The organism is Paenibacillus sp. 23TSA30-6 (assembly GCF_014858585.1).
In the GTDB taxonomy this organism is placed as follows: domain Bacteria; phylum Bacillota; class Bacilli; order Paenibacillales; family Paenibacillaceae; genus Paenibacillus.
This window is the reverse complement of the sequence record NZ_SLTL01000038.1, coordinates 1-44,260: the sequence shown is the minus strand read 5'-3', so window position 1 is coordinate 44,260 and position 44,260 is coordinate 1. Positions and strand designations below refer to the sequence as shown.

General features: G+C 43.8%; 32 protein-coding genes. 6 read left to right on the top strand and 26 right to left on the bottom strand.

Features of this window, described 5'->3' with window-relative positions:
* Positions 1–449: 449 nt before the first annotated feature.
* The 7 genes from ligA to E0698_RS27750 form a co-directional block, all read right to left on the bottom strand.
* Positions 450–2,465: an NAD-dependent DNA ligase LigA gene (ligA, locus tag E0698_RS23690; protein ID WP_192513100.1), complete on the bottom strand. Its 2,016-nt coding sequence runs from the start codon at positions 2,463–2,465 to the stop codon at positions 450–452.
* An 87-nt stretch (positions 2,466–2,552) separates the two neighbouring features.
* A complete protein-coding gene (pcrA, locus tag E0698_RS23685; RefSeq protein WP_192513099.1) occupies positions 2,553–4,877 on the bottom strand; it encodes a DNA helicase PcrA in 2,325 nt (774 codons plus the stop codon).
* Between the two features lie 41 nt (positions 4,878–4,918).
* Positions 4,919–5,629: a heptaprenylglyceryl phosphate synthase gene (locus tag E0698_RS23680; protein WP_192513107.1), complete on the bottom strand. Its 711-nt coding sequence runs from the start codon at positions 5,627–5,629 to the stop codon at positions 4,919–4,921.
* Between the two features lie 128 nt (positions 5,630–5,757).
* Positions 5,758–6,630 (bottom strand): phosphatidylinositol-specific phospholipase C/glycerophosphodiester phosphodiesterase family protein, encoded by an 873-nt coding sequence (locus E0698_RS23675; RefSeq protein ID WP_192513098.1) that lies wholly within the window; start codon positions 6,628–6,630, stop codon positions 5,758–5,760.
* Between the two features lie 107 nt (positions 6,631–6,737).
* A complete protein-coding gene (locus tag E0698_RS23670) occupies positions 6,738–8,138 on the bottom strand; it encodes an undecaprenyl-phosphate glucose phosphotransferase (protein ID WP_134912270.1) in 1,401 nt (466 codons plus the stop codon).
* Positions 8,135–9,043: a glycosyltransferase family 2 protein gene (locus tag E0698_RS23665; RefSeq protein WP_192513097.1), complete on the bottom strand. Its 909-nt coding sequence runs from the start codon at positions 9,041–9,043 to the stop codon at positions 8,135–8,137. Before E0698_RS23665 ends, E0698_RS23670 begins: the two co-directional genes overlap by 4 nt.
* Before the next feature lie 248 nt (positions 9,044–9,291).
* On the bottom strand, positions 9,292–9,369 hold the full coding sequence (locus E0698_RS27750; RefSeq protein WP_354005523.1) for a putative holin-like toxin: 78 nt from the start codon (positions 9,367–9,369) through the stop codon (positions 9,292–9,294).
* Between the two features lie 1,141 nt (positions 9,370–10,510).
* Between E0698_RS27750 and E0698_RS27745 the strand changes: the two genes are divergently transcribed.
* The 3 genes from E0698_RS27745 to E0698_RS27740 are packed head-to-tail and all read left to right on the top strand — an operon-like array spanning position 10,511 to position 11,061.
* Positions 10,511–10,786, top strand: a complete 276-nt coding sequence (locus tag E0698_RS27745) for a transposase (protein ID WP_192513106.1) — start codon at positions 10,511–10,513, stop codon at positions 10,784–10,786.
* Positions 10,783–10,926 (top strand): hypothetical protein, encoded by a 144-nt coding sequence (locus E0698_RS23655; RefSeq protein ID WP_192513096.1) that lies wholly within the window; start codon positions 10,783–10,785, stop codon positions 10,924–10,926. The genes E0698_RS27745 and E0698_RS23655 overlap by 4 nt, the downstream gene beginning before the upstream one ends.
* Positions 10,927–10,971: 45 nt before the next feature.
* A complete protein-coding gene (locus tag E0698_RS27740) occupies positions 10,972–11,061 on the top strand; it encodes a hypothetical protein (RefSeq protein ID WP_443146922.1) in 90 nt (29 codons plus the stop codon).
* A gap of 353 nt (positions 11,062–11,414) precedes the next feature.
* Here E0698_RS27740 and E0698_RS23645 read toward each other — a convergent pair whose 3' ends face one another.
* Entirely contained in the window at positions 11,415–12,374 is a 960-nt protein-coding gene (locus tag E0698_RS23645) for an IS30 family transposase (protein WP_192513104.1), read from the bottom strand.
* 275 nt (positions 12,375–12,649) lie between these two features.
* Here E0698_RS23645 and E0698_RS23640 point away from each other — a divergent pair, with 275 nt between their 5' ends.
* Positions 12,650–13,621: an acyltransferase family protein gene (locus tag E0698_RS23640; protein WP_192513095.1), complete on the top strand. Its 972-nt coding sequence runs from the start codon at positions 12,650–12,652 to the stop codon at positions 13,619–13,621.
* A 1,973-nt stretch (positions 13,622–15,594) separates the two neighbouring features.
* Here E0698_RS23640 and E0698_RS23635 read toward each other — a convergent pair.
* From E0698_RS23635 to E0698_RS23580, 12 genes are all read right to left on the bottom strand, one after another.
* On the bottom strand, positions 15,595–16,581 hold the full coding sequence (locus tag E0698_RS23635; RefSeq protein ID WP_192513103.1) for a glycosyltransferase family 2 protein: 987 nt from the start codon (positions 16,579–16,581) through the stop codon (positions 15,595–15,597).
* A gap of 97 nt (positions 16,582–16,678) precedes the next feature.
* Entirely contained in the window at positions 16,679–17,554 is an 876-nt protein-coding gene (gene rfbD, locus E0698_RS23630; RefSeq protein WP_192513102.1) for a dTDP-4-dehydrorhamnose reductase, read from the bottom strand.
* Between the two features lies 1 nt (position 17,555).
* Positions 17,556–18,575, bottom strand: coding sequence for a dTDP-glucose 4,6-dehydratase (gene rfbB, locus E0698_RS23625; RefSeq protein ID WP_192513094.1), 1,020 nt, complete (start codon positions 18,573–18,575; stop codon positions 17,556–17,558).
* 114 nt (positions 18,576–18,689) lie between these two features.
* Complete coding sequence (rfbC, locus tag E0698_RS23620) at positions 18,690–19,238, bottom strand: dTDP-4-dehydrorhamnose 3,5-epimerase (protein WP_192513093.1); 549 nt, start codon at positions 19,236–19,238, stop codon at positions 18,690–18,692.
* 30 nt (positions 19,239–19,268) lie between these two features.
* Positions 19,269–20,012, bottom strand: coding sequence for a sugar phosphate nucleotidyltransferase (locus tag E0698_RS23615; protein WP_192513092.1), 744 nt, complete (start codon positions 20,010–20,012; stop codon positions 19,269–19,271).
* 13 nt (positions 20,013–20,025) lie between these two features.
* Positions 20,026–21,408 carry a sugar phosphate nucleotidyltransferase gene (locus E0698_RS23610; RefSeq protein WP_192513091.1) on the bottom strand — a complete coding sequence of 461 codons (1,383 nt, stop codon included), beginning with the start codon at positions 21,406–21,408 and terminating at the stop codon, positions 20,026–20,028.
* Between the two features lie 18 nt (positions 21,409–21,426).
* Positions 21,427–22,635 (bottom strand): glycosyltransferase family 2 protein, encoded by a 1,209-nt coding sequence (locus E0698_RS23605; protein WP_192513090.1) that lies wholly within the window; start codon positions 22,633–22,635, stop codon positions 21,427–21,429.
* The gene (locus tag E0698_RS23600; RefSeq protein WP_192513089.1) at positions 22,625–23,800 is read right to left on the bottom strand and encodes a glycosyltransferase family 4 protein; all 1,176 of its coding nucleotides are present in this window, start codon (positions 23,798–23,800) and stop codon (positions 22,625–22,627) included. Before E0698_RS23600 ends, E0698_RS23605 begins: the two co-directional genes overlap by 11 nt.
* Complete coding sequence (locus tag E0698_RS23595) at positions 23,797–25,308, bottom strand: hypothetical protein (RefSeq protein ID WP_192513088.1); 1,512 nt, start codon at positions 25,306–25,308, stop codon at positions 23,797–23,799. The genes E0698_RS23600 and E0698_RS23595 overlap by 4 nt, the downstream gene beginning before the upstream one ends.
* On the bottom strand, positions 25,305–26,228 hold the full coding sequence (locus E0698_RS23590; protein ID WP_192513087.1) for a class I SAM-dependent methyltransferase: 924 nt from the start codon (positions 26,226–26,228) through the stop codon (positions 25,305–25,307). The genes E0698_RS23595 and E0698_RS23590 overlap by 4 nt, the downstream gene beginning before the upstream one ends.
* A 4-nt stretch (positions 26,229–26,232) precedes the next feature.
* On the bottom strand, positions 26,233–27,540 hold the full coding sequence (locus E0698_RS23585) for an ABC transporter ATP-binding protein (protein ID WP_192513086.1): 1,308 nt from the start codon (positions 27,538–27,540) through the stop codon (positions 26,233–26,235).
* 20 nt (positions 27,541–27,560) lie between these two features.
* On the bottom strand, positions 27,561–28,352 hold the full coding sequence (locus E0698_RS23580; RefSeq protein ID WP_337916446.1) for an ABC transporter permease: 792 nt from the start codon (positions 28,350–28,352) through the stop codon (positions 27,561–27,563).
* Positions 28,353–28,492: 140 nt separating this feature from the next.
* On the opposite strand from E0698_RS23580, the gene E0698_RS23575 reads away from it, so the two are divergent.
* The gene (locus tag E0698_RS23575) at positions 28,493–30,949 is read left to right on the top strand and encodes an O-antigen ligase family protein (protein ID WP_192513085.1); all 2,457 of its coding nucleotides are present in this window, start codon (positions 28,493–28,495) and stop codon (positions 30,947–30,949) included.
* 77 nt (positions 30,950–31,026) lie between these two features.
* On the opposite strand, the gene galU is transcribed toward E0698_RS23575, so the two are convergent.
* From galU to E0698_RS23550, 5 genes are all read right to left on the bottom strand, one after another.
* Positions 31,027–31,920 (bottom strand): UTP--glucose-1-phosphate uridylyltransferase GalU, encoded by an 894-nt coding sequence (gene galU, locus E0698_RS23570; protein WP_192513084.1) that lies wholly within the window; start codon positions 31,918–31,920, stop codon positions 31,027–31,029.
* A 118-nt stretch (positions 31,921–32,038) separates the two neighbouring features.
* Positions 32,039–35,479 (bottom strand): DEAD/DEAH box helicase, encoded by a 3,441-nt coding sequence (locus E0698_RS23565; protein ID WP_192513083.1) that lies wholly within the window; start codon positions 35,477–35,479, stop codon positions 32,039–32,041.
* A 290-nt stretch (positions 35,480–35,769) separates the two neighbouring features.
* Positions 35,770–38,280 (bottom strand): U32 family peptidase, encoded by a 2,511-nt coding sequence (locus E0698_RS23560; protein WP_192513082.1) that lies wholly within the window; start codon positions 38,278–38,280, stop codon positions 35,770–35,772.
* A gap of 497 nt (positions 38,281–38,777) precedes the next feature.
* A complete protein-coding gene (locus tag E0698_RS23555; RefSeq protein WP_192513081.1) occupies positions 38,778–40,691 on the bottom strand; it encodes a stalk domain-containing protein in 1,914 nt (637 codons plus the stop codon).
* 47 nt (positions 40,692–40,738) lie between these two features.
* A complete protein-coding gene (locus E0698_RS23550; protein WP_192513080.1) occupies positions 40,739–41,980 on the bottom strand; it encodes a S1C family serine protease in 1,242 nt (413 codons plus the stop codon).
* A 340-nt stretch (positions 41,981–42,320) separates the two neighbouring features.
* Between E0698_RS23550 and E0698_RS23545 the strand changes: the two genes are divergently transcribed.
* Positions 42,321–43,946, top strand: a complete 1,626-nt coding sequence (locus E0698_RS23545; protein WP_192513079.1) for a nitrite/sulfite reductase — start codon at positions 42,321–42,323, stop codon at positions 43,944–43,946.
* Positions 43,947–43,981: 35 nt separating this feature from the next.
* Here E0698_RS23545 and E0698_RS27150 read toward each other — a convergent pair.
* Positions 43,982–44,260, bottom strand: a 279-nt coding sequence (locus tag E0698_RS27150) for a hypothetical protein (RefSeq protein ID WP_238354119.1), incomplete at its 5' end; no start/stop codon positions are given.

Sequence of the window (44,260 nt, the reverse complement as noted above, 5' to 3'; positions counted from 1 at the left end):
TGTATTAGGCACGCCGCCAGCGTTCGTCCTGAGCCAGGATCAAACTCTCCATTAAAGACCAACCGAAGTTGGTATATTGAAAGAGCGATGTGCTCATTTTTAATGCTAGCGATTCTTCTTTAATATAAAGAAGAGATCTTTATTTTCATCATCCATTTGTTCAGTTTTCAAAGAACTTGTCTGTTCTCGTTTCTTCAACGAGCCAGGAAATATATCATATCATGTCGGTTGCTTTCTTGTCAAATCTTTTTTTTGATTTTCTTTTCAGCATTCTCCGCTTCGAGAAATGTTATTCTCAAAGCAACGTATAATAATGTAACATGCCTAAAGTTATTTAGCAAGCATTTTTTATTTTTTTTTCCACAGCTATAATACCTCCTACTTTAAACAGTAGATAACAAAACAGCCACCCCGTAATAGAACGGAATGGCTGTACTCTTGCAATCTAATTATTCTTGCTCCAGCAGTCTGATGAACTCATTCTCATCTTCTATGGTATCAATTCCGAGCTGTTGGGCCTTGGCCAGCTTACTTCCTGCCTTTTCACCAGCTATGACCAAATCCGTCTTTTTGGATACAGACCCAGTCACATGGGCTCCGAGTGCCTCCAGCTTAGAAGCAGCTTCATCACGCGTAAGCTGATGCAAGGTACCTGTAAGCACAACCGTTTTGCCGCTGAAAAAACTGTCTGTCTTCTTCTCCTGAGGAGCTTCGGGAGCCTGAGCCTTCACCCCTAGGGATAACATCTTTTCAATCCCCGCTTGGGTAAATGGATCAGCAAAGAAGGCAACGATACTTTCAGCTACAATCCCGCCCACATCTGGCAATTCTATTAATTCCTCTACCGTAGCGGACATGACCTTGTGCAAATCACGGTAATGATCAGCCAACATGCGTGTAGTCGCTTTACCGGTATTCGGTATACCAAGGGAATAAAGGAATGAAGCCAAATCCCTCTCTTTACTCTGCTCAAGCGCTGCCAGAAGGTTATTGGCTTTTTTCTCACCAAATCGCTCCAGCTTCACAAGATCATCGAATTGAAGTGTATACAGATCCGCAGGCTCGCGCACTTCCAGTTCGTCATGCAACTGGATTGCCGTTTTGTCGCTGAAGGTTTCAATATCCATGGCATCACGTGAAGCAAAATGGGAAATACGAGCCACAATTTGTGGCTTACACCCCAGCTTATTATCGCAGAATAAATGCGCCCCTCGCTGCTGCAACGGGAATCCACAGGCCGGACAATGATCCGGTACGATAATTTCCTCTCCGTCGTCCTCAGACGTAACTTTTCCCAAAATTTCCGGAATGACATCATTCGAACGGCGGATAAACACACGAGCGCCCAAAGCGAACTTCAGATTTTTCCGCTCGATATCCCCAGCATTGTTTAGTGTACAATTTTGTACGGTGACTCCCGCCAGCTCTACCGGTTCTACCCTTGCCAGTGGCGTAATTTTACCCGTACGACCTACATTCCACTCAACAGCGTTAAGCACCGTGGTCGTTTCCTCCGCCTCGAACTTATATGCCACTGCCCAGCGCGGAAATTTATCGGTATAGCCGAGAACCTCACGTGTGCGCATATCCGTAATTTTAAGTACCGCCCCGTCAATGAGATAATCCAGTCCGGCACGAGACTCTTCGATATCAGTCAGTTGTTCCATAGCATTATCAAAATCGTCAAAGTAAGTCAAATACGGATTCACCTTAAAATGATTGTCACGCAGGAACGTCATCATCTCTTGGTGGCTGCTAAACTGGATGCGGTCCGCGTACCCCACATTGTAGAAAAATGCATTCAATCGTCGCTCTGCTGTTGTTTTGGGATTCAAATTACGCAGAGCGCCTGCTGCGGCGTTGCGTGCATTTTTAAGAGGGTCCACAGCGGTCTCATTATATTTCGCCAGCACAGACAGATTCATAATACCTTCTCCCTGTACTTCAATGGTCCCATCCTGAAAAGGAATCGTAAGCGGCACGGATTTAATGGTTTTCACCTGTGCCAGTATTCCCTCGCCCACCACGCCATTGCCGCGTGTAGAGGCCTGTACCAGCTTCCCGTCGGTATAAGTCAGGTTCAGCGTCAGTCCATCAAATTTAAGCTCTATCGCATATCCTGGAGGCGGTAAAGGCTGCTCCGGGTTCTTGGTGTTGTAATCGTTGACCAGCTTCACGACACGTGCGTTCCAGGCACGAAGCTGCTCCATATTCTGTGCTTTATCCAAGCTCCATAATGGGGCGAGGTGGCGATGCGGTGTGAAGCCTTTGAGTAACTCCCCGCCCACACGCTGTGTCGGCGAATCCGGCAGCACAAGACCGCTCGTCTGTTCAAGCGCTACCAGCTCGTCATAAAGCACATCATATTCTTTGTCGCTGATCTTGGGCTCATCCAGTGTGTAGTAATGATAATTATATGTGTTCAGCTCAGCAACAAGCTGCTCCATCCTGTGCATTGGGTTCATGCAGGCGTATCCCTCCGGGAACTTCATCAGGACAGAAGCCTAAGCCAACTGCCGCTGTGAGATTCGAGATTTAATGATGTTTGAGATTTATTCTACTTTTGTAATCGGTGCAAAGCCAGCCAGTAGGCGTTTAACCCCTACTGGAGCCGGGAAAGCGATCTGAAGCTCCATATCATTGCCTGTACCTTTTACAGCTACAATGGTTCCAATTCCCCACTTGCCATGCTGCACCTTGTCTCCGGCAACAAAAATGGAGGGGCCTCCTGCCGAAGCAGCCGGAGTTGGTTTCGCGGATGAAGATGTTGTAACGGTTACGCGGGGCGACGCGGAAGCGGACGAACCACTGCGGCTCATCGTATCAAAGGAACGTTCTCCGCCAAAGTTACTACCGTTGGTTTTACCCAGTCCACGTCCGCCATAAGAGCCGCCTACATTGCCTGAGCGGCGGTAGCGGTCACGCTTGATAATTGTATCCTCTTTGAGCTCTTCCGGAATCTCTTCAAGAAAGCGGGAAGGCGGATTAGCGGTGGTACGGCCAAACAGCGTGCGCATCTGTGCGCATGTAAGAAACAGTTGCTCCTCTGCACGGGTAATCCCGACATACGCCAATCTACGCTCTTCCTCAAGCTCTTCATTATCCAAAAAGGCCCGACTGTGAGGGAATACCCCCTCCTCCATACCGACAATAAATACGATTGGGAACTCCAGTCCTTTTGCGCTATGCATGGTCATCAATACAACGGCATCGCTTTGTTCCTCTTCATCGTCATTCATGGAATCAATATCCGCGATAAGAGCAAGATCGGTCAGGAAGGAGACGAGTGACTTGTCCTCCGCTCCTTTTTCAAATTCCATCGTTACTGACAGGAACTCATCAATATTCTCCAGACGTGAGCGTGATTCGAGCGTATTCTCGTTTTGCAGCTCCAGTCGATACTGGCTGGTTTCCAGCATTTTTTCCGTTAACTCGGTGACCGAGAGATAGTCCACCATCTGACTTAGGCCTTCGATCATATCGTAAAACTCTACAAGCGCATTGCGCGTACGTCCGGCAAAGCCCAAATCGTCTACCACCTGCAATACTCGGAAAATAGAAACTCCACGCTCCGCTGCGGCTGCTTGCAATTTACCGACCGTTGTATCCCCAATACTCCGTTTTGGCACATTAATGATTCGGATCAAGCTGATATCGTCATCAGGATTGGAGAGCAGGCGAAGGTACGCCAGCAGGTCCTTAATCTCTTTACGATCATAGAACTTGATGCCGCCAACGATCTGGTACGGAATATCCGATTTGATCAAAATTTCCTCGACCACCCGCGACTGGGCATTGGTACGGTACAAAATAGCATGATGGCTATAGGTTTTGCCTGCATTGATATTTTTATGAATTTCGGAGGCGATAAAATAGCCCTCATCATGCTCGGAGTCAGCCCGGTAAACTTTAATTTTGGCCCCGCCTTCTTTGTCAGTCCATAGTTTCTTCGGCTTGCGACCTGTATTTTGACCAATCACTTCATTGGCAGCATTCAGAATATTCGAGGTTGACCGATAGTTTTGTTCCAGTAAAATGGTACGCGCTTCCGGATAATCCTCTTCAAAGTTCAAAATGTTGCTGATATCCGCCCCGCGCCAACGATAGATGGACTGATCGCTGTCACCTACTACGCAAATTCGGTGATGCTGGTCAGCCAGCATTTTACACAGCATGTACTGCGCACGGTTCGTATCCTGATATTCATCGACATGAATGTATTGGAATTTCTTCTGATAGAAATCCAGTACCTCAGGCACTTCTTTAAATAGTTGAATCGTTGCCATGATCAAATCATCAAAATCCAGAGAGTTGTTGTTTTTGAGTCGTTGTTGGTATTTGGTATATACCTTCGCCACAATCCCCTCAAAATAGTCGCCAATCTTGCGCTCATACATTTCAGGAGTGACCAGTTCATTTTTAGCTGTGCTCATCATGGACTGAACCGCTTTGGGTTCGAACTTTTTGGTGTCTATGTTCAGATCCTTCATGCAGCTCCGAATGACAGACAACTGATCTGTAGAATCGAGAATGCTGAAATTGGAGGTAAATCCAATCCGCTCGATATCTCGACGCAAAATACGCACACACATGGAGTGAAAGGTGGATACCCACACATCTCTCCCCTGCGGGCCAATCAGCTTGGATACGCGATCCTGCATTTCACGCGCGGCCTTGTTCGTAAAGGTAATTGCCAAAATGCCCCATGGAGCCGTCTTGCGGGTCGCGATGAGGTAGGCAATCCGGTGCGTGAGCACCCGGGTCTTTCCACTGCCTGCGCCAGCCATAATCAGCAACGGTCCGTCTATCGCCTCCACTGCCTGACGCTGAGGCGGATTGAGGCGGGCTACAGCCTCGTGTATATCTATTGATTGCATGCGTGCATGCTCCTTTCTACAAGCTTCCATAAAATCACGTTCTATACTTCCAACTTCACAGCTACCGTCTCCAGCGCCTTCGCCAAGTCACGGTAAATGATATTCCCTACTACAATGGTGTCACAAACGGCAGCCGCTTGTAACGCGGTAGATTTATCCACGATACCCCCTCCATATAGGACACGGGCGCGCTCCGTACTGCGATGTATTTTTTGTACCAGTTCCATATCTCCAAAGGCACCGCTATACTCCACATATACAATCGGCAGATGCATGAGCTTGTCAGCAACCTCTGCATATGAAGCGGCAGATGAAGCATCGAGTGATGCATCCGCTCCGGTAAGCTTGGCCACCGTGGAATCACCGTTCAAAACAATATATCCTTCCGTCACAAGTAAATCCCAAGGGATCATATAACCAAACTGCTCAATCGCACGCTGGTGCTGTCCTACGATCCAATTACTGTCTGTGGTATTGAGCACCATTGGAATCATATACAGATCAAACCCGGGCACCACAGCCTCCAGATCGGACACTTCAAGCACACACGGCACCTCATAACGCCGAACCCGCGACAGCAAATCCACCGTATTTTCATAGGTAATGCCCGATGAGCCTCCTACCATAATGGCATCCGTACCAGACATGCATATGGCATCCAGTCCCTCATCGTCCAGTTCCTTGTCAGGGTCCAGCTTAAATACATGCCTCCATGATTGAATCGAATCTGCCAACACACATTCCTCCAGCATCCATTGTGCTTTTGCCACGATCCGGTCTAACCGGATTCCAATATCCAAAAGCGTTCTATGCTAAGTCTATGACAGTGCACAAAAGGTGTCAATGTTCGTATTCGATGGGAACACTCCGTTCACACATCTCAAGGCCGCAACGCATACAGCCAACTGCGTTTTTGGAGTTCCTTTTCCGTTAAAACATCCGTATAGAATCCGCGCACACCCATCTGTTCGTAATCAGCAGCATCTTTTAGATCGTTAATTGTATTTACGTAACACACCGCCCCCGCCTGCCGCAAACTTTCCACTAAAGCACCACTAACCCTGTTTTCTGGCAAAGTCACTGCCGTTATATCGTTTTGTTGTACAAACCGGATGATTTGGTCATCCGTATCTTCTGTCGCATAAAGCGTATAAATAATGGAGGTATAGGGATAAATGCTACGCAGCGTTCGCAGCATTTCCTCGTCATAAATTTGCGGGACGATGCGAGATAAAAGTTCCGGATTTTTCTCCTGTGTCTGACGGGTCAGTTGCGCAAACAACTGTTTTATTTGGGCCGGGTCCTGTTCTTTTGTATCGGTCACGACATAGGCATCCGGGTATTTCTCCAATAGATCCAATACATCATTCCAGTCTACCGGGGTATAGGAGCCGTAAATGGGGGTGTTTTTGAATTGTTCGTAGCTCCAGGGCTTCCCGCCCTGTTCTTTACCAACTGCCTGCTCCTGCTGCATTTGCTCTGTAAAAGACTCCGTCCATTCATGGCGCGCCACCAAATGCCCGTCCGAAGTAAACATCAGGTCGACCTCGAATACGCGGCTGCCTTTTTTATAATTATTCATAAACGCTTCACGCGCATTGGTATAGGCTAAACCGTCAACGGCTCCCATAGCATGCGAAATCACACGATGGGTGGTAAAACCGGTATGCTCCTCCGTGGATGGCCCTTTGTAAGCCAGTAAAAATGTGCCGATTAACATTAAAAGAATTACCGCAGCAATCAGTCGTTTCATAGGGTGTCACATCCTTTTCGTACAGGTCAATACCCTGCATACGCACACTTAAAACAACCTCCAGACACAAAAACACCCTCCGGCTGAACCGAAGGGTGAATTCTCAATTAATACGCATTCTTGAAACCGTTGCGGATGGTGCGGAAAATAATTTTAATATCGAATAAGAGCGACCAATTCTCAATATAGAAGATATCATGCTTAATCCGTTCCTCAATGGACGTGTCACCACGCAATCCGTTGCTCTGTGCCCAGCCTGTAATACCAGGACGAACATGGTGCTTCACCATGTACTTTGGAATCTCCTCGCGGAACTGGTCCACGTAATACGGGCGCTCCGGACGAGGGCCGACAACGCTCATATCTCCTAGCAGCACATTAAAAAATTGCGGCAGCTCGTCGAGACTCGTTTTACGAATAAAGGTGCCAAAGCGAGTACGCCGGGGATCATTGGCCGTCGTCCAACCTGTATCCTCAGTCCCTGGTGGCAATACCTTCATCGAGCGGAATTTGTACATCATGAAGGTACGCCGATTTAGACCCACCCGCTCCTGTTTGAAAATTACCGGCCCTCTCGATGTCGTCATCACGCCAATCGCCACTGCCAGCATAACCGGAGAAGTTAGAATAATAGCGAACAGCGAGAACAGAATATCGAACAAACGTTTAAACAATCGGTTCCCCGCCACATCCAGCGGAATATCCCGTACATTAATCATCGGCATGCCTGCAAAGTTATCAAAATACGGTCGAGACGGCAAGTAATCAAAAAAGTCGGGAATGATGAGCGTGCGCACCCCAGCCTTTTCACACATGTTGATAATCTTGGGGTACTTATCATGTGCATCCAGCGGAAGAGCCAAAATGACCTCGTCAATCATCATGCTCGACAGCGTAGCTTCTAACTGATCCAAGCCTCCAAGGATTGGGCGGAAATGCTCTTCTTCCTCTTCATCCCAGTGGCGCTTATCATCCAGAAAACCCACCACTTCATATCCCAGATCAGGATACTGTCCAAGATTATGATAAAAACGCTGGCCCAGAGTACCCGCCCCCAGAATGAGCATGAACTGCTTGTTGTAGCCTTTTTGGCGGAGAGCTTTAAGTACCTGCTTCAAAAAATATCGATAGAATAAAATAAGCAGTACGTTCCCAATCATATAGATCGCCAGATAGGACCGCGAAATGTCAATTTGCTTTACGAAGAACATGACACTCAACAGCACGAACAGGCCAACAATATGAATCTGGGTGACGCGAAATACGTCGTCTGCAAAACGTTTTTTACGTTTGGGTGAATAGAGAGAGAATAACATCCCCAGCACTACGGCAATCAGACCGTAAATTAAGCTCCAACCTCCATAGACTTGAATAGGAAGCGGCTCTTGATAGGTAATCCATTCACTTTCGAATTTGAAGAACCAAGCGATCAGGAAGGATAACTGAATGACCGCGAAATCCGCCACAATATACAATTGGGTTAAAAAACGTTGATTTCTGCGTATCATACTTTCACCTCGGTACGAGATTGTTCGCCGCCGTCCGGCTTGACCGGTGCAGTGAGCTTATTTTTCAAAAAGGCCATTCCAAATTTCACCGTAATTCCCGCGTATACAGCCATGTTCGTGATCCAACTGTACTGCTGTTTATAATGCTTGCGGTGAAATACCCACATGGCTCTATGAAACTCGTAAATAATTTTCAAAGGACGACGACGAGCGCTGCCTCCTTTGATATGAATAATATATGTGCGCGGATAGTAGTAAATGCCCCATCCCGCCTGCTTAATCCGGTAACACCAGTCAATGTCCTCACCATACATGAAAAAGGTTTCGTCCAAGCCGCCGACCTGCTCAATCGTCTCCCGGCGCACCAGCATAAAAGCACCCACCAGCACATCCACTGGATACTCATCATCCGGGCTTAAGTGCCCGAGCTGGTATTGATTGTACTTGGGGTTATTCGGGTAACGCCTCGACCAGCCGAAGGCGTAATAAAAGGAGGCAGACGGCGTTGGAAACCCACGCTTACAGGCCTTATCCAGCGAACCATCCGGCAAAATAACCTTGCAGCCCGATGCCCCTATCTCCGGATGCGTGTCCATGAACCGAATCATCGTATCGAGCGTGTGCGGTTGCACCAGCGTATCGGAATTCAGCAACAATACGTAACGCCCGCCCGCTACCTCGATGCCCTGATTGTTTGCCTTGGCAAAACCTGTGTTATCCTCATTGGCAATCAACGTAATCTCCGGATATGCAGCACGAATGGCTTCCACAGACCCATCATTGGAGTGATTGTCGATAACAATCACTTCATATTGATACTGCGTCTTTGACGCATATACCGATTGCAAACAATCCAGCGTCAAACGGCATGTATTATAGTTGACGACCAGTATGCTTACATCCATATTTAAAACACTCCTGACAAATTCAGTAATCTATTCTACTACCGCCTATTATAGCATACCGCGCAGACCACGGGGCGCAAAAAAGCACATAACTTGTAACCTTACATAGTTGAGGTATAAAAATCATCGTGGTAAGATATACATGGAAAAAGGGCTGGTGCCAGCCAGCCCCTGCACAACCGACGCTCCAAGAGCGGACGGTTTTGGAACAATCAGGCCGAAAATAGACCCTTCCTTGCGGGGGCGGTCTATTTTCGTTTGTTAAACTCTAACAGTGTGACGATTAACGCCCCGAACGTCAGCATTAAACTGAGCGCCTCAAACACTGTCACAGGCTTCACCCCCCTCCTCGGGAGAGTTAGCCGACCGCCCTTGTCAGCCAATATCGGTTGCACCCTTCGATTATACTATATTTTTCCATAAAGGAACATGTATTCGATGGATTTTGGTAGATTATTCTAAGAATTAAGACGAGCATTTATTATGTGAATTTTAATAGTTTGTCTATTAGACCCTAGAGTATCTCTTAAGCTATATAAAGAATCCTGAATAAAGGTAGAGTGAGGATAATATATATTACGGGCTAACCGTTACATTTTTGTATTACTAGCAGCCAAAGTCATTTTTGCAATCCGATACGAGATACTAAAAGCAAGAAGAATGACCGGAATCACTGGTGTAACGCATCAAAAATAGAACACATACACAGTCTTAGATCCTCTTCATAAAAATTTCAATCCGACCGAAAAATCTCGGTAAGACTCAGTGCAATTTTGACTAGTAGCTCTGAGCCCCATGAGTGGAATGTTTCTTTACAAAATTAAACATGATCGTCGAAAGACTACACTGTTTGAAAACTTGGGCATGCACGGATGTTAGCTTAAATCATAGTTTGATGGTTTTAGTTTGAAGACAAGTTGCCATCATGTATTTAAAATTATTCTATTTCTTTACTCACGCCTGTTGATTAACCACTAAATGATAGAAGAAAAGCCGTCAACTCGGTAAAATGTTTGTACCCCTACAAACTTAACCGAAAGGTGACGACTTCATGAATAAGTCTATCACGATCCCATGGATCCTTCAATCCATTCTGACACCGGAAGAAGTGCAAAACGTTGTCAAGGAAGCAGGTTACGAAGACAAAGCCGTAAATTCACGGTAACCCATTTACTTCAATACTGGTGTGTTGCCGTCTTAGAACAATGGGACAGTTATCGTTCCGGGGTGGATCATGCAGCTCGCAGTGGCTTGCCTGTGGTTCATTATTCTTGTTTTTCTACCAAAGCCGTCGAAGTTCCTTTTGCTATATTTAAGGAGCTTTTTCATCGAGTAGTTTATCAATGTAGCCGGGCAACGCGCCGAAAACTTTCGTTTCCCAAAGAATTGCTCCTCATCGACTCAACGACCATGACGGTGGGAAAAACACGTCTACCCTGGGCTCCTTATCACTGAGAGCGTTCAGGCATTAGACTTCATGTCGCTTTACAGGCCGAAAATGGGCACCCGCTTCAGGTAATCGAAACGCTGGGTTTCAGGCATGACGGCCCCGTATGTGAAGCATTAGCTCAACCGGACTACATTTTGGTGATGGACCGTGCTTATGGGAAACTAGAGCGTCTGGATGACTTCAAAATCCAAGGGCAATCCTTTGTCATTCGGCTTCGTGACAATGTCCATTTGGAAAAACCTCATACATTATCCGTCTCAAGCCATCGGATTCAACGATCCTTCGAGATATGACTTGCCAGCTAGGAACATCGCAGTATCGTTCCAAGCAACGTCATCGTGTCGTCATATTTCGAGATTTTGAAGGTCGGGAAATTCGGGTGGTAACGGATTTAATCCAGGTCACGGCAGAACAAATCGCACAGATGTATTAAGCTCAGTGGCAGATCGAAGTCTTTTTCCGTTGGATCAAGCAACATTTGAATATTCCAACGTTATTTGGCACGACGGAAAATGCAGTCTATGGGCAACTATTCTGCGCTCTCATTGTCTATGTCCTGCTCAAATAACGTGGCCCAAACATGCCATTCTTTCCTTTGCCCGGTTTTCTCGTCTATTTCTTCTATAAAAACTACCGGTGGAATGGCTGATTCAGACCCAGCATGTTCTTCTCAAGCGTCTCTCTGGTTCTATTAATTAAATTACTCATTTTGATAATCAACAGACGTGATTTTCACCATATTTTTTATAGGTAAAGATATTTGCAAGCGTCATGCCAATTGCAAAGTTATCTATACTCCCTAAAAGATTATATTCCGTTAAGAAACAGTATTTCCAGTCAATAGAGTTAATATTCGGATTATAAAAATAGTAACATAACAAACGATAAGCAAATACTAACATTATTATAAGAAACGGATTGTCAAGCCAAGTGCGACAGCTCCTCTAAAAAGGATTCGTGAGCCGTTTTCCACCCCAAACATTTTCGTGGTCTGTGATTGATGAGATAGAGTGCTTTCTCTAGGACTTCATCCGTAACTTGAGCGAAATCCGTCCCTTTGGGGAAGAACTCTCGCAGCAAGCCATTAGCGTTTTCGTTGGAGCCTCGTTGCCAAGAGGAATACGGATCGGCAAAATAGACCTGTACCCCATGGGTGGCCTCCAGACTCGCATAGCAGGCAAACTCTTCACCACGGTCAGCGGTGGCTGTTTGGAAGACTCCAGCAGGGTACTGGGAAGCAGCTACGCCAAAGGCAATCTCTATGGATAGCCCTGTGCGATTGGGCATCTGAATCGCGGTGTAAAGACGCGTCTTGCGTTCCACGAATGTGGCTACACAGCCTTTGCTTATTCCACGCCCTGAGACCACGGTGTCCAATTCCCAATGTCCAAACGTCTCCCGAGAACGGACTTCTTTCGGACGCTGGGAGATGGTTTTGCCTACGGAGAACGTTCCTCGTTTTTCCGCAGGCTGCTGCCGCTTGCCTTTGTGCCGGAGCACCTTCAGGGCCCCTCTCATTAGGCGGCTGGTATAAAGCCAGCGATAGATGGTTTTAAAGCACACCACCTGTTCTCCTTCTTGCCGGAGCCGCTCTACGATTTGCTCAGGAGACCAACTGGCCTGAAGCTTTGCTTCGATGATCACTGCTTGTTCCGTTTTCCATTTGCCTTTGGACACACAAGCTTTCCGGCGCTCTTCATAAGCGTGCTGGGCCTGTTCCGCCTGGTATGACACCGAAGCCTGCCTACGGATTTCACGGCAAATGGTTGCCGGGTGCCTATCCAGTTTCTTAGCAATGGATCTTGCACTCATCCCTTGCTGGTGGAGGATTTCTAGCTTGCTGCGCTCGATTATGCTAAGATGTGTGTAGCTCTGGTGGATTCTCCTTGTGTGAATGGTTGTTGTGGTGACTTCATTCTACACGAATCCGGCCATGGGCCCTTTTTTATTTATTTCCAGTGGGTGTCGCACTTCATATTACAATCCGTCAAATGTTTTTTTGGACATGTAATCGAGATTCCAATTTCCCCTCGCATCCTAGAAAATCAAATTAAAATACATTTATCTAATTAAAGGTAATGAAAGGTGTAATATTTACTGAATATAGTTGACCAATTTCCCTTTATCCTATATTTTCGAATACAGGGGGAGAAACTATGAGACAAAAATGGATTGATATTGTAAGAAGTATTTTAATTGTTTTAGTGGTATTCGGGCATTCAGCGTTCATACAGTATTACTCAAACTGGCATGCAGTTATCTATTGGTTTCATATGCCAGCATTTTTCTTTCTTAGCGGATATGTATTTAAGCCTAAGGAAAGTTACATTCGGCAAGCTAAACTCATTACCAAAAGATTGCTTATCCCATATGGTATTATTGTTGTAGGCATCACATGCTATCGGTATATGCTCACGCCGATGTCCACGGATATTTGGGATGAACTCCGAAATATCCTTTTAGGCGGCAGATTTATAGATGGATTTTATGCTCCAGTATGGTTTATTACTTGCCTATGGGCTACACAATTGATCTATACTGCTGTAATAAAGTTACCCAATGGTTATATGTGGCTATTAATCCTATTTATGTTTACGGTAGCTCATTTCCAACCAAGTTCATGGAAGTTACCTGGAAGTATTGATCTTAGTTTATATGCAATTCTATTTTATGCATTAGGACATCAAATAAAATGGATTGTTAACTGGTATTGTTGCGCACTGGGAGCATTATCCTTCTTGTTTTTCTACTATTTAGCTAGCCAACAATCAATTTCTTTTGCGCTTGATATGAAACAGCATGTATTGAATGGTAAATTTGATTTACTTATTCCATTAAGCGGAATACTGATGATTGTTGGAATAGGAAAAGTTCTTGAAAAAATCACCCTTGGCGATATATTTGTTCCAATTGGTAAAGAAAGTTTAAACATTATGTACCTACACTTAATAACTACACTGGAGTTATATCGTTTGGGTGCATACACTAATATTTTTTTATTTGTATTCCTTGGAATTGGCTTACCGATGATTATAAACTCTATCATGCAATTTGCCATTAGGGGGATAATCATCATAAAAAAGCGAGCGCAAATTTCTAAAAATAATCTAAGAAGATTGGATATCTAATTTCGATTTATTGCTTGTAATTAAAAATTTCTCCATTCTTAAAAGTAAGAGAATCACTTTCCAATTCAGGATTTTTTTGCTTAGAGAGAATATTTGGATTACAAGTAAAAAGGTGAAAAAATAGATTTGCGTAAGCTATCACTGTGACTTTGGATGCAATAGCTTTGGACGGCGTTCGCAAGTAACGGAAGAACGGACTCGGACATGGTGGGAATAGCATACCGCGGCCAATTGCAACAGACTTATGGCAATGCACTCCTCGATGGCCTTGACCATTCTTGTCTTTCTGATCCGTGACGCGCTCAAGCAGATGGACTTGACTTCTCCCTTCTCAAGTACCGGTTCAATTTCGGTTTGGATTTGCTCCAGATATGGTAGCTGAACCAGCCGATGGCCTACTTCATTTCGTGGAAGGTGCACTCGATCTTGAAACGCTACTCATATAAGCGGATGATGTTCGCCGCTGTAAGCGTCATATCGATGCTCAACGATATGGACAACTACCCCTGGTACTGCAGAACAAAACGCAGCCCCTTGTGTAGCCCTTGCTCCACAGGAGATCTAGGGAGTAGCAGTTCAACGTTTCTTCCTTACCGTACATCTTCACCATGGCTGATTGAAACACGGCCCCCATTAATGTGGAACAGAGTCTTCAGCTTGAGTACAGCGCCCCTTTCCAAGACCACTGAAGAACTTGTAGTTTCGATCATTATCTTTAGCAACGTTCAAAAAAGACGAAGCTCTTCTAATTATTAGATGAGAAGTCGTCTTTTTTTCATATTACGGGTGAATTCCCCATAAAACTAATCTGTGAGTTTTAAATTCGCTTTAAATTCACTAGTCGATTTCGTTCTCTAATACATCCTTTGTGTTTAGTGTAGGGAACTTGTTTTTCATGGATTTATCTACTTTATAAACCGATGTTCTCAACTTTTTTATCCATTCATCAGGATTTCTTTGGGGACTTCTAGTTATAGCAAACTTTCGTTTGAATGGCCAACACACTCTGCTTGGCCTTCGTGACGATGTGCATCGGGGCATTCCCGACATGTTCCAGTAATTTAACCACTCGAGTGCGGGAATCGACAGAAAATAGCGTCCAGTAGGAAGATCGCCTTCCCAGCTGCGAATCCCTGATCAATTATCTGTACTACGTGAGAGGATCGCCCCTCCGATGGATTCTCCCAGCCAAAGACGGGTTTTCACTCCATTCTGCATCTCCATGAACAAGGGCAGACAGAACCACTTCTACGGGATTCCCATGAAAATGCCTGCCGCGCCAAACTGATGCCCGAAGAGTTAATTGGACTTAGAAGAGTTTTCCGATTCCTGATGCAACTTCTTGACCCCAAACATACAACGGGCTTCCTTGGCCTGTTTGACCCTTTCACCGTTGACTACACTTCGCCCTGCTCATAGTGGAGGGGAAAGCGCCCGGTAATCTGAAGCTAGGTCTTCCGAAGGGACTCCAGCGGCCACGCGGAGGAAAGAAAAAGTGGTCTAGCATTCCGTACCAAGCTGGGGTCAGCGAGAGGTCTCGGATGATAAAAGTCGTCCCCAACGAGTCGGAACACAGCATCTGGCCCACGATGATCACAACAAACCACTGAAAAAAATTTCTCAGGAAAAGTAGGGACGGAATATGCGCACACGCAACACAGAATCCAAGTATTTAAGCATAGGTATAACAATCGCAAAGGTTTATGGTAGGCTAACTTCTGTAACTCTTTCTGCGATTTTCTCCTTTCTAGATGCGAGAACCAAGGAATACCATTCATCGCCTTACTTGGATATTTTTATCAGTAAATTTCCACCGTCCAGGATCGAAGTAATCACTACTTTCGCCGTAAATTGTCTCTAACTCTATATCTGCTGGTCGATCCGTCCACCAATACTTGAGAATTCCCTTTGTTCATTATCAGAAGGGACAAAGGGAATTAAGTACAGAATAATATTTTCGGAGAGTAGCGACTTTATAATTTACCCAATATAAAAACTAATTTATATATGAGGTTGTCCAGCAGCGACTGTCTATAAAAAGGCGTTCGGAAAATATATTGCACACGAGTAAACAAGCCGCTCTGATAATTCTGCAGAAAGCAGTCGAGATCTGTATATAACTGGCGAGGCAATTCTTGTCTATATAATTGAATAAACTGCCGAGCTTGCTTACTTAAAATGTAACGGTTTTTACCTTTGACAAACCTACTCCACCTTTTCTTCCATGTGCTCACCCAACCATCCGTCGAGCCACCAAGCACATTATTTTGATGCTGTCGATATAGAATAGAAGGTTTAGGGTCGAAAACAACCTCTCCAAAAGAGGATACGCATAAATAAATCCACCAGTCATGCATAATAATGTTTTTCAAAGAAGCTGGCATTCTCTTTTTCACGAGCTGAAGTGTTTCTTTATTAATCACCATGGTACAGCCTACACATACATTTTCAATGAGAGCGTTATAAAAGGATAAAGGTCTGGCTAGATCTGCTGGCCATACCTTGAGAGGTTCCAAAGTTTGAGAGACCATTTGCGTAGCAGAACAATACATCAGCGGTTGGCCCCCATCCTTTGCCTTTAGTAAAGCTATAGCCTGACTGAGCTTATTCGGCATCCACACATCATCCTGATCGCAAAAGGCGTAAAATTCGAAATTCTCGGAAGCTTTTTGTATCAGATCAAAAAAGCTCGCAATAACCCCCACATTGCTCTCGGGGGATAAAATAATCTGTTGAGGATAACGCTGCTTCAGCGCATTCAACTTGGTAACCGTGTCATCTGTTGAGCCATCATCACGAACTAGAATCTGAATATTTACGTCTTTCTGATTGATCAGGCTTTCTACTTGCTCATCTAAATAAGCTGCTCCATTATATGTAGATAACAAAATTTGCACATTGGGCCTTTTCAGAATGATACCCTCCTTATAGCTCCATATATGATGAACTGTCTTATACATTATATTACTCATTGGGCTTGACCGACATATGTCTCCACATCATAAAATCTCCCAATCATAACATGATGGGAGATCACTGTAAATATATAGTCTACCTCTACTTACTTGAATTTTCCACAAACTCTTTCAGAAAATCCTGCAGCCCTTCACGCCAATCGCGCAAATCATTCAACCCATTCGTTCGGATCGCAATATGCTCCATAACCGAATTACGCGGGCGTGCTGCGGGTCTGGGGAATTGTTCCGTACTACATGGGTCCAGTTTCGCTGTAATTCTAGCACCTAATAGTTCTGCCACATCCTGAAAAATCGCTTGTGTAAACTCATACCAGGTACAAGAACCGCTATTGGACGCATGATATACGCCATACTTCTCGGTTTGAACCAATTCCGCCAAAAAGCGAGCCAAATCCACCGTATAGGTAGGTGAGCCTTTCTGATCGTTCACAACCTGAAGCTGCGGCTTTTCCTGCCCAAGCTTCAACATGGTTTTAACGAAATTATTCCCGTGCAGTCCATACACCCAAGACGTACGAACAATAAAGTACCTGGAGGAAAGTGTCTGAGTCAATATCTCTCCCGCTCGTTTGGACTTTCCGTAGATGCTCTGCGGATTTGTATTATCATACTCATGGTATGGTTGCTCCGCTGTTCCATCGAACACGTAATCCGTGCTGATATAAACTAGCTTGGCTCCTGCTTTTTCTGCGGCCAGTGCAATATTACGTGTTCCTGCCGCATTTACCTGATAAGCCCCATCTACATCGGACTCCGCTGCATCCACTGCCGTATACGCTGCACAGTGGATGACAGCATCAGGTTGATATTGTCCTACGATCTTCACAGCTTGCTCCAAATTCGTTATATCTAGCTGTTCCCGATCGTATCCAAGGACATCATGTCCTTGCTCCTGAAAAACCTTTACTACGTCTTTACCAAGCTGACCGGATGCTCCAGTAACCAGTACCTTCATCTTACGCATCCCCCAGGCGGGCACCATACTGCTTAGCATAATATTGTTGATATTCACCAGACTGAATGCGAGTCCACCATTCTTTATTGTCCAAGTACCAACGAATTGTTTCTTTAATACCCGTTTCAAAAGAGTGTTTTGGCTTCCAGCCCAGCTCATTCATGGTTTTGGTCGGGTCAATACCATACCGACGGTCATGGCCCGGACGATCCTGTACATACGCAATTAGAGATTCTGGCTTGCCCAGCTCCTCCAATACCGTTTTGACGATATGCACATTCGTCCGCTCATTATTTCCACCGATATTGTATACCTCACCAAGTTTCCCTTGATGAATAACCAGATCAATTGCACTGCAATGATCCTCTACATACAACCAATCACGGATGTTCAAACCATCCCCATATACTGGTAGCTGCTGATCGCTCAACGCACGCGAGATCATCAGTGGAATCAGCTTTTCCGGAAACTGGTATGGGCCATAGTTGTTGGAACAACGTGTGATATTCACTGGTAGACCAAAGGTCTCGTGATATGCACGAACCAACAAATCGCCGCCTGCCTTGGACGCAGAGTATGGGCTATTGGGCTGGAGTGGAGTTTCCTCCGTAAACAAGCCTGTTTCACCCAGAGTGCCATACACCTCGTCTGTTGATACCTGTACAAACTTGGTTATTTTGTACTTTTTTGCAGCGTCCAGTAGCACCTGCGTACCCAATACGTTTGTTTTTACAAACACTTCGGGTTCCAAAATGCTCCGATCTACATGCGATTCAGCCGCAAAGTTCACCACTACATCAATTCCCTGCTGCATCAGCTTGTCAATCGTTTGTGTGTCGGTAATATCCGCTTTGACAAAGCTATGTTTAGGGTGATTTTCGATGGATTCCAAATTCTCCAGATTGCCTGCATACGTGAGTGCATCCACATTCACAATTTCGTAATCTGGGTGTTGCTTTAACATGTATAATACAAAGTTGCTGCCAATAAATCCGGCCCCGCCGGTGACAAGAAGTTTCATACAGTCCTCCTAAATCATGCTCTAATACATATAAGATATGCTTTATTGAACTAATAAGAAACAAAAATGGTTTTTTTATTAGTTCAACTGTGTATATAGCTGAGGTTAAATCCTCTAATCAAAATTAATGTCTGCATCAGCCAGTACCGGAAGCTTCTGATCCTTCTCTGAAAGAATAGCATGAGAAGTCGGCCAGTCAACCCCTAGTGCAGGATCATTCCACAGAATTCCACGATCATTTTCAGGTGAATAATATTCGTCTACCTTATACAACACCTGGGTATTGGGAACAAGCGTACAGAATCCATGAGCAAAACCTTTAGGAACCAGTAACTGACGTCTATTATGCTCGCTTAAAATCACCCCAACCCATTGACCGAATGTTGGAGAACTTTTACGAATATCTAAAATAAGATCGTAGATGGCTCCCGAAATCACACGAATAAGTTTTGTCTGCGCTTTTGGGTTAAGCTGGTAATGCAAACCACGAATCACACCAGTTTCTACAGATAAGGACTGATTATCCTGAATAAAAGCATGATTAATACCATTGTCTTTCATGATCTGCTCATTGTAACTTTCCATAAAGAAACCACGGTGATCACCATGAACCACGGGTTCAATGATTTTGGCTCCTTTTAGTTTCAGAGGAATTACTTTCATGAATATGTATCCTCCCTTCAATTATAATTATTATAGCTTTAATTTCCCAAATTCGTCGCCAAAGACGATATCTTTAGCTAGTTCATTAGCACGTGCAAGAGATGGATGGGTTCCAGCATCAGTCCACCAGCCTTGAAGGACATCGTATGCCAAAGTCCCATTAGCAATATATGCATTGTTAACATCAGTAATTTCTAGTTCTCCACGCGTGGAAGGCTTGAGCGTTTTTACAATTTCAAATACATTATGATCAAACATATAAATACCCGTTACGGCAAAATTACTTTTAGGATTTTTAGGTTTTTCTTCAATAGAAACAATTCGTTCTCCTTCCAGCTTAGCCACGCCAAAACGATGAGGGTCTTGGACTTGTTGAAGCAATATCTTGGCCCCAGTGGTTTGGTTACGGAAATTGTCCACAAAAGGCGCAATATCATCTTCAAATACATTGTCTCCTAAAATTACAACCATTTGATCATCGCCCACAAATTGTTCAGCCAAGTCAAGAGCTTGTGCGATTCCACCAGCTTCATCTTGTACTTTATAAGTGAACGTCACGCCCATTTCACGACCACTACCAAGAAGATTAACAACATCCCCCATGTGTTCCTTACCAGTAACAATTAGAATATCAAGAACGTCTGCTTGTTTGAGTTTATTTACCGAATGAAAAATCATTGGGTATTTACCAACAGGTAATAAGTGTTTATTCGTTACCTTGGTTAAGGGGTAGAGACGTGAGCCTGTACCACCTGCTAGAATTATTCCTTTCATGCCAATTCTCCCTTCATAGCCGCATACTATTAACAACTTCCCCTTTAATTTCGTCCCAAAAGGAACAAAATCTTATAACATCTTCCTCAATAAGCTCCGGACCCTTTTGTATTTCTATAATTTCCAAGTCACTCTTTGCAAATACACTGTGTTTTTGCCCCGGACTAATTTTGACACTATCGCCTGTTTTTAATGAACTTAAGCAATTATCAATAACTAACTCACCAATACCACTGATAATATTCCAAATCTCCGTACGTTTAGTATGCATCTGATAGCTCAAATTTTGTCCTTTTTTTATGCAAATTTTCTTTGTAAGCACTTCATCTCCATCTTCATTATTAATATTATAATCGAGGATTCTAAACCATCCCCATCTTCTTTCTTCATACATTGGACGATTATTCAGATTCTTAATAGAGTTCTTCAACTGTGGCGTTATTGCTACATCTGAAACCAATATACCATCAGGACTAGCTACCACAACAACATCGCTCAATCCCAAAACCACAACAGGTATGTCTAACTCATTAATCAGATTGACTTGTTGACAATCCGAAACGATGCCCTTACCCAATTGTTTAGAATCCATCTCTTCAACCAGAGAATCCCACGTGCCTAAATCTTTCCATTTTCCTTCATAAGGGAGGACATGAAGTACTTCTTCTTTTTCCAAAACTTCAAAGTCAAAACTAATTTTTCGAAGGTTATTATATTTCTCAAGCATTTCATCAAATTGAACTGGAAGACCTCTGTCTTCCATAATTCCTACTAAATACTTGAGTTTAAAAGCAAATATCCCACAATTCCATAAAGCCGATTGGTCGATTAGCTCCTTAGCTCTTTCAACAGGTGGTTTTTCTATAAAACAATCAACTTCCTGTAATGAAGAAACGTTTTTAGAATTAACCTTGGGAAGAATATAACCATATTTCTCAGTAGGAACAAGTGGTTTAACACCCAACAGAGCAATATTTAGTTCTTCTTCATCCATTATCTTTTCCAATTGAAAAATTTGCCGAAAGAAATCATCTTCTACATATAAATCTACAGGCAGAACAACAACAACTTCATCAGGACTCTCGTTTGTTTGAGATAATAAATATGAAGCAGAAAGAGCTATAGCTGGAAATGTATCTTTTCGTTCCGGTTCTATAATTAAAGGCGGGCAATCATTGAGTTGAGACTGTATCATCTCAACTTGAGATTTGCTAGTCGTAATAAATGTGGACGAATCTAAAGACATATTTCTAATCTGTCTCCAAACACGTTGCACCATAGACTCATCATTCCCGTGTTCATCCTTTAAGATTTTCAAGAATTGCTTTGAACGCGAATCATTCGAAAGTGGCCACAATCTAGTGCCGGAGCCCCCTGAAAGCAAAATCAATTTCATTTTATTACCTCATTTTTTTTATTTCTTTAGCCAATAGGAAGGATATATTTTTATAACAGCAAATAATGCCTTCAGCTTCGCCTTTTTTAGGCTTGTTTTTTGTTTTGTAAAAAAGACCTCTTTAATCACATGAGCAACATACAAAATAAATTGTTTAGCAAATGTTTTAAACTTAAAATTTTTAGATATAAACAGTAGCTTATTGCGATAGACATGGAATACAAAAAATGGCGACCATTCTTGGCTACTCCCTGTATGTACATGTCTAACTAGTGCTGTTGGACAAAATAATAATTGCAAGCCTTGTTTCTTTACTCTATATGATAAATCAGTATCTTCATAGTACATAAAAAACTTACTGTCAAACCCGCCTATTTCAACAAATAAATCACGTCTTATCATCATTGCCGCTCCACAGCAGGAATCAATTTCTCTGGCTTTATCGTATTGTCCCTGGTCTTCTTCACAAAAACCCTGATCAAAACCATTAAAACCTTCATCGACTCCAGAACCTGCATTTTGAATCAATGTTACTTTATTATTACTGATGAAATCTTCGTCTAAAACAATTTTTTCGTGAAGAGAATAGCTATTCTCACCTATAATTATAAAATCAGTAGTTTGATCGTGTTCTTTTATTACTTGTAAATCAATACTATATTCTGACACTCCATGAATTAGTGGTAAGTAAAAAATAGTATGACCAAAGCAAGTTAATTCACTATCCATGTACAATAAGTTTTTTGTGAATTTCACATCGACTTTTTGACTAACATCATTAATCTGTACATTACTAGAAATTATAATTTTGTCTTGGGTTTTAACTTGAACTTTGATAAAGTCATGAAAAAATACTAGTTTTGAGGCTACCATACCAATATTTTTCTGACTACTAAAAAATGTGTACATCTCGAGAAGCCAGTTCTTCTCTACCGCCGTATCATTATTAAGAAAAACAACATATTCACCTTCCGAATGTTTAACTCCATAGTTGTTACCACCAGCAAATCCCAGATTCTCTTTCGTTTCTAAAATCTTCAAATTGGGAAAAATATCGCGGTAGCTTTCAGTTAAAAACTGAATGGAACCATCAGTAGAATTGTTGTCAACAAAGACTATTTCGTAAGTAAGACCAGTTGAATCCATTTTAGAAAGAGAATCAAACAGATTTTTTATATACCTTTTTCCGTTAAAGTTAACAATAACAATTGAAATGTTATAAGACATCAAAAATCTCCCTATTCTTTTCGTAGAAAGTTTCTACTGAAAAATCCTTTGCTCTCTTGGACGCGTTAAGAGCAATAGCCTCTCGTTTCTCCGAGTTGCTAATTAACTCCTGAGTATATTCCAGTAACTCTTCCTCGGAATTCCATAAAAACCCATCCTCTTGTTGATTAACAATTTCTGTTTGTCCCCCTTTATTTATGACAATCGGAACAACACCTTTGCTCATTGCTTCTACAGTAGTTATACCAAAATGCTCCATTTTCTCAGGGAAACGATCACTCTCTTCATTAAATCCCGTTGCATGCCAAAAAAGCTTAGCCCGATCATAGAGATTATTTACTTGAGACAAATCACTATTAATGTACAGATAGATGGGATATCCTTGGATTTTCTCTTTTATTTTATCCACATACTCTATATCAACAGGGTTATTAGATACTGCTCCAACTATGTGCAGTTCCCATCCTTGGAGTTTATGAATATTCTTTATAAAAAAGTCAACTAAGAAATCCTGTTTCTTATTATGAGCCCCTACAAAAAAACGTCCTACAGATAAAATAATATTTTCTTTTTTTTCAAACTCAATTTCATTGATTTCATTTTCTAAAAACACAGGAGGATATATAGTGACATTTTTCTTTTCAGTTCTCCAATAGTGTTGCAGCCAATGGTTTGTAAATTTAGAATTACTTATAAAATAATTGTAGCTATTCTTAAAACGAAAATTCAACCAATCGGCAAATAAATTATGTGGGAATTTATTAAAACTAAATTTCTGAGGTGGAAACATACAAGAGTATAAGTTTCTTTTTGCTCTGCCTATATGTTTGCTTAGAAACATGAAATTTAAAAACAAGTCATACTTACTTGTAATTTCTTCTATAACCTTTTTGTTTTTATAGTGTTCTATTAATGACCCCGGTGCCTTCAAATCTAATTTTAAAATTTTAGTTCTATCCAAATGAATTCCAAAACGATTATTTAGTTCATTTATGGTAGGGTAATTCTCCGAATGAATGTTAACTTCGTTATAATTATGAACCAATATATCAATTTCAACATCGTTATAATAGCATTCGATGAATTTACAAAAATAGGCCATATGCTTCTCCCCTCCTCCTAGAGTGGGATAATAGGGGTTCAAAACAAGCACTTTCTTACTCATTCATCTTCTTCCTTCCTTCGTGCATCATTAAAAATTTGTTTTTTCAATTCCATAAATTCATACTTTAACTGATGATAATCATGTTGAAGATTTTTTAACGAATCAGACAATCTTCCATTTTCTAAAACAACTTCATGATTATGCTTTTGTAAATGAGTATACGCAAGATTATTTTCATTGAATTTCTCTGTCATTTGATGAAGCGATAAATTCAAATGATTAATTTGCAACCTAAATTCGTGATTTTGTTCACTGAGCTCAGTAATTTGAATGTTTTTTATTGCGACTTGTTCATTTAACAAATCCAACTCTTGATTCTTTAGAGCTAGCTCTTCAGAGCTTTGCTGAGCAACCCTATCTTTTTCATTTATTAAAAATTGATTTTCCTCTATTAAATGCTTAGTCTTTTTGAAGATCGCTCTTCTTTTAAGGCTTCGATTTAATAATTCAGTAATCTTTTGGTCAATCTGAAGATTAGTTTCGTTATGCTGTTTTTTTAATGTGTCATACTTAAGTTGTAATTGGCTAAACTTTTTTTTTATGCTTTCTGACTCCGTTTTTAAATGAGCTTCTTGACTTTTATAATTATCTAGCTCAATGTTTCTATTATTTAATGTTATTTTGCTGTTTTCTAATTTAATTGAAAGCAAATTTTTTTCACTATTCAATGAATTGATTTTGTCTTCATATTCACCTAGCAAGTGTTGTTGGTTAATTGTTTGACTCTCATTCTTTTTACTTTCATCTAAAACCTTATTTAAAGTTTCAATTTTTTTCGAATATTGATCACCAATGTTATAGGAACGCTTTTTCCCAAGCACATACTCTTGGAATGCCATCTCCATTTTTTGATATTGGGCAATCTCATCAATTTGAAATTCTTCAAAAAGATCATCCAATTTCAGAAAAGAGTTTAAATATTCACCATACTTCCAAAACAGTCTAGACAGACTCCTATAAATTATAAAATCCAAAGGAATTGATGTGTGAAATATCCATTCATAATCAATAACAGTAAATATAGATCCGTCAAAAAAAATATTATCAAAGGTTAAATCAATATTTGCTTCAGCCATACACTCTACATCTGAAAAGTCAGGTTCAAATCCGAATATATCTAAAAATAATTCCGTGGATTTAAAATTTTCTTGGTACGTAATATCAAAAGTTTTCAAATAATCAATATAATCTCTAATATATCTTAATAAAACAGTGATATTTTTTTTGGAAATTGCGTCTAGCATATGCTCGTCTAAAGATTTCCCTGGGGCAAAATCAAATGTAATAGCAATATCATTCTTTAAAGAAGCCTTGGCAGAGTTTATATGTGGATATTGTTTACTCATAAACAGATAATTGTCATGGATTTGCTTGATATGAGCTTTACTGTCGACTGTTAGAGCTTCCTTTTGAACATAATTAGTTCCCGAGTTATTTGTTAATATACTTGTTTTAAGTTGAAATCTCGGCAGACGGTTACGGTTGTATTTAGTGTATACAATTTTCATTTCGCAGTCCCCTCATAATTTTCACTAAAGACTAAGAATGAATTCGCGAAAAGGTCAAAATGACCATTTTGTATAATGTTATTAAATACTAAGTACTCTTCAAAACAAACAGTTTGCTCAGTATCATAACTTGGAGTTACTTTTTCTAGTTCTCCCACTTTTGGAAAGCAATCGTCGGAGAATATTTGTGTAGGGAGCTTATAATCCGGCATAGGGTAATAAAATTGCGAATTCTGAAATCCTGCTGTTTCAAGCAAATTGGTTAGATCAGTCTTGCCAAAGGTTTTAACACCCTTATCAGAGATATACCCTTCTAAGCTTTCAAACTGAACTCCCGTGTGATCTTCTTTTCTTCCAGCCCAATATTTTAAACCCAATTTATTTTCAATGGCAACAATCAAAACACCATCTGGTTTTAGCATTTTTTTGATGCTCTTCAGAAAATCTAGATAAGGCTCAGCAGTATTCGTGAATTTTCCTGCATACTCAAGAACTCCTATTAGGGTTATATAGTCAAACTTTTCATCGAATTGAATATCATTTAAATTTCCTACTATAATTTCCAAATTTTTCTTATCCATGTTACGATAGGCATTTATTTCCGCCCTCTTCTTAGAAAGCTCTACAGCCACAACTCTTTCATTCTTTTCGCATATTATCCCGGTAACACCACCACAACCTGCCCCAATTTCTAATACAGCACTCCCTTCTTTAAAAGGGTACCAATCAAGCAAATTAAATCGATATGGTGATAAATGATACAAAATAGGCCATCTATCATTCTTACTTAGAATTTCATGAACATCAAAATCTTTTTTTACCATTTCTAAAATTTCATTTTCTATATCACCGTCACTATACAGATCCTCACCATGATAATATTCATAGTTTATTAGCACATTTCCAATTTTCGTTTTCATAGGGTTACCCTCTATTTTCATTTTTAAACAACTGAATTTGTGACTCTAAATCATATAAACCTACAATATTTTTAAAAATGGAAGCCTCAAAGGAAAGTACATCATACAAACGGTGATAGACTACTAATTCATCGCTCTGAAAGCCAGTACAACCCAAAGAAAGAGTATAATATCCACTTTGGAGTTTAAAACTTTGCGTGAATGTCACAATTATCTCCTCGTCTGGTTTTATATCTGGTGTCAATATATTTTCAAACATTGTATTAGTTCCACAAATTTCATTTCCTTTTAAATCTTTAACTGTAAATGCAAAAATAGGTTGCTCTAATTGTGAATGAAATCTAACTTTCATTTTGATCACGACTGGCTCATCACTGATAATTTTAGATGATGGGATACCATCAAGATCAAAAATACCGAAGTCTATGATTTCGGCCAGTTTGTCTCCATATTCAAGCAATGTTTTGTTAACAGAAAAGCTCTTTTTCCATTCGCCAACTTCAGTGAGGTTAGTTTGCTTATTTACTTTTAATTCCTCACTTATATCATAAAGATTAACCAGTATTTTCTTATATACATCTACCATTTCTTTTGGGGTTCCCTCAGCAACATTTTCTCCATTATGAATAACTGCTGCTCTATTGCAATACTTCAATATCGTATCCATTGAATGAGTAACAAATATAATAGTTTTGCCCTGATCTATAAATTCATTAATTCTTCTAAAACACTTCGTCTGGAAGGCAACATCTCCGACAGACAATGCTTCATCGATAATTAAAATATCAGGATCAACATTTATTGCAACAGCAAATGCTAACCTGGCAAACATTCCGCTAGAATAGGTTTTAACGGGTTGGTGAATAAAATTATCGATATCAGCAAAGCTTAAAATATCTTCTAGACGCAAATCCATTTCATCCTTGGAAAACCCCATAATTCGACCGTTAAAATATATATTCTCCAAACCGGTTAGTTCAGGGTTGAAACCCGCGCCCAATTCCAGGAGTGCTGCAATTTTACCTTTAACCAGAATGTCCCCTTCACTCGGTTTCAGTACCCCAGTGATCATCTTTAGTAATGTTGACTTACCCGCACCATTTTTGCCCAATATCCCAATGCACTCACCTTTGTTAATAGTAAGCGAGAGGTTTTTCAAAGCATAAAATTCTTTATGCCTTTTACCCTTCATTGGGATTACCGCTTCCACTAAGCGATCTGTATTCTTCTCATATAGCTTATAAATTTTAGAAACATTATTCACACTTATAACTGGGTCTGGAGAGAGTAATTCTTGCACGATACTGGACATCTCCGTAACCTCCTTAAATTTTAAATGACATCAGCAAAATGAGGCCGCAATTTTTTAAATAAGTAGTAACCAATTAGTAGAAGGATAAAAGTAACCAGCCAAAAGTACAGTGTTTGCTGGGGCCGTTCCCAGAACCAATAATGATACAAAAATATTCCACGATAGCCCTCAATGATATAATAAAGAGGGTTTAGCTTAATTAAAAATTGATATTTTTCCGGAATAGCCGTTAGGGAATAAAAAATTGGAGTCAGCCAAAAACCAAATTGCAGAATCATAGAAACCACCTGGCCAACATCCTTCAAGAAAATAACTAGTGAAGAAGTAATCCACGAAAGACCTAATAGTAAGACGATCATACAAATTAAGAAATATGGAATTTGTAGATAGTAAATGTCCGGTTGAAATCCGTATATAGAAAACAATACGAATAAAAAGACCAAAAAAAACAAATGCACAAACAATGAAGAATAAATCTTAACAATAGGTAGAATCTGAACCTTAAAAATAACTTTTTTCACCAAAAAGCTATTCTCTATTATTGAATTAGTAGCTGTTTGAAGTGCATCAGAGAAAAAATTCCATGGTATTAATGCTACAGAAAACCAAAGAATAAAGGGAAAATCGTTCATAGGTGTATGTTTAAAACCTACTTGAAAAACAAACCAAAAAATCAGCAAGCTAATTAATGGTTGAATAAATGCCCAAGCAATTCCCAGATATGATCCAACATATTTTTTTTTAAAGTCATCTTTGGACATATCAAAAATGAATTTATGTTGTTTTAGAAAACGTAATAAAAATGAATCCACAACTACTCGCCAACTTTCCTTTTTAAATTAAAGATTTAAAATAAGTCGATTTTACTTCGTGTGAAATTGGGTTACTAGTTATAACAAGATAATGTATGCTAAAATATTGACGTATCTACAAGAAAAGGAGATTGTAAACCTTGTCGAATCCAGTATACGGGAAACAGGCCAAAACGTCGACCCGTGACGATAAAAGGCCGGCTATGTTTTGGGTGTTAATTGTTGGCATTATTCTGTTTTTAGCTTGGGCCCCCTTTCAGGCTGCACTTTTTAATGGGCAAATGCTTGATTTTGAGAAGCCTCTGTATTGGGCTTTGATCATCAGCACGATTCTATTGATTTTAGGAATCGTAACCTATTATAAGAAATTCAAACTCGAAGATCAAAGAGACTGGCTGGCGGTGCTTGTTATGTTACTCCCACTAACCTACGTGCTCTCATTGGTTTCCGCTGCTTCTCATTATCTCGCAATGAACATGGTAGTAGTGCAGTGTATCTATGCCGCCCTGTTTATCATCTCAATCTATCTACTCCAGGATCGCTTAGGCAATAAGATTATTCACAATCTGATTATGACTGTTGCTTATGTCATCGTAGGCTTTGGCTTTATCAACTGGTTCGGACAGTGGGTACTTGCTGGCAAGCTGGTGGGCTGGCTTAGCCAATATGTTTATCAAAACCGTTATACCAATGCAGTCATGACAGATACAAATGGGCTCCGGCTGACATCAGTGTTTCAATATGCGAATACATATGCCGCCTTTCTAATGGCTTTCCTATTCGCAGCCGTTTTTTGTCTGATGAAATCAAAATCATGGTATGGCAAAGCTACTCATGGCTTCATGTTGGTGCCAATTCTGGTCTCGCTATTCCTGACCTTATCACGGGGCGGTCTGGTTATGCTGCCAGTCGTATTCGTGCTGCTCTTGCTTTTCTTTAAACCTGCACGCCAGATTATATGGATTTTGCATTGTGCCATTGCTGGTGTAGCGTCAATATCTCTCTTGGCTCCGATTACGAATATGGGATTACAACTCAATAAGACCTACAACGGCGGAGAGGCGGCCAAGGCTTGGGGATTACTTATTGGTGTCTCCCTTGTTGTAGCTGTCGTACTGTGGCTTGTTGAACGTTATCTGGCACCAAAGCTGGAGAATGCCCTCAAAGGGTGGACCTCCCGGAAGTTCTCCAACCTGTGGCTGCCTGTCGGATCGGTTGTGGTGATTGGCTTGCTGGCTTTTCTGTTTATTGGAACTGGCCTGCGCAGCGTACTGCCTGATAACGTCCAGGTCCGGTTAGAAAACATCAATTTCCGGCAGCATAGTGTACTGGAGCGGCTTGTATTCTATCAGGATGCTGCCAAATCGATTAAAGATCACCCTGTTATTGGAAGCGGCGGTGGTGGTTGGGCAACTTTATACGAAAAATACCAAGATTATCCTTATACTAGCCGTCAGGCCCATAACTTTTTTATGCAGTACCTGGTTGAAGTTGGCATTCTCGGTTTTGTAATTTTCATGTCATTTATCATATATATTTTCTACAAATATATTCGTAACTATATTAGACAGAATGATGAAGAACGGGATTCTCACTTTTTGTATCTTATTGTGGCACTCTCGATCCTACTTCATAGCTTGTTGGACTTTAATCTCAGTTACGTGTTCATGGGCATACTGGTATTCGTGAGTCTCGGTGGTATGGCCGCTGCTATGGACAGCAAGCCGCTTAAACGCCTGTCCATGAGTGCTTCCGGTTTTCGGATCACGTACAGTGCAGTCATTGGTATCTTGAGCATCGTCATTCTGTTTGCAGGCCTCCGATTCGTGCAATCGGCTAATGCTGCCACATATGCCAAACAGATCATGGCGGTCAGCACATCATTTGAGGAAATTCAAAGTGCTATTAATAAAGATCTTGAACTTCGTCCTACACATCCGGATTCGGTTATAAGACTGGCTGCACTGTACAAGAGTGTTTATCAGCAAACGAAAAAAGAGGAATTTTATACTGCTGCAATAGAGGTGCTAAATACGGGCCTGAAAGCAGAACCGTATAATAAAATCATGTATAACTCCAAAATTAACCTTTTACAAATAAAAGGTGAGAATGAGCAGGCCCTCAGCATTTTGGAAAATAACATTTCCAACTTTAGATGGGACAATGACTGGTACAATATGTTGATCACTCAAGCTTATTCTCTTGGTGATCAGGCACGTGAGCAGAAGGACACGGCCAAGGAGCAGAAATATTTCCAAGCAGGTCTTGCTGCTTACCAGCAGGTTCTGGATGGGGTAGCTCATATTAAGACGGTTCCACCTGAAATTCAATTGACACGTACTTTTGAAGTAACCCCAAGCATTGCGCTCAGTACTGGCAAAATTGAGTTCATGTCAGGTAAGCCTGCAGAGGCTGCCAACATCCTCAAAAACAGCTTGAAGGATGATTTGAGCGATGCTACGAATCGTGAGGTGGCTCGCTATTATATCGTCGCTATACAAAAGCAGGGACAGGATGACAAAGCATTGTACGATAAGCTGATTAAAGCTGATCCGAAGGAGAAGGAGCAAATCGCTCAGTTGAAATCGGAGAAATAGAGCAACACAAAAAGAGGCTGCCGTGATATAACACATCATCTGGCAGTCTCTTTTTTATATTGAGGAAGAGGGGCTTATTACGGTGATACTTTTTTTTGTTGATCTATCTCTTCAATAACCTGTCTCATATAAGCCAAAACTTCATCTTTAATCTCGTTATGCTGCAGAGCATAATGGATGGTTGTTTCTATGAAGCCCAGCTTTTCACCAACGTCATGGCGATTTCCATCAAATTCGTAAGCCAGGATCGGACTCTTTTCACCCAGTTTGGACAATGCATCCGTCAATTGAATCTCACCGCCTACTCCAGGGGATTGCTGCCCAAGGATATCAAAAATATCGGGCGTCAAGATATAGCGTCCCATGATCGCCAGGTTGGAGGTTGCTTCTTCCTTTTTCGGCTTTTCTACCAGACGTTCTGCTTCCGAGATTTTGGTGGTAAGTGCATGACCCTCAACAATCCCGTAACGATGAACCTCGTTCCAATCCACTTGCTTTACACCTACAACAGAGCGCTGATACTCGTCGAAAACGTCGATCATCTGTTTGAGACATGGATTCTCAGACTCAACGATGTCATCACCTAAAAGTACAGCAAAAGGCTCATCCCCTATGAATTTACGTGCACACCATATAGCGTGACCTAAACCTTTGGGCTCCTTTTGACGGATGTAGTGTATGTCTGCCATTTCTGTTGGCTTGCGCACCTCATTGAGCAGATTCCATTTTTCCTTGGCGGCCAGATTATGCTCCAGTTCAAATGAGTAATCAAAATGATCCTCAATCGCTCTTTTACCTTTACCTGTTACGATAATAATATCTTCAATCCCAGATGCTACAGCCTCTTCGATAATATATTGAATGGTTGGCTTATCTACAATCGGAAGCATTTCCTTAGGCATTGCTTTGGTAGCAGGTAGAAAACGGGTTCCTAATCCCGCAGCAGGAATAATCGCTTTACGGATTTTCATGGATTAATCTCCTTTGTCTTCAATATAACGGATAGATATACTTCTATGATTATAACAAGAAGGTGAACTATTTTAATAGTGTATGCTATATTTTCCGACATGTACTGGACTTCCCCTACTATACCCTCAACAATTCCCGGATGTCCTCCTCGGTGAGTGTGGATGTTGGGCCTTCGGCCGGATCTAGAACGTCCTTGATAAGGTCCTTCTTACGCTGTTGAAGCTCCAGCATAGTCTCCTCAATGGTGCCTTCGGCGACGAGACGGATGACTTGAACGACGCGTTTCTGGCCCATGCGGTGGGCGCGTCCGGCGGCTTGTTCCTCGACGGCGGGGTTCCACCACAGGTCGTACAAGATAACCGTGTCGGCTCCGGTCAAGTTCAGACCCGTTCCACCTGCCTTGAGGGAAATCAGGAACACGTCGTTCTCTCCTTCGTTAAAGCGACGGCACATATCTACACGGTCACGTGCAGGGGTGCTACCGCTCAGATAGAATACTCCTGCCCCCTCCTTTTCCAGTGCGGAACGGATTATGTCCAACATGCTGGTGAACTGGGAGAAGACGAGCATACGTCTACCGCTGGCGCGTGCCTCGGCAACGGTCTCCAGCAGCTGTTCCATCTTGCCCGAGGAGCCTTGATAATCCTCCACAAAGAGGGAGGGATGACAGCACAACTGGCGCAGCCGGGTAATCCCTGCCAAAATTTTCATGCGGCTCTTTTGAAATCCATTTGTTTGCAAGTCCTGAATGGTGTCATCCCGCAGTTGAGACAGGTATGCGGCATAGAGCTTCTTTTGCTCTCCGGATAACTCTGAACGTTGTACAGTTTCGATTTTATCCGGCAGTTCCTCAAGCACGTCCTCTTTCAGACGTCTCAAAATGAAGGGAGAGACCATACGTGCAAGCTGCTCACGCGGAATGTCCCTGAAGCTTTTACGACCCGAGAACAGGCCGGGGAACACAGCGTCAATGATGGACCATAACTCCTCCAATGAGTTCTCAATCGGTGTGCCCGTCAAAGCAAAACGGCGCGGAGCTGACAGCTGCTTGACCAATTGAGCGGTTAGGGAGCCTGCATTTTTAATCGCCTGGGCTTCATCCAGAATGAGCGTGCTGAACGTTTTGTCCTCATACCATTCAAAATCGCGTCGTAACAGCGGGTAGGAGGTAATTATGACCTCTGGCCCTTGATCTCCTTCTACCGTGGCGAGCAAGCCGCTACGCTCCCCCTTCTGTCCGGCAACGACCTCTACACGAACATGGGGCGCAAAGCGCTTGAATTCATTTTCCCAGTTATACGTAAGAGATGCCGGGGTAACAATTAGTACAGGCATGGAAGCCTGGGCAGGCGAGGACGACTTGTCCGTTGGCTTCCCGATCTCTGTGTGGCTGTCCAACTCGGAACAGATGTAAGCAATCGTTTGCAGCGTTTTCCCCAAGCCCATATCGTCTGCCAAAATCCCGCCAAAACGGAAGAAGGACAGACTCTTAAGCCACTGAAAACCCTGTACCTGATAATCTCGCAACACATTGGCCAAGGATTCCGGTGGATCATATTCCAGCCGCTCGGGATGACGCAAACGCTCCAGGAAACGGCGCAGATGCTTGCCCATCCGAAGTGAACTGGCACCTTGAATATCGTCGGACAGCTGAAGGGCTTGTAGAGCAGGCAGTTTGACCGTACCACCCTTCACGTCACTTCGCTTGACACTCAGTTCCTCGGCCATACGTCCATAAGTCGCATATTCCTCGCCCTCCAGTGACAGAAAAGCACCGCTGCGCAGACGAATATATTTTTTCTTTTCCACAACACTGAGCATAATGTCCCGCAGTTCCTGTTGATTCATCCCCCCCAGTTCAAAAGACACGTTCAACCAGTCCAGCTCGCTAGTCAGCTCCGCTTTGATTTTGGGTCTGCTGTCAGGGTCATAGCGCATGCCTCGGGCAGATTGGGAAATATATACCTCGGTCAGTTCCTCCAGCTCAGGCAGAACATGATATAGAGCATCAAAGATCTCATCATCGGTGGTGGCAATCCATCGGAGCCCGTTCCTGCGCATACGCGAAGACTCCAGAACATGCAGTACCCGACGCTCACTGTCCATATTTCGTATTAAAATCATTTTACTGTCAGCACGTTGTTTCCCTTTTTCATCCAAAGGATTCAGGAGAATGCCCTCATAATCAAATTCTAACCGTACGAACAGCTTGCCTTCCTCCCGATCAACAAAGCTTTTACTCACCAATTCCGGCTCGGCGATCCGTTCTCTGACCCGCTTATCTACGCTTACCTTCCCCGCTTTGCGTAACACGGGCAGCGTCTGCTGTACAAATGGCTCGATCTGGGCTGCCGATATATCCACGCTACTTTTACCTCCATAGGCCGAGAGAGTATCTCTCATTTTGGCAAGTCGCCGTAGCTTCAGCGAGTTCTCTTCGAAAATCTTCCCATAGCTAACAGTCAAACCGTAGGAAGGGAGCAAAGCGGCTTCCTGCAATCCATTGACATTGAGTTTGTAGCCACCGCTAACGCCTGGAGCAATGTTAAACTCTATGGGTAAAACTTCATCAGAAGCCGTGATTTGACCATTGCCTAGCGTTCCCTTCCCCTCCCAGGTCACAAAATTACATTGCTGGAGCAGCTTATACACATCAGGCCAGTTCATGGGAGGAATGAACATAGCACGAGCATCTCCGGCAAAGCTGTCTGATAAGCTATGGGGGTTCAATAGTTCTTTGTACATCCGCTCACCGTTTTTAATGTGAATCAGAAGTTCCATCAACTGTCGATCTGCATGGGCAAAATACTGCGTTGCTGGTTCGTAGGAAAACAGCTTCGTAAAGCGAAAAGACTCCCCTTTTTCCACACTATCCAAGAACGGCCTTAGCTTCTGCACCACATAAGTTCGCTTCGTCCCTATTTTCATCTCAATGTTGATCTGCTCACCTTTATATGAGCTATCCTCTACATGACAAATATATTCAACCTGGAGCTTCTCCTGAGGGGTGGTTGTAAATTCGCTGCCAGCTGGCGACAAACCGTTGTCCCCCGATTCATCAGTTTGCTTGAATAGCTCCATCAGTTGATCGGCGGTACGATAGGATATCATCTGCTGGAATGGCTCAATAGCAGAACGTGTAACAGGTCGCCGGGAAGGTGGAGCTGATAGAAGTGAATCAGGTCCAAAAATGGAGGTTGGCTGGGTTTGTCCCGCTGCTGGAATATCCAATTGATAGTCAGGTACAATAATTTGGCTCTGCGTCCCGGCCTTGATCATTCGATGTACAGCAATCAGCACTGCGGCAATATGCTTACATTCCTCATGATAGTAGCTGTTTTGATAGGCAGGGCAGGTACATTCGGCGTCCAGACTGAACTCATCCAGATCAATATGGACCTGATAGTTGCGACTCCCCTTCACTACAGCAGCTATTCGGGTGCATGGAGCATTGATTTTTAATGACGTAACTCTGCCCTTTTCGACATATTCCCGCCCTTTGTTGTATGCCGTTGTCCCACAAATGTCACGCACATCCTGCAATGTAAAATGACTCATTTACACGTCCTCCTTGTATCCATGAAAATTTCGCAAAATCCCTTAATATAATTGAATCATTTGAGCTTATTGGAAATGGTAGCTGTTCTACATGTTCAGCACACTTGTAAGTCCATTGTACAACAGTTGCGCAATTGGACACGCGGAAAGATATTAAAAAAGGGCTGCCTCATTGGCTATACATAAAAGCAGACCACTTCCCGGAAAGGGCAATGGTCTGCTTTGTTCGTCATGTTGAATGTCAGTATAATTTTCCAAACAATGTAGCAGTTACGTATGCATCACACAGACTACTTTACCAGTTGCCCGCGTGTAACACCCAACTGGTTCGTCGCTTTAAGCGTCTTCCAGACCTGTGTACCACTGATTTCTCCGCGCAGGGCACGGTTATAGAGGTCAATAACCTCATGCACCTGCTCTGGTGTCTCCTCCAAAAACTCCACGCGGTAGCGGGACACACCCAGCTCCATAAAGTTGGACAGGTACTCGGCGCCGGATTGCTCGATGGCATTGTATACCGTGTTGCGACAGCCTTCGTCCACGCGAACGGGGTGAGACATACCAATACGGTCGCGCAGGGATGCGCGATGGTCCTCACATGGGCGTCCGCAGTTGGTGTAGTCCGTGCCTTCGCTCATGAAGGTGCAGTATACGCAATGTTCGGTATGGAACATTGGCATATGCTGCTGAATCACGATCTCCAGCTTATCGGTACGCGTGCGTCTGAGCATATCGACCATTTGCTGGATGTTCAGGTCGTACGACGGCGTAACAAGGTCACAGCCAGAATCCAGGAACAGATCAGCCGCTTTGTGGTTGGCGACATTCAGCGAGAAGTCACCGATCAATTGCGGATGGTGTGCATCTGGATTTTCCAACCGATGACGCATGTAGAAATACAGCGCACCCGGATTGCGTACCAGCACAGCATCTGGCTTCAGGCGCAGGATGTTGTTGTGGTAGCCGTTTTCACCCGGCATGTGAATACGCGGGGTCGCCAGCGCAATTCGACGCCCTGCGGCGTGCACAGCCTCTACGGCTGCCGGGAATTGCTTAATGAACTCGAAGTCGGCGTAAATGAACTCCACGCCGGCCTCCAGCGCAGCCTCAACCTGCGGGAGGCTGCGGCACAGCGCGGTCAGCTCTGCCTGACCGCGTGCCACTGGCGATGCGGGAACCGATGCATCGCCATACACCTCTACCGCCCGCTTCGTGTACACGGGCGGTTTGGGGCGCTCGCCCGCGAGCAATTCCACCGCCTGACGGCGGATGCTGTTCAGCTCGCGCATCGGCACGATGACGTCCCCATGCAGGTGGACGTCCAGTTCTTCCAGCTGGAACACCGTTCCGCCCAGTCGGCCGAACTGCTCCTCAAGCAGTTCGCGCGTCATTGGACGCTTCTGGGCGATTTCAAGTTCCAGCTCGGAATCCACGCGGACCGTCGTGCCTTTCTGCACATCGGTCCACCAGGTCGACAGCGGCTGCCCTGGAGAGCCGCTGACACGCACATGTACCGGGAAGACGCGGTACGGCTTGTCGGTGTCGTACGTCTGGCGCAGACGCTTGTCCAGCGCCGGGTCGTTGGTCTTCCAAATGCGGTCGCCGACATGTACACGGCGCAGATCCACATCGTTGCGTCCCGCTACGATGTCGATAATCCAGCCTTCTCCGGCTTCGCCTTCGATCTTTACACCCTTGCGACGGATATCGTATACGCGTCCACCTTCTTCTTTTTGCGTGGGATCTCCTGCATCGAATACAATGCCGTCGCCACGCTTCAGCGGCGCATCAATACGGCACACAACGCCGTCACGAAGGATTTGTTCTACCCGCCCCAGATAAACACCCCGGCTTTTCGGGAACGTACCGTCAACCAGCTTCTTGTTATTCGTTCCTTCCAGAAACCCGTGCGTAAAACCGCGTGAAAAGCTTTGCTGAAGCTCGCGGATATCTTCTTTGCTGGTCTTGGAAGTGTCACCTTCAAAATACTTATCAATCGCCTTACGGTACTTGCTGACCACGTTGGCTACATATTCAGGCGTTTTCAGTCGTCCTTCGATTTTAAAAGAGATGACACCTGCGCCAATCAACTCCGGCAGCAGATCAATTGCAGCCAAATCCTTAGGTGACAGTAGATATGTCACATCGGCCATCGGCTTTTGCTCGCCATCCACCATCAGATCGTAAGGCAAACGGCATGCCTGTGCGCATTCGCCACGGTTCGCAGAGCGCCCGCCCCACATTTCAGAAGTCAAGCATTGACCCGAGTAAGATACACATAACGCGCCATGCACGAATACTTCCATCGGAAGTCTCGCTTGCTCACCTATTTTTTGAATCTGTTTTAAGTTATTTTCACGTCCGAGCACGACCCGCTCAATGTTGTACGGTTTCGTAAACTCTACCGCCTCCGGCGAGGTAATTGTCATCTGGGTAGAGCCATGGATCGGAAAATCCGGCGAGATATCGCGGATCATTTTCACCAAGCCCATATCCTGTGCAAGCAACGCATCCACACCTGCATCCACGCAAGCATCGACCAGTTCCTTGGCGTCCTCCAGCTCGTTTTCAAACACCAGTATATTGAATGTCAAAAAGCCTTTAACCCCGTAGCTATGCAAAAACGCCATAATTTCAGGCAGTTCATCCATACGGAAATTGTTCGCACGCGCCCGTGCATTAAACTTTTCCACCCCGAAAAAGATTGCATCGGCTCCATTCGCCACCGCCGCACGCATACAATCCCAGTCACCGGCTGGTGCCAGAAGCTCGACATCTTCTCTTCGTACTGCTGATTTCATCATTGTCCTCCCTATACTGAGAAATAACTTATTATTCTTTGGTAAAGCGTTATTTTCCAGAGCAGCGATGCTGCTTATTTTAAAATCCTATGAACTATCATCCTATCCGATCATCCCTACTCTGAACCCAAGGCTCACGGGATCAATGGCATCCAACTCAAAAAATCCGCACGACAAGCATTTGCGGCATAATCATTCTTATCTTGTAACTAATCTAGTGTACCAGACTACGCCCCAAGCTTCTACACTTTCCAAGCGATTCCTTGCAAAAATATCATACTAAAAAAAACACCCCCAATCCCGTCAAACGGTACATTGGAGATGCTTGAACAGCCTTTGACCTTCCCCTGCCCTCACTCTATAAAAGATTAGCGATCTTATGGCGGGCACCAGCGAAGCGGGCCATTTGAATCCGTAGAAGCGCCAGCGATCGAAGGATCAAATGGCACGCGCAGCGCTCTCCCCACCATAACTCGCTAATCTTTTCCCTACACCCTCTACTTCACAAAATTAAATGAATTCAGCGTTGAATCCAGTGCATTAGACTGCACGCCCGTATTGTTCGCGTCATTCAGCGTCGTTGCCACGGTATACGTTTTTCCGTCACGCTCCAAAACAATTTGGCGGCCTGTATAGCCAATGCCTTCTTCCACACGGTGGAATGTAAAGGAAGCTGCCGGAACCCCGGCGAACGTCACGTCCTTAACCTCTTCAACCTTGAGATTTTTGTAGCTTTTACCCTGCTTATCGTAAAAGTCCTTGAGCTGGGATACCGTTAACTCGAACGATTTGTCATTATCGACTTTGATGGAGAAGCTCCCTCCGGTAAACTGGTACTCCACATCACCCAATTCAAACTGGTCACTGATCGCTGTCCAGTATCGTGGAATATTCACCGTGTACTCATAGGCTTTGGAAGTCTTTTTGACCGTTTTCGTTTTGTCTGCCAGATAGTCGTCCTCTTCCAGTTGTCCGAAGTTGCTCGCTACGGTTTGGAAATCGATTTGAAGCGAGGAAATGAGCGCATTGAACTGATCATTCCCTTTGCTCACTTTTTCCGGCACAGCGTATTCAGCCAGATAGCGGTATCCATTTTGCTGAATCAGCACATTGTATTCCTTAACCCATCCATCGCCAAAGTTGTATCGATACTCCTGAACCAGCCCCTGAACCCCCGCAACCTCAAGTGAATAGGTCTTCTGGGACTCATAAGCTGTAGATACAAATGAATCACTCAGCCACTTTTGCAGCTGTTGGCTCCAGTTCTCCAACGTGGCATCAGCAGGAGCTGAAGTCACGTTCAAACGGAAACTCGATCCATCATTGCTTTCGTACTGCATCCGCTGATCGTCCATTTTCCAACCTGCCGGTATGCTAAGCGACACCCCATAGTCCGGGTTTCCAGCCTCACGTGTTCCCCCTACGACGGTCGACAGGTCTTTAATGCTTTTATCCTGTGCATTGAAGGAGGTCTTGAAGGAATTTAACAGACCCGCATACTGTGCGAGATCCTTATAGTTCGTTGCTTTGGCATCGGAAAAATAAATCACGTACAATCGTCCGTTGTCATAATACTGACGGTTTTCCCACAGCACGCCGTCTCCGTCCTTCGTAATGACACGTGCATAAGGCACCTTCGATTTTGGAAAGGATTTTCGGTCTACGACGATTTCTCCCGTCTCCTTGGCGGTTTGCACCAATTGTTGAAGAAGGTCGTCCGCATTCAACGGAACCGGCTGTGAGGCCGTATGTACTTCCATATAGTACGCACTGTTCTCGTCCATAAATGTGGAGACGCTCTCATCCCCACCACCTTGCCCGATGACCAGCCCTGTAGGATAGTTCATGGACCAATCGTAGTAACTGTTCCCGATCTGCGTCTTGCCCTCATCATTATCAATGCTCGGCGTTTCTTCAGCTACTGTGCCTGCCTCTTCTTGCGCCTCCATCCGAATGACAATGCCCGCACCATTCTTCTCCAGCTTGCCTCCGAGACCTTCTGCTACTTGACGTAGCGGAACCATCAGGACACCTGATGACATTTCCGGTGGAGCGGGGAGCGTTACCTTATGACCGCCCACCCAGGCAGTACGGCTACCGATGGTCAGTGATACGATGCGAGCACCACTGCTAATTTTGACCACATTATCTTCGGCCAGCCGAATTTTGCTGTTAAATGCTTTTTTGAACACACCAGCCGGAACCATCAACGCACCGCTTTTCGAATAGGGTTTTGCAATATTGGCATTCTGACCGTTCACGATGGCTGTGTTGCTGCCGCCTTGCAGGCGTAGCTCCAAGATCGGTTTATCGCTGTCCGCCGCCACTGCTGGCAAAGCAGATAGCAGAACGGACAATGCAACCGCGCCAGCTCCCAGCTTATGCATCATTTTTCTTTGAATATGCTTCACAGTAATCTCCCTCTAGCTATATTTGATATCATAACGATCCGTTTCATTTACTTCCCTGTAGCGGCTGCCTCTTGGACTGACTCAGATGCTTCCTTGGAAGGCACTACATTGCCATCACCAGCCGACTCATCCGAGTCCCCGGCATCCTCTCCGGCCTGAATAGATTCATAGATTTCACCATTATCCTGTGACAGTACCAACTTGCGTTTTACAATATCGCCGTCCGTCTGCATAAGCAAGCTCACCGTCTGCCCAGGCTGATAGCTTTTAAGCAACTCGTTGACATCGATAGCGGAAGCCACACGCTTGCCGTTTATGCTATACAACTCGTCGCCTTCCTTGATTTTGGCCTGAACAGCACTAGCCGAAGTAATTTTTGTAACTTTCAAAGGGTCCTCCGTAGGCAGCCCCACGATCGCCGACCAGCTCTCTTCCAATCCTAAACCAAGACTGGCACGCCGAACCTCACCATACTTGAAAAATTGAGCAATGACATACTTCACCGTATCCGAAGGAATCGAAAAGCCCATATTTTCAATACCGACAGCCGAAAATTTCATCGTATTGATCCCGATTACCTCTCCTTTGAGGTTTACGAGCGGACCGCCACTGTTACCAGGATTGATCGCGGTATCGCTTTGGATAAGTCGATAGGCAGCGTTGACGCCACGGTTCAATCCGCTGACGACACCCGAAGTTGCCGAATTACGCAGGGAAAAAGAGATAGGCGTACCGATAGCCACTACCTGCTCTCCCACCTGAAGATTATTCGGTGAGCCTGCTAAGGTAGCAGGTTTAAGGCTGTTTGCCTTGATTTTAACCATTGCCAGGTCACTGACCGGATCACTGTAGCTATCTGTAATACTGTAAGATTTACCGTCCGAGGTCACGACTACCGCATCATTTAATCCTTCAATGACATGCGCATTCGTGACAATCCATCCATCTGTCCGAATGATGACCCCTGTGCCGTGAGCAAGGTTGTACCGATCTCCGCCTGCCACGGTTTGTCCCGTTGCTGAGCGGCCGATGATGCCTACCACAGAGGGAGATACATTTTTAACCACCTGCGGCACACGATCGGCCGATAACGTATATGTACCATTTGCGCTGTTATACGCGCCGCTGGTTCCTAATGCTTTATTCACATCGCCTACGTTGACATAGACCCCACCGTTAATGACCTTTGCCTTCAAAGCAGTTCCACTGCTGGCTGCACCTGCTGTTCCAGATACACACAAAGCGCTGCCCAAAGCCAGTATGACTGCCCTTTTCCCCATCTTACGCATAGTTTCACCTTTTCCTCTCTAACATGACCCTGTTCTATCAGTTAGTCCAAATCTACCATAGAGGAGACACGCATACAATCGCTTTAAGCCCTATCTTTTTTTAAAAGCTATGTTTGCCGCTTACATAACCCCTCATGTCATTTATACTATAAAATTACCAAATCCTTATATCAAGAAAATAAGCAAAAACGATAAATAATCGTTATAGCGTTTGGGCCATTCCTTCGTTTACTGGCACTTCCAACTATGATACCATCACATTATATCTTAGTTCTATTGTCGGAAATAAAAGAATAACTTTGAATCCCTGTAATCAACGCTTATGAAGGAGGTTGAAAGGATGGCTTACGAACCAATCTGGACCGCTCATCCCGATAAACTGAACAAATTCGAATTTGCCAAGCTGGAAAAGGACGGCCTCGACGTCATACGCACCATTATCGAAAACTATGCGAGTGAAGGCTTCGATTCGATCACTGCGGACGATATGGATCGTTTCAAATGGGCCGGAGTGTATCAGCAAAAGCCCCAGGATGGCCATTTCATGATGCGTGTCCGCATCAACACAGGTATCATGACATCAGCGCAGGCACATGCATTGGCGGACATAGCCACGCTGTACGGACGCGGTCTCGTTGATGTTACCACCCGTCAGGCTATTCAGTTTCACTGGCTGACGGTTCAAGACTTACCCGATATTTTCGAGCGGCTGGAAAAAGTCGATTTGTACTCCTTTGAAGCCTGTGGCGACTGCCCGCGTACGATTGTTGGCAATCCTTTGGCAGGCATTGATCCGAATGAATTGGTCGACACCAAGGGTATTGTGGATGAAGTCAACCGTTTTTTCCTATTAAATCGGGACTTCTCCAATCTGCCGCGTAAATACAAAATGTCCATCTCTGGTAATACGTACAATAATGCGCAGGCTGAAATTAACGATTTGTCCTTTACGCCAGCCACTAAAGTAATCGACGGGGAAGAAGTCATCGGCTTCCATGTGATGGTCGGTGGGGGCTTATCCGCCAAGCCGCATTTGGCGCAATCGCTGGACCTGTTTGTCCGTCCTGATGAAGTTTTGAAGGTTTCCATTGCAGTCACCACCATTTTCCGGGATTACGGCTATCGGGAAAAACGACATCATGCCCGCCTGAAATTTCTCATCGCCGATTGGGGCCCGGAAAAGTTTTTAGCCAAGCTCACCGAGTATATCGGCGAAATGCCCGGCCGGGGCGAAGATAAAACGATCGGCTGGCAAGCAGCCTACTTTGACGGTGTGCATCCACAAGCGCAGCAGGGTCTAAACTATGTCGGTCTGAACGTGCCAGTCGGCCGTCTGGATGCTGACGAACTGCACGAGCTGGCCGAGTTGGCTGACCGCTACGGTGATGGACAGATTCGTACGACCATGTCGCAAAATATTTTGCTGAGCGGCGTGCCGGACAATCAGGTGAATGAATTACTACAGGCTCCTGTGCTGCAACGCCTGACGCCACAGCCTAAGCATTTTATGAGCCGTACCGTTTCATGCACCGGGAATGAATTCTGCAATCTGGCGATTGTGGAGACTAAAAAGCGGGCGGTTGACGTTGCCGAGTATTTGGATCAGCACGTAGATCTGGATGAAAAAGTGCGCATTCATTTCATCGGCTGCCCGAATGCCTGCGGACAAAAGCATATTGCGGACATCGGTCTGCAAGGCTCGCTCATTAAAACACCCGAGGGTATGGTCGACGCGTTCGATATTGCTGTTGGCGGAGCGCTCGGACCGGGTGCCCAGTTCAATAAAGCGCTCAAAGGCCGCGTACGTGGTGATCAGGTTGGCCCTGTGTTGGCCGAACTGATTCTGTTTTACAAAGAAAATCGAAATGCCGACGAAACCTTTTATGCGTATGTACAACGAGTAGGCATTCCGACTTTTCAGGAGAAGCTGTCTGCTATTTTGCAGTCCAGCACCGTCGCTTCCTGAGGCTTGTAAGTAAAGCTCTTCTATAATGTGTTCTCTTAACCTAATAGGCCTTCCAAGGCAGCCTGTTTGTATCTCGCATACAAGCAGGCTATTTTCTTGTGGTCATAACATGGCTGCAGAAGGTCCTCTGCTGTGCTTTCAAAAAAAAGACACCGGATTATTCGAGGCCACTGAAAAACATGGTTCTTACAGATAGCTGAAAGAGAATCCATTAAAAAGACGACATTCATTCCTTTGTTTTTGAATGAGATGTCGTCTTTTTTTTGCTTCCTCATGTCTACGAGTGCTCCTCTTTTTAGCTCATCAACTTCAAG

Coding starts and splice junctions, on each gene's coding strand:
- ligA (WP_192513100.1), bottom strand. CDS start 2,465: ATGAACCCAATGCACAGGATGGAGCAGCTTGTTGCTGAGCTGAACACA.
- pcrA (WP_192513099.1), bottom strand. CDS start 4,877: ATGCAATCAATAGATATACACGAGGCTGTAGCCCGCCTCAATCCGCCT.
- E0698_RS23680 (WP_192513107.1), bottom strand. CDS start 5,629: ATGCTGGAGGAATGTGTGTTGGCAGATTCGATTCAATCATGGAGGCAT.
- E0698_RS23675 (WP_192513098.1), bottom strand. CDS start 6,630: ATGAAACGACTGATTGCTGCGGTAATTCTTTTAATGTTAATCGGCACA.
- E0698_RS23670 (WP_134912270.1), bottom strand. CDS start 8,138: ATGATACGCAGAAATCAACGTTTTTTAACCCAATTGTATATTGTGGCG.
- E0698_RS23665 (WP_192513097.1), bottom strand. CDS start 9,043: ATGGATGTAAGCATACTGGTCGTCAACTATAATACATGCCGTTTGACG.
- E0698_RS23655 (WP_192513096.1), top strand. CDS start 10,783: ATGACTTGCCAGCTAGGAACATCGCAGTATCGTTCCAAGCAACGTCAT.
- E0698_RS23640 (WP_192513095.1), top strand. CDS start 12,650: ATGAGACAAAAATGGATTGATATTGTAAGAAGTATTTTAATTGTTTTA.
- E0698_RS23635 (WP_192513103.1), bottom strand. CDS start 16,581: ATGTATAAGACAGTTCATCATATATGGAGCTATAAGGAGGGTATCATT.
- rfbD (WP_192513102.1), bottom strand. CDS start 17,554: ATGAAGGTACTGGTTACTGGAGCATCCGGTCAGCTTGGTAAAGACGTA.
- rfbB (WP_192513094.1), bottom strand. CDS start 18,575: ATGAAACTTCTTGTCACCGGCGGGGCCGGATTTATTGGCAGCAACTTT.
- rfbC (WP_192513093.1), bottom strand. CDS start 19,238: ATGAAAGTAATTCCTCTGAAACTAAAAGGAGCCAAAATCATTGAACCC.
- E0698_RS23615 (WP_192513092.1), bottom strand. CDS start 20,012: ATGAAAGGAATAATTCTAGCAGGTGGTACAGGCTCACGTCTCTACCCC.
- E0698_RS23610 (WP_192513091.1), bottom strand. CDS start 21,408: ATGAAATTGATTTTGCTTTCAGGGGGCTCCGGCACTAGATTGTGGCCA.
- E0698_RS23605 (WP_192513090.1), bottom strand. CDS start 22,635: ATGTCTTATAACATTTCAATTGTTATTGTTAACTTTAACGGAAAAAGG.
- E0698_RS23600 (WP_192513089.1), bottom strand. CDS start 23,800: ATGAGTAAGAAAGTGCTTGTTTTGAACCCCTATTATCCCACTCTAGGA.
- E0698_RS23595 (WP_192513088.1), bottom strand. CDS start 25,308: ATGAAAATTGTATACACTAAATACAACCGTAACCGTCTGCCGAGATTT.
- E0698_RS23590 (WP_192513087.1), bottom strand. CDS start 26,228: ATGAAAACGAAAATTGGAAATGTGCTAATAAACTATGAATATTATCAT.
- E0698_RS23585 (WP_192513086.1), bottom strand. CDS start 27,540: ATGTCCAGTATCGTGCAAGAATTACTCTCTCCAGACCCAGTTATAAGT.
- galU (WP_192513084.1), bottom strand. CDS start 31,920: ATGAAAATCCGTAAAGCGATTATTCCTGCTGCGGGATTAGGAACCCGT.
- E0698_RS23565 (WP_192513083.1), bottom strand. CDS start 35,479: ATGAGTCATTTTACATTGCAGGATGTGCGTGACATTTGTGGGACAACG.
- E0698_RS23560 (WP_192513082.1), bottom strand. CDS start 38,280: ATGAAATCAGCAGTACGAAGAGAAGATGTCGAGCTTCTGGCACCAGCC.
- E0698_RS23550 (WP_192513080.1), bottom strand. CDS start 41,980: ATGCGTAAGATGGGGAAAAGGGCAGTCATACTGGCTTTGGGCAGCGCT.
- E0698_RS23545 (WP_192513079.1), top strand. CDS start 42,321: ATGGCTTACGAACCAATCTGGACCGCTCATCCCGATAAACTGAACAAA.